This window comes from Nocardia sp. NBC_00511 (assembly GCF_045161165.1).
Classification (GTDB): domain Bacteria; phylum Actinomycetota; class Actinomycetes; order Mycobacteriales; family Mycobacteriaceae; genus Nocardia.
The window spans coordinates 6197450-6251672 of sequence record NZ_CP107849.1 but is presented as its reverse complement, the minus strand read 5'-3'; the positions used below and the strand labels follow the sequence as shown (position 1 = coordinate 6251672).

63 protein-coding genes (2 of these 63 cut by a window edge) are annotated in these 54223 nt (G+C 68.1%); 44 read left to right on the top strand and 19 right to left on the bottom strand.

The genetic code is table 11. The annotated features are described in order from the left end of the window. Positions 1 to 771: the 5' portion of a hypothetical protein gene (locus tag OG300_RS29220; RefSeq protein ID WP_405486424.1), read on the bottom strand. 165 nt of this gene lie to the left of the window's left edge; 771 of the gene's 936 nt are visible here — the first part of the coding sequence; it begins with the start codon at positions 769 to 771; the stop codon falls past the left edge of the window. A 181-nt stretch (positions 772 to 952) separates the two neighbouring features. Then, entirely contained in the window at positions 953 to 1687 is a 735-nt protein-coding gene (locus OG300_RS29215; protein ID WP_405486422.1) for an SDR family NAD(P)-dependent oxidoreductase, read from the bottom strand. A gap of 59 nt (positions 1688 to 1746) precedes the next feature. Here OG300_RS29215 and OG300_RS29210 point away from each other — a divergent pair, with 59 nt between their 5' ends. The 9 genes from OG300_RS29210 to OG300_RS29170 all read left to right on the top strand — a co-directional run bounded on the left by OG300_RS29210 (position 1747) and on the right by OG300_RS29170 (position 11185). Next, complete coding sequence (locus tag OG300_RS29210) at positions 1747 to 2574, top strand: alpha/beta fold hydrolase (RefSeq protein WP_405486420.1); 828 nt, start codon at positions 1747 to 1749, stop codon at positions 2572 to 2574. 98 nt (positions 2575 to 2672) lie between these two features. Next, the gene (gene mshA, locus OG300_RS29205) at positions 2673 to 4040 is read left to right on the top strand and encodes a D-inositol-3-phosphate glycosyltransferase (protein ID WP_405486418.1); all 1368 of its coding nucleotides are present in this window, start codon (positions 2673 to 2675) and stop codon (positions 4038 to 4040) included. Further along, positions 4037 to 4603, top strand: coding sequence for a YbjN domain-containing protein (locus tag OG300_RS29200; protein WP_405486416.1), 567 nt, complete (start codon positions 4037 to 4039; stop codon positions 4601 to 4603). Before mshA ends, OG300_RS29200 begins: the two co-directional genes overlap by 4 nt. A gap of 69 nt (positions 4604 to 4672) precedes the next feature. After that, positions 4673 to 5557: an ROK family protein gene (locus tag OG300_RS29195; protein WP_405486414.1), complete on the top strand. Its 885-nt coding sequence runs from the start codon at positions 4673 to 4675 to the stop codon at positions 5555 to 5557. A gap of 61 nt (positions 5558 to 5618) precedes the next feature. Further along, a complete protein-coding gene (locus tag OG300_RS29190) occupies positions 5619 to 5798 on the top strand; it encodes a hypothetical protein (RefSeq protein WP_405486412.1) in 180 nt (59 codons plus the stop codon). 65 nt (positions 5799 to 5863) lie between these two features. Continuing rightward, positions 5864 to 6601, top strand: a complete 738-nt coding sequence (locus OG300_RS29185; RefSeq protein ID WP_405486410.1) for a phosphoglyceromutase — start codon at positions 5864 to 5866, stop codon at positions 6599 to 6601. A 309-nt stretch (positions 6602 to 6910) separates the two neighbouring features. After that, complete coding sequence (locus tag OG300_RS29180; RefSeq protein WP_405486408.1) at positions 6911 to 8962, top strand: CocE/NonD family hydrolase; 2052 nt, start codon at positions 6911 to 6913, stop codon at positions 8960 to 8962. 286 nt (positions 8963 to 9248) lie between these two features. Beyond that, complete coding sequence (locus OG300_RS29175) at positions 9249 to 10499, top strand: sensor histidine kinase (RefSeq protein WP_405486406.1); 1251 nt, start codon at positions 9249 to 9251, stop codon at positions 10497 to 10499. Beyond that, positions 10496 to 11185 (top strand): response regulator, encoded by a 690-nt coding sequence (locus OG300_RS29170; protein WP_405486404.1) that lies wholly within the window; start codon positions 10496 to 10498, stop codon positions 11183 to 11185. Before OG300_RS29175 ends, OG300_RS29170 begins: the two co-directional genes overlap by 4 nt. A gap of 108 nt (positions 11186 to 11293) precedes the next feature. Here the strand turns inward: OG300_RS29170 and OG300_RS29165 are convergent, their stop codons facing one another. The 6 genes from OG300_RS29165 to OG300_RS29140 all read right to left on the bottom strand — a co-directional run bounded on the left by OG300_RS29165 (position 11294) and on the right by OG300_RS29140 (position 15273). Then, complete coding sequence (locus OG300_RS29165; RefSeq protein ID WP_405486402.1) at positions 11294 to 11650, bottom strand: hypothetical protein; 357 nt, start codon at positions 11648 to 11650, stop codon at positions 11294 to 11296. A gap of 258 nt (positions 11651 to 11908) precedes the next feature. Then, positions 11909 to 12406 (bottom strand): hypothetical protein, encoded by a 498-nt coding sequence (locus tag OG300_RS29160; protein WP_405486401.1) that lies wholly within the window; start codon positions 12404 to 12406, stop codon positions 11909 to 11911. Between the two features lie 22 nt (positions 12407 to 12428). Continuing rightward, positions 12429 to 12884 carry a hypothetical protein gene (locus tag OG300_RS29155; RefSeq protein WP_405486399.1) on the bottom strand — a complete coding sequence of 152 codons (456 nt, stop codon included), beginning with the start codon at positions 12882 to 12884 and terminating at the stop codon, positions 12429 to 12431. Positions 12885 to 13001: 117 nt separating this feature from the next. Further along, the gene (locus OG300_RS29150) at positions 13002 to 13571 is read right to left on the bottom strand and encodes a hypothetical protein (protein ID WP_405486397.1); all 570 of its coding nucleotides are present in this window, start codon (positions 13569 to 13571) and stop codon (positions 13002 to 13004) included. A 20-nt stretch (positions 13572 to 13591) separates the two neighbouring features. Next, on the bottom strand, positions 13592 to 14281 hold the full coding sequence (locus tag OG300_RS29145; RefSeq protein WP_405486395.1) for a hypothetical protein: 690 nt from the start codon (positions 14279 to 14281) through the stop codon (positions 13592 to 13594). A 101-nt stretch (positions 14282 to 14382) separates the two neighbouring features. Then, a complete protein-coding gene (locus OG300_RS29140) occupies positions 14383 to 15273 on the bottom strand; it encodes a hypothetical protein (protein WP_405486393.1) in 891 nt (296 codons plus the stop codon). Between the two features lie 65 nt (positions 15274 to 15338). Here OG300_RS29140 and OG300_RS29135 point away from each other — a divergent pair, with 65 nt between their 5' ends. The 9 genes from OG300_RS29135 to OG300_RS29095 all read left to right on the top strand — a co-directional run bounded on the left by OG300_RS29135 (position 15339) and on the right by OG300_RS29095 (position 24009). Beyond that, positions 15339 to 16331, top strand: a complete 993-nt coding sequence (locus tag OG300_RS29135) for a hypothetical protein (RefSeq protein WP_405486391.1) — start codon at positions 15339 to 15341, stop codon at positions 16329 to 16331. Then, the gene (locus OG300_RS29130; protein WP_405486389.1) at positions 16328 to 18091 is read left to right on the top strand and encodes a hypothetical protein; all 1764 of its coding nucleotides are present in this window, start codon (positions 16328 to 16330) and stop codon (positions 18089 to 18091) included. Before OG300_RS29135 ends, OG300_RS29130 begins: the two co-directional genes overlap by 4 nt. A gap of 13 nt (positions 18092 to 18104) precedes the next feature. Continuing rightward, positions 18105 to 19034 carry a sugar phosphate isomerase/epimerase family protein gene (locus tag OG300_RS29125; protein ID WP_405486387.1) on the top strand — a complete coding sequence of 310 codons (930 nt, stop codon included), beginning with the start codon at positions 18105 to 18107 and terminating at the stop codon, positions 19032 to 19034. Positions 19035 to 19136: 102 nt separating this feature from the next. After that, positions 19137 to 20039: a thioesterase family protein gene (locus tag OG300_RS29120; protein ID WP_405486385.1), complete on the top strand. Its 903-nt coding sequence runs from the start codon at positions 19137 to 19139 to the stop codon at positions 20037 to 20039. A gap of 108 nt (positions 20040 to 20147) precedes the next feature. Beyond that, complete coding sequence (proC, locus tag OG300_RS29115; protein WP_405486383.1) at positions 20148 to 20966, top strand: pyrroline-5-carboxylate reductase; 819 nt, start codon at positions 20148 to 20150, stop codon at positions 20964 to 20966. Positions 20967 to 21175: 209 nt separating this feature from the next. Next, the gene (locus OG300_RS29110; RefSeq protein ID WP_154790969.1) at positions 21176 to 21421 is read left to right on the top strand and encodes a helix-turn-helix domain-containing protein; all 246 of its coding nucleotides are present in this window, start codon (positions 21176 to 21178) and stop codon (positions 21419 to 21421) included. A 226-nt stretch (positions 21422 to 21647) separates the two neighbouring features. Then, positions 21648 to 21749, top strand: a complete 102-nt coding sequence (locus OG300_RS29105) for a 30S ribosomal protein bS22 (protein ID WP_003402602.1) — start codon at positions 21648 to 21650, stop codon at positions 21747 to 21749. 209 nt (positions 21750 to 21958) lie between these two features. Further along, entirely contained in the window at positions 21959 to 22993 is a 1035-nt protein-coding gene (locus tag OG300_RS29100) for an NAD-dependent epimerase/dehydratase family protein (protein ID WP_405498720.1), read from the top strand. Further along, on the top strand, positions 22990 to 24009 hold the full coding sequence (locus tag OG300_RS29095) for a lysophospholipid acyltransferase family protein (RefSeq protein ID WP_405486377.1): 1020 nt from the start codon (positions 22990 to 22992) through the stop codon (positions 24007 to 24009). The genes OG300_RS29100 and OG300_RS29095 overlap by 4 nt, the downstream gene beginning before the upstream one ends. 197 nt (positions 24010 to 24206) lie before the next feature. On the opposite strand, the gene OG300_RS29090 is transcribed toward OG300_RS29095, so the two are convergent. Then, a complete protein-coding gene (locus OG300_RS29090; RefSeq protein ID WP_405486375.1) occupies positions 24207 to 25253 on the bottom strand; it encodes an HAD family hydrolase in 1047 nt (348 codons plus the stop codon). Between the two features lie 133 nt (positions 25254 to 25386). On the opposite strand from OG300_RS29090, the gene OG300_RS29085 reads away from it, so the two are divergent. From OG300_RS29085 to OG300_RS29065, 5 genes are all read left to right on the top strand, one after another. Next, a complete protein-coding gene (locus OG300_RS29085; protein WP_405486373.1) occupies positions 25387 to 25662 on the top strand; it encodes a glutaredoxin family protein in 276 nt (91 codons plus the stop codon). A 314-nt stretch (positions 25663 to 25976) separates the two neighbouring features. Further along, positions 25977 to 26795 carry a redox-sensing transcriptional repressor Rex gene (locus OG300_RS29080; RefSeq protein ID WP_405486371.1) on the top strand — a complete coding sequence of 273 codons (819 nt, stop codon included), beginning with the start codon at positions 25977 to 25979 and terminating at the stop codon, positions 26793 to 26795. After that, positions 26792 to 28177 (top strand): glutamyl-tRNA reductase, encoded by a 1386-nt coding sequence (locus OG300_RS29075; protein ID WP_405486369.1) that lies wholly within the window; start codon positions 26792 to 26794, stop codon positions 28175 to 28177. Before OG300_RS29080 ends, OG300_RS29075 begins: the two co-directional genes overlap by 4 nt. Positions 28178 to 28185: 8 nt before the next feature. Continuing rightward, positions 28186 to 29214, top strand: a complete 1029-nt coding sequence (gene hemC, locus OG300_RS29070; protein ID WP_405498719.1) for a hydroxymethylbilane synthase — start codon at positions 28186 to 28188, stop codon at positions 29212 to 29214. Continuing rightward, positions 29211 to 30773, top strand: coding sequence for a uroporphyrinogen-III synthase (locus tag OG300_RS29065; RefSeq protein ID WP_405486367.1), 1563 nt, complete (start codon positions 29211 to 29213; stop codon positions 30771 to 30773). The genes hemC and OG300_RS29065 overlap by 4 nt, the downstream gene beginning before the upstream one ends. Positions 30774 to 30928: 155 nt before the next feature. On the opposite strand, the gene OG300_RS29060 is transcribed toward OG300_RS29065, so the two are convergent. Further along, positions 30929 to 31246 (bottom strand): hypothetical protein, encoded by a 318-nt coding sequence (locus tag OG300_RS29060; RefSeq protein WP_405486365.1) that lies wholly within the window; start codon positions 31244 to 31246, stop codon positions 30929 to 30931. Between the two features lie 256 nt (positions 31247 to 31502). Between OG300_RS29060 and hemB the strand changes: the two genes are divergently transcribed. The 5 genes from hemB (at position 31503) to OG300_RS29035 (ending at position 34376) form a co-directional block, all read left to right on the top strand. Then, positions 31503 to 32480 carry a porphobilinogen synthase gene (gene hemB, locus OG300_RS29055; protein ID WP_405486363.1) on the top strand — a complete coding sequence of 326 codons (978 nt, stop codon included), beginning with the start codon at positions 31503 to 31505 and terminating at the stop codon, positions 32478 to 32480. Next, complete coding sequence (locus OG300_RS29050) at positions 32477 to 33025, top strand: hypothetical protein (protein WP_405486361.1); 549 nt, start codon at positions 32477 to 32479, stop codon at positions 33023 to 33025. The genes hemB and OG300_RS29050 overlap by 4 nt, the downstream gene beginning before the upstream one ends. A gap of 304 nt (positions 33026 to 33329) precedes the next feature. Further along, a complete protein-coding gene (locus OG300_RS29045) occupies positions 33330 to 33845 on the top strand; it encodes a hypothetical protein (protein WP_405486359.1) in 516 nt (171 codons plus the stop codon). Beyond that, positions 33845 to 34093, top strand: coding sequence for a hypothetical protein (locus tag OG300_RS29040; RefSeq protein WP_405486357.1), 249 nt, complete (start codon positions 33845 to 33847; stop codon positions 34091 to 34093). Before OG300_RS29045 ends, OG300_RS29040 begins: the two co-directional genes overlap by 1 nt. A gap of 58 nt (positions 34094 to 34151) precedes the next feature. Beyond that, positions 34152 to 34376, top strand: a complete 225-nt coding sequence (locus OG300_RS29035) for a hypothetical protein (RefSeq protein WP_405486355.1) — start codon at positions 34152 to 34154, stop codon at positions 34374 to 34376. A gap of 43 nt (positions 34377 to 34419) precedes the next feature. Here the strand turns inward: OG300_RS29035 and OG300_RS29030 are convergent, their stop codons facing one another. Continuing rightward, complete coding sequence (locus tag OG300_RS29030) at positions 34420 to 34827, bottom strand: hypothetical protein (protein ID WP_405486353.1); 408 nt, start codon at positions 34825 to 34827, stop codon at positions 34420 to 34422. A gap of 333 nt (positions 34828 to 35160) precedes the next feature. Here OG300_RS29030 and hemL point away from each other — a divergent pair, with 333 nt between their 5' ends. The 6 genes from hemL to ccsB all read left to right on the top strand — a co-directional run bounded on the left by hemL (position 35161) and on the right by ccsB (position 41922). After that, positions 35161 to 36465, top strand: a complete 1305-nt coding sequence (hemL, locus tag OG300_RS29025) for a glutamate-1-semialdehyde 2,1-aminomutase (protein ID WP_405498718.1) — start codon at positions 35161 to 35163, stop codon at positions 36463 to 36465. Positions 36466 to 37211: 746 nt separating this feature from the next. Beyond that, the gene (locus tag OG300_RS29020) at positions 37212 to 37817 is read left to right on the top strand and encodes a histidine phosphatase family protein (RefSeq protein WP_405498717.1); all 606 of its coding nucleotides are present in this window, start codon (positions 37212 to 37214) and stop codon (positions 37815 to 37817) included. Positions 37818 to 37887: 70 nt separating this feature from the next. Continuing rightward, on the top strand, positions 37888 to 38487 hold the full coding sequence (locus OG300_RS29015; protein ID WP_405486351.1) for a TlpA family protein disulfide reductase: 600 nt from the start codon (positions 37888 to 37890) through the stop codon (positions 38485 to 38487). A gap of 5 nt (positions 38488 to 38492) precedes the next feature. Continuing rightward, positions 38493 to 39308, top strand: a complete 816-nt coding sequence (locus tag OG300_RS29010) for a cytochrome c biogenesis CcdA family protein (RefSeq protein WP_405498716.1) — start codon at positions 38493 to 38495, stop codon at positions 39306 to 39308. Continuing rightward, complete coding sequence (locus OG300_RS29005; protein WP_405486349.1) at positions 39308 to 40939, top strand: cytochrome c biogenesis protein ResB; 1632 nt, start codon at positions 39308 to 39310, stop codon at positions 40937 to 40939. The genes OG300_RS29010 and OG300_RS29005 overlap by 1 nt, the downstream gene beginning before the upstream one ends. Further along, a complete protein-coding gene (ccsB, locus tag OG300_RS29000; protein ID WP_405486347.1) occupies positions 40939 to 41922 on the top strand; it encodes a c-type cytochrome biogenesis protein CcsB in 984 nt (327 codons plus the stop codon). Before OG300_RS29005 ends, ccsB begins: the two co-directional genes overlap by 1 nt. Positions 41923 to 41944: 22 nt before the next feature. Here the strand turns inward: ccsB and OG300_RS28995 are convergent, their stop codons facing one another. Further along, positions 41945 to 42808 (bottom strand): NAD(P)-dependent oxidoreductase, encoded by an 864-nt coding sequence (locus tag OG300_RS28995; RefSeq protein WP_405486345.1) that lies wholly within the window; start codon positions 42806 to 42808, stop codon positions 41945 to 41947. Positions 42809 to 42914: 106 nt separating this feature from the next. On the opposite strand from OG300_RS28995, the gene OG300_RS28990 reads away from it, so the two are divergent. Next, positions 42915 to 43469 (top strand): CGNR zinc finger domain-containing protein, encoded by a 555-nt coding sequence (locus OG300_RS28990; RefSeq protein WP_405486343.1) that lies wholly within the window; start codon positions 42915 to 42917, stop codon positions 43467 to 43469. A 26-nt stretch (positions 43470 to 43495) separates the two neighbouring features. On the opposite strand, the gene OG300_RS28985 is transcribed toward OG300_RS28990, so the two are convergent. After that, positions 43496 to 43723, bottom strand: a complete 228-nt coding sequence (locus OG300_RS28985) for a hypothetical protein (RefSeq protein WP_405486341.1) — start codon at positions 43721 to 43723, stop codon at positions 43496 to 43498. Positions 43724 to 43829: 106 nt separating this feature from the next. Between OG300_RS28985 and OG300_RS28980 the strand changes: the two genes are divergently transcribed. Together OG300_RS28980 and OG300_RS28975 are read left to right on the top strand one after the other, a co-directional pair. Continuing rightward, positions 43830 to 45005 (top strand): hypothetical protein, encoded by a 1176-nt coding sequence (locus OG300_RS28980; RefSeq protein WP_405486339.1) that lies wholly within the window; start codon positions 43830 to 43832, stop codon positions 45003 to 45005. Further along, positions 45002 to 45322 (top strand): hypothetical protein, encoded by a 321-nt coding sequence (locus OG300_RS28975; RefSeq protein ID WP_405486337.1) that lies wholly within the window; start codon positions 45002 to 45004, stop codon positions 45320 to 45322. Before OG300_RS28980 ends, OG300_RS28975 begins: the two co-directional genes overlap by 4 nt. Positions 45323 to 45325: 3 nt before the next feature. On the opposite strand, the gene OG300_RS28970 is transcribed toward OG300_RS28975, so the two are convergent. Further along, positions 45326 to 45730 (bottom strand): hypothetical protein, encoded by a 405-nt coding sequence (locus OG300_RS28970; RefSeq protein WP_405486335.1) that lies wholly within the window; start codon positions 45728 to 45730, stop codon positions 45326 to 45328. Between OG300_RS28970 and OG300_RS28965 the strand changes: the two genes are divergently transcribed. Beyond that, positions 45719 to 46093 carry a TetR family transcriptional regulator C-terminal domain-containing protein gene (locus tag OG300_RS28965; RefSeq protein ID WP_405486333.1) on the top strand — a complete coding sequence of 125 codons (375 nt, stop codon included), beginning with the start codon at positions 45719 to 45721 and terminating at the stop codon, positions 46091 to 46093. The two genes, OG300_RS28970 and OG300_RS28965, sit on opposite strands and share 12 nt — an antisense overlap. 101 nt (positions 46094 to 46194) lie before the next feature. Here OG300_RS28965 and OG300_RS28960 read toward each other — a convergent pair whose 3' ends face one another. Together OG300_RS28960 and OG300_RS28955 are read right to left on the bottom strand one after the other, a co-directional pair. Further along, the gene (locus tag OG300_RS28960) at positions 46195 to 46383 is read right to left on the bottom strand and encodes a hypothetical protein (protein ID WP_405486331.1); all 189 of its coding nucleotides are present in this window, start codon (positions 46381 to 46383) and stop codon (positions 46195 to 46197) included. A gap of 73 nt (positions 46384 to 46456) precedes the next feature. Beyond that, the gene (locus tag OG300_RS28955; RefSeq protein ID WP_405486329.1) at positions 46457 to 46690 is read right to left on the bottom strand and encodes a BldC family transcriptional regulator; all 234 of its coding nucleotides are present in this window, start codon (positions 46688 to 46690) and stop codon (positions 46457 to 46459) included. A gap of 225 nt (positions 46691 to 46915) precedes the next feature. Between OG300_RS28955 and OG300_RS28950 the strand changes: the two genes are divergently transcribed. Both OG300_RS28950 and OG300_RS28945 read left to right on the top strand, forming a co-directional pair. Continuing rightward, positions 46916 to 47227 carry a DUF4229 domain-containing protein gene (locus OG300_RS28950; protein WP_405486327.1) on the top strand — a complete coding sequence of 104 codons (312 nt, stop codon included), beginning with the start codon at positions 46916 to 46918 and terminating at the stop codon, positions 47225 to 47227. Then, positions 47224 to 48309: a PLP-dependent cysteine synthase family protein gene (locus OG300_RS28945; RefSeq protein ID WP_405486325.1), complete on the top strand. Its 1086-nt coding sequence runs from the start codon at positions 47224 to 47226 to the stop codon at positions 48307 to 48309. The genes OG300_RS28950 and OG300_RS28945 overlap by 4 nt, the downstream gene beginning before the upstream one ends. Here OG300_RS28945 and OG300_RS28940 read toward each other — a convergent pair. Continuing rightward, positions 48250 to 49230 carry a helix-turn-helix domain-containing protein gene (locus tag OG300_RS28940; RefSeq protein WP_405486323.1) on the bottom strand — a complete coding sequence of 327 codons (981 nt, stop codon included), beginning with the start codon at positions 49228 to 49230 and terminating at the stop codon, positions 48250 to 48252. The two genes, OG300_RS28945 and OG300_RS28940, sit on opposite strands and share 60 nt — an antisense overlap. Positions 49231 to 49411: 181 nt before the next feature. Here OG300_RS28940 and OG300_RS28935 point away from each other — a divergent pair, with 181 nt between their 5' ends. The 3 genes from OG300_RS28935 (at position 49412) to OG300_RS28925 (ending at position 50672) form a co-directional block, all read left to right on the top strand. After that, on the top strand, positions 49412 to 49633 hold the full coding sequence (locus tag OG300_RS28935) for a helix-turn-helix domain-containing protein (protein WP_405486321.1): 222 nt from the start codon (positions 49412 to 49414) through the stop codon (positions 49631 to 49633). Further along, positions 49633 to 50223, top strand: coding sequence for a Clp protease N-terminal domain-containing protein (locus tag OG300_RS28930; protein ID WP_405486319.1), 591 nt, complete (start codon positions 49633 to 49635; stop codon positions 50221 to 50223). The genes OG300_RS28935 and OG300_RS28930 overlap by 1 nt, the downstream gene beginning before the upstream one ends. A gap of 68 nt (positions 50224 to 50291) precedes the next feature. Then, positions 50292 to 50672 (top strand): phage holin family protein, encoded by a 381-nt coding sequence (locus OG300_RS28925; protein ID WP_405486317.1) that lies wholly within the window; start codon positions 50292 to 50294, stop codon positions 50670 to 50672. A 32-nt stretch (positions 50673 to 50704) separates the two neighbouring features. Here the strand turns inward: OG300_RS28925 and OG300_RS28920 are convergent, their stop codons facing one another. Together OG300_RS28920 and OG300_RS28915 are read right to left on the bottom strand one after the other, a co-directional pair. Then, a complete protein-coding gene (locus tag OG300_RS28920; RefSeq protein WP_405486315.1) occupies positions 50705 to 51574 on the bottom strand; it encodes a 1,4-dihydroxy-2-naphthoate polyprenyltransferase in 870 nt (289 codons plus the stop codon). A 69-nt stretch (positions 51575 to 51643) separates the two neighbouring features. Beyond that, complete coding sequence (locus OG300_RS28915) at positions 51644 to 52099, bottom strand: SRPBCC family protein (RefSeq protein WP_405486314.1); 456 nt, start codon at positions 52097 to 52099, stop codon at positions 51644 to 51646. A 198-nt stretch (positions 52100 to 52297) separates the two neighbouring features. Between OG300_RS28915 and OG300_RS28910 the strand changes: the two genes are divergently transcribed. Beyond that, positions 52298 to 54223: the 5' portion of an AfsR/SARP family transcriptional regulator gene (locus tag OG300_RS28910; RefSeq protein WP_405486312.1), read on the top strand. 1659 nt of this gene lie beyond the right edge of the window; 1926 of the gene's 3585 nt are visible here — the first part of the coding sequence; its start codon is at positions 52298 to 52300; the stop codon falls past the right edge of the window.

The window sequence follows — 54223 nt, the reverse complement described above, 5'->3', positions numbered from 1 at the left end:
CACCGCATCCGCCGCGATGCCCAGCCGCCCGGCCAGCAGCGCGGCGAACCCGGGAGCCGAACCGCCACAGATCAACACGGCCCGGGCCACGGGCACCCCGGCAACTTCCAGGGCCTCGCTCGCGGCCGAAACCGCATGCCCCAGCAGCTCTTCCACCGGCACGGCGGCGTGACCCGCGGACTGCGGGCGGGGTGCGCCCGCGGGCGGTCCATCGTCGTCGGATGCGCCGGTGTCCGAATCTGTTTGCGGGCCTGCGGCGAACCGGCCTGCTGCGGGAGCGCCGGTACCGCCCTCGGCGGCCGATTCGGCACTGACGTGCAGCGTCGTGAAGCCGATGGCGTGGTTCGGATGGTGCTCCAGCAGGATGGCGGCGGCGGCCGGGAAGTCCGGGCGCGGCGGTGATTTCGCGGGTCGATCGTCTCCGGAGACCAGCAGGACGCGGTGGATGGCGGGGGTGTGCAGCAGCGCGTGTGCGACCTGCACGGCCTGCAGGATGCTGGCGGGGCCGTCGTACAGGTCGATGGTCAGGCAGGGGAGACCGTCCGCGCGGGGGCTGTCGCCGATGCCGGCCCGCCGCCCGATCAGCGCCGACACCGCCTCGCCCGTGAACTGGCTGCCGGGGCGGCCCCCGGTGTTGATCAGGGCGTCGACCTGGTGCGGACCGATGCGGGCGGTGGCCATGGCGCGGCGGGCGGCGGCCGCGGCCCGTTCGAGGGGATCACCGTCCCCGGTTTCCGCGGTGACGGCCGCGATCACGATCCCCATGCTCATCCCCGCATTCGCACAGCCCTACCGGCGGCGAATTCCCGGTTGTCGCATCGAGTGTCGTGGACGCCGTCGGTTCTCTCGTTCCGGACGCTATCCGCTGACGTTTCGGCGCGTCCGGTAAAACCGGGAAATTCGAGGTCGAGTGGTATTGCGGCGCAAGGAAATCGCGGGTGACCCGCGGGGCTCAGCCGCGGCGGGCGAAGCGTCCGGGTTCGGCCTGGTCACGCGGCTTCACGATGATGGTGTCGAGGTTGACGTGCGGCGGTCGCGACGCCACGAAGCCCACCAGCTCCGCGATGTCCTGTGCGACAAGCGGATCGATGCCCTTGTACACGTTGGCGGCCTTGGCGGCGTCGCCGTCGAAGCGCACCAGCGAGAACTCGGTCTCCACCGCGCCGGGCGCGATCTCGGTGAGCCGCACCGGCTGTCCGAGCAGTTCCCCGCGCAGCGTGCGGTGCAGCACGGCCTGCGCGTGCTTGGCGGAGGTGTAGCCGGAGCCGTTGTCGTAGGCGTAGAACGCGGCGATCGAGGTGATGGTGACGATCAGGCCGTCGCCGGAGGCGATCAGCTTGGGCAGCAGCGCCTTGGTGAGCCGCAGCGTGCCCAGCACGTTGGTCTCCCACATCCAGCGCCAGTCGTCGAGGTCGGCGTCGGCGACGCTGGCCGTGCCCTTCGCGCCGCCCGCGTTGTTGATCAGCACGTCGCAGCTGTCGATGGCGTCGGTGAACGCGCGCACCGAGTCGTCGTCGGTGACGTCGAGCGGCAGCGCGGTGCCGCCGATCTCCTCGGCCAGCCGCTGCAACCGGTCGACGCGGCGCGCCCCGACGTACACGTGGTAGCCCTGCTTGGCGAGTTCGCGGGCGGTGGCCTCCCCGATTCCCGAACTGGCTCCGGTCACGACAGCGCTGCGCATGCTCATGACCTCGAGCATATGCAGGGCGTGTCGCCGGTGCGTCGCGGGTGGTTAGCCTCACTGTCATGGCGATTCGGGAAGCAGTCAGCGCGGACGAGACCACCATCGTGTACCGGGTGACCGGTCCGGAGCAGGGGCGGCCGCTGATCCTGCTGCACGGCTGGGCCGGGAACCTGCGCTGCTGGGGTCGTGCGGCCGACCTGCTCGCCGCGTCGTTCCGGGTGATCTCGGTGGATCTGCGCGGGCACGGCTACTCCGACGCCCCCGAATCCGGCTACGACGACCCGAAGAACTGGGCCGCCGACATCGCCGCCGTGCTGGCCGCGGAAGGCGTCACCGGCGGCGCGATCCTGCTCGGCTGGTCCTACGGCGGCATCGTCGCCTCCGACTATCTGACCGCGCACGGCACCGCCGCCCTCGCCGGCGTCGTCTACACCGGTTCACAGGCCGGGATCGGGCGTGGCGTGCCCGGCGCGGGCACCGGACCCGGCATGAGCAAGGCCATCCCCGACGTGTTCGAGGAGAACGCGGGCAAGGCGATTCGCGGTTTCGGCGCGTTCGGCAGCGCCAACACCGGCACCGGCCGCGACAAGGGCGTGGACGCGCAACGCCTGTTCGGCGGCAGCCTCGCCACCCGGCCGCGGGTGCGCAAGGCCCTGTTCTATCGGACCGTCGACAACACCGAAACCCTGCGCACCCTCGACGTACCGGTGCTCGTCCTGCACGGCACCGCCGATCCGGTGGTGCCGATCGACAACGGCCGCTACATCGCCGACACTGTGCCCACCGCGCACACCTCCTACTGGGAGGGCGCGCAGCACGGACTGTTCATCGAGGACCCGGAACGCTTCGCGGCCGAGATCACGTCCTTCGCACAGGACCTGCCGCGATAGCAGAATTGCATTCACCGTGACGAATATCCTTGTGAAGCAGGTCACTTGGGAAGGTAACCCGTGCATGAGGTGTTGATACAGCCGTGCACACTGAAGTGGTGAGTCAACGCCCGGACCTACGGCCCAGTCGAATAGCCGTGCTATCGGTGCACACCTCACCACTGGCCCAACCGGGCACCGGCGACGCCGGCGGCATGAACGTCTACGTGCTGCAAACCGCCATCGAACTGGCCAAACGCGGCACCCAGGTCGAGATCTTCACCCGCGCCACCTCCTCCGCCGACGAACCGGTCGTCGAGGCCGCGCCGGGCGTACTGGTCCGCAATGTGGTCGCCGGACCGTTCGAGGGCCTCGACAAACACGACCTGCCCACCCAGCTGTGCCCGTTCGCCGCCGAGGTGCTGCGGACCGAGGCCCGCAATCTGCCCGGGCACTACGACCTCATTCATTCGCACTACTGGCTGTCCGGGCAGATCGGCTGGCTGGCCCGCGACCGGTGGCGAGTGCCGATGGTGCACACCGCGCACACCCTGGCCGCCGTCAAGAACGCCTACCTGGCCGAGGGCGACTGCCCCGAACCGGCGGTGCGCGAGATCGGCGAGAAGCAGATCGTCGCCGAAGCCGACCGGCTGGTCGCCAACACCGCGGAGGAGGCGCGTCAGCTCATCGAGCTGTACGGCGCGGACCCCGACCGCATCGACGTGGCGCTGCCCGGCGCGGACCTCAACCGCTACCAGCCCGGCGACAAGCTCGCCGCCCGCATCGAACTCGGCCTGCCCGTGAACGATCGGATCGTCGCGTTCGTCGGCCGCATCCAGCCGCTGAAGGCCCCCGACGTGCTGGTGCGCGCGGCCGCGCAGGTGCTGGCCGAGGAGGCCGCGCTACCCGTGCCGCCCGCGCGTCCGCTGCGCGTGGTGATCGTCGGCGGACCGTCCGGCAGCGGCCTCAAGCAGCCCAGCGCGCTCATCGAACTCGCTGCGGCACTGGGTATTTCGGATCGCGTCACCTTCCTGCCGCCGCAGCCCGCGCACCGCCTGGTGCAGGTGTACCGGGCCGCCGACGTGGTCGCGGTGCCCAGCTACAACGAATCCTTCGGCCTGGTCGCCATCGAGGCGCAGGCCAGCGGCACCCCGGTGCTGGCCGCCGATGTCGGCGGTCTCGGCACCGCGGTCCACGACGGCGTCTCCGGCCTGCTGGTGCCCGGGCACCGCACCCCGGACTGGGCCGCCGCCCTGCACTCCATGCTCGACGATCCCGCTCGGCTCGAGGTCATGGGCCGCGCCGCGGTCGAGCACGCCGCCAACTTCTCGTGGGCGCACACCGCAGAGGCGCTGTTGGACAGCTATGCGGCCGCCATCGCCCAGTCACGCGCGCCGCGACCGCGCACCGGTAGCCTGCACACCGACAGCAACCACGCCAGATCGCTGGCGCTCTGGCGGCGTCGGACGGGAGCATTGCGTAGATGAGTGAGATCGGCAGCAGCGACTGGACGCCGCGTCCACACGCCAGCAGCGGCGGCCTGAACGACGAAACCGCCCGCGCCACCGCACAACTCATCGAAGACACGCTGCGCGACCGCGACATCGAATACACCCGTGACGCTCCCGACCTGTTCGTGGTGGTGCTGCCGGGTGAACGCAAACTCAAGACCGTCATCGGCGTCACCGTCGGCAAGCACGGCACCCGCATGGAGTCCTTCGTCTGCCGCAAACCCGACGAGAACTTCGAGGGCGTTTACAAATTCCTGCTGCGCCGCAACCGCCGCCTCTACGGCGTGGCGTACACCATCGACCGCGTCGGCGACATGTACCTGGTCGGCCGGATGGCCAACGAGCGCGTCACCCCCGACGAGATCGACCGCTGGCTCGGCCAGATCCTCGAGGCCGTCGACGCCGACTTCAACACCCTGCTCGAACTCGGTTTCGCCGAATCCATTCGCCGCGAATGGAAATGGCGGGTCTCGCGCGGCGAATCGCTGAAGAACCTGCGTGCCTTCGAGCACCTGGTGGAAGCGGCCGACAAGCAATAACGCCGTCGACCCGGTCGCGCGCTGGCAGAATCGGAGCGGATTTCCACCGACGCGAGGAGACCGGTCGATATGACAGCGCTGGCATTGGATATCGGGGCCACGAAATTCGCGGCGGCGGTCGTGGATTCGAACGGCGAATTGGGTGAGCCGCAGCGGATCCAGGTGCCCGAGACCGGCGTGTGGGACGCCTGCCGGAAACTCCTGACGAACGTCGCGGGGGAGACGCGCGTGACCGCGGTGGGGATCGGGTCCGCGGGGCCGGTCGACGTGACCGCCGGGACCTGCGGGCCGTTGAACATCCCGGAGTGGGTGCACGGCTTCCCGATCGTGGAATCGGTGCGAAAAGTGTTTCCGGAGGCCGAGATTCGCTTCGCCATCGACGGCGCGTGTCTGGTGCTGGCCGAGCAGCGGCTGGGCGCGGCGCGCGGCGTCCCGGACGTGCTGGCCATGACGGTCTCCTCCGGCATCGGCGGCGGAATTCTCTCCGGCGGCCGAGTTGTGCTGGGGCGCACCGGGAATGGCGGGCACGTCGGCCACATCGTGGTGCCGGGCAACGCGGAACCGTGCGCCTGCGGCGGGTTCGGCTGCGTCGAAGCGGTGGCCAGCGGCAAGTCCTCGGTGCGGTGGGCGCGGCGGCAGGGCTGGCCGGGGGGCACGGGCGTGGAACTCGCGGCGGCCGCGCGGGCGGGGGAGCCGGTCGCGGTGGCGGCACTGGAACGCGCGGGCACGGCGATCGGGACCGCGGTGGCCTCGGCCGCCGCGCTGCTGGACATCGACCTGGTGGTGATCGGCGGCGGGTTCGCGCAGTCCGGTGAGCTGCTGTGGGAACCGCTGCGGTCGGCCGCGGCGGCGCACGCACGGCTGAGCTTCGTGCGCGGACTGCGGGTGGTGCCCTCGGAACTGACCGACCAGGCCACCCTGCAGGGCGCCGCGCTGCTGGCGCTCGGCGACTGACTTCGCGTGTCCGGCAAGCGGTTCCGTGCAGGCACCCCTGTCGGCGGCTAGCGTGGCGGGGGTGCGTGCCGCCGAATTCGTGCCGGGTGATGTCGTCTACGTCAACATGGGTGTCTTCGACGGTCTGTGCGGTGTCATCCAGGCCGTCGATCCCGACCGGTCCGAACTGCGCCTGGTGATCTCGCAGGGCGAGCGGCGGCACGGCGTGACCGTGGGAATCGACGAGGTCGAGCACGCCTGACGGGTGAGCCACGACACCGTCAGGGTCCGGGAATCAGGGCGGATCCCACGTGGCATCATGACCCCATGACGTACACCCTCGTGCTGCTGCGCCACGGCGAGAGCGAATGGAATGCCCTGAACCTGTTCACCGGCTGGGTGGACGTTCGACTGACCGACAAGGGCGTCGCCGAGGGCAAGCGTGCCGGGGAATTGCTGGCCGAGGCCGGGATTCTGCCCGATATCGTCTACACCTCACTGCTGCGGCGCGCGATCAGCACCGCCAACAACGCACTCGATGCCTGTGACCGGCACTGGATTCCGGTGGTTCGCGACTGGCGGCTCAACGAGCGTCACTACGGTGCGCTGCAGGGCAAGAACAAGGCCGAGACCAAAGAGCAGTACGGCAACGACCAGTTCATGCTGTGGCGTCGCAGCTACGACACCCCGCCGCCGCCCATCGAGAGCGGCACCGAATACAGCCAGGACGGCGACCCGCGCTACGCGGGCATCGAGGTTCCGGCCACCGAATGCCTCAAGGACGTCGTGGCGCGCATGGTCCCGTACTGGGAGGACACCATCGCCACCGAGGTGCGCGCGGGCAAGACGGTTCTCATTGCCGCGCACGGCAATTCGCTGCGCGCGCTGGTGAAGCACCTGGAGAACATCTCGGACGAGGACATCTCCGAGCTGAACATCCCCACCGGCATTCCGCTCAAGTACGAGCTGGACGACAACCTGCGCCCGATCGGCAAGGGTGAATACCTGGACCCGGAGGCCGCCGCCGCGGGTGCCGCCGCCGTCGCGAACCAGGGCGGTAAATAGTCGCTCGCCCCGCCCGGGACTATTCCGGGCCTTTCGAATCGAATAACGCGCCGTGACCGTAATACATGGTCACGGCGCGTTTTTCATTTCCGCCTCCGCGAGGTGCGTTGCCCGGTTGCTGATTTCGGTCATGATGCGCTGTGATGCGCATCTCAGTACGTGACCGTAGGCTATTTCCTTGTGCCGCAGTCCAATTTGCCGAACTATTGCTCCGATAAAAAACTGTATGTGTAACCGGGGTTTGCAACTTACTTCCGGGTAGATATGCTCCTGGACGTTCGACCGTAAGCGAGAGGTAGATCACGTTCGATGAAGCACGCGCTACGGGCCACTGTGTTCACTACGGCGGCCGCCCTGCTCGTTCCGATATCCGGTCTCGCGGCCCACGCCGCCGAATTGCCGGTCGGCCCCGACGGCGGTGCCGCCGGTGCGGCCTGGACCGCGGCCGAAGACGGGCCGCAGCAATACCCGAACGTCGCCATCGATTGGGATGTCCCGATCACCATGAGCGACGGCACCGTTCTCAAGGCGAACGTCTACCACCCGGCCGATGCCGCGGGTCGCGCGGTCACCGACCCGACGCCGACCGTCGTGAACCTGACGCCCTACACCAAACTGGTGTCGAACATCGCGGACAGCGCCTTCTCCATTCCGGGCCTGTCCGACGCGCTGCTCGATGTCTTCCGCAATATCCGCTTGGACGGCACTCCGCTCACCGGCTTCGGTGAACTGCTCAACGCGGCGGGCAACGGCGAACTCCGCAACTTCTCCGTCGACCGCCAGTTGATCAAGTCCGGCTACACGCAGGTCGTGGTGGACGTTCGCGGAACCGGCTTCTCGCAGGGCGAATGGGACATGCTGCGCGGCCGCGAGCAGCAGGACACCGTCGAGGTCATCGACTGGGCGTCCAAGCAGGGCTTCAGCAACGGCCGCATCGGCATGAACGGCCTGTCCTACTCGGCCATCAACCAGGTGCAGGCCGCCGAGAAGCAGCCGCCCGCACTGAAGGCCATCTTCCCGATCGTGCCCGGCAGCGACCTCATCGACGATGTGCTCGCGCCCGGCGGCGGCTTCGGCTTCAACTTCATTCCGCTGTGGCTCGGCGCCATCAACGGCCTCAAGTGGGTGCCGGATCTGGCCTCGATCGCCGCGGGCACCTTCGACTTCAAGTGGCTGCAGGACCGGGGCAACGACCCGTTCGGCTACCTCGACGTCCTCATGTCGGCGTACACCAGCACCACCATGGAAAGCCTCGACCCGCGGGTCAAGGACATGCTCAACGGCCTCACCCAGGACCGCAAGGACTGGCTGGGCGACCCGAGCCAGATCCGGGTGCCGACCTTCGTCACCGGCGGCTGGCACGACCTGTTCACCTACTCGGAATCCAAGATCTACAACCAGATTCCGTTGCCGCCCGGCCAGAAGCAGCTGCTGATGGGCAATACCTACCACGTCACCTCCGGCGCGGACGTCAACCGGGTGGGCGCACCGCCGCGCCTGGACGTGTTGCAGCGCGCCTGGTTCGACAAGTGGCTCAAGGGCATCGACAACGGCATCGACTCCTACGGTCCGGTGACGGTCAAGGAGCAGGGCGGCGGCTGGAACACCCAGGGCGGATTCGGTTCCACCGCACCGGTTTCCGAGGCGGCCGACTACCGGCGCATGTACCTGTCGGCACAGCCCTCGGGCACCGCGAACAGCGTCCACGACGGTTCGCTGACCGCGGCCGCCAACGGTGACACCGACCGGCTCACCGTCGCACCCGGGCTGAGCACCGTGTGCTCCAACGACGCGGCGCAGGCCACCGCGGGCATCCTGAACCTGATCGACGTGTGCGCCAAGGACTCTCGCATCGCCGAGACCAACGCGCTCACCTTCACCAGTGCCCCGGTCGCCGAGGCCACCACCATCACCGGTCCGGTCGCGGTGCACCTCAACACGATTCAGGACGCCGCCGACGGCTACTGGACCGTCACCGTCAACGACGTCGCCCCTGACGGCACCTCCACCGTCCTCACCTCCGGTGAGCTGATGGCCTCGCTGCGTCAGGTCGACGACGCCAACAGCACCCGCTCCGCCAACGGCGACTACACCGACCCGCGCGCCTTCACCTCGCTGGACAAGCGCCAGGAGACGGTGCCCGGCGAGGCCACCACCCTGGACATCGCCCTCGGCGGCACCCAGGCCGTGCTGCAGCCGGGTCACCGGTTGCGAGTGGACGTCTTCGCGGGCAACTTCCCCAAGGGTCTGCCCATTCTGCCGATGTTGATCGACACCGGCCTGAAGCCCGAGCATCTGCAGCTGGATCCGGATCGCCCGAGCTTCGTGAACATCCCGGTCCGCGGTAATACCGGTTGGTGATTCCGCTTCTCCGGGAGTGAAGCCCCGGGTGTGCACAACGGCGTGCACACCCGGGGTTTTGTTTTGCCGTCTTCGTCACACTCCGGAGATCGGGTTGCTGAAGCATCGCCGAACCCCCGGACGTCGGGGTCTCCAAATATTTGCTGGCAGGCCGCTCAGCTGCGACGACACGCTGGCCCAACGCAACATGAACACCGGGCTAACGCCGAGGGAAGTGCCTGTGACCTGCGTGAAACTTCCAACACCCGGGGTTTGGCAGCGCCTCGGCGACCGTACGATTCAAAGCGTGAGCGTTCCACAGGCCGTGCTTTTGGCAGTCCTGGCGGCCGTAGTCGGGCTGGCCGTCGGAGGACTGCTCATTCCCTATGTGAACGCTCGCCAGGAGCAGCGTCGCGCCGCCACCGATTCCGGACTCACCATGTCCCAGGTCCTGGACCTGATCGTGCTGGCCTCCGAATCCGGCATCGCCGTGGTCGACCAGTATCGCGACGTGGTGCTGGTCAACCCGCGTGCCGAGGAGCTGGGCGTGGTCCACGACCGCCTGCTCGACGAACGCGCCTGGGCCGCGGTCGAACAGGTGCTCTCCGGCGGCACCGATATCGAGTTCGAACTGACCGCCAAGATCCCCATGCCCGGCCGCGCCCGCCTCGCTGTCCGAGGAGTTGCTCGCCCGCTGTCGCAGGAGAACACCAACTTCGTGGTGCTGTTCGCCGACGACGACTCCGAACAGGCCCGCATGGAGGCCACCCGGCGTGACTTCGTCGCCAATGTGAGCCACGAACTCAAGACCCCGGTCGGCGCCATGAGCTTGTTGGCCGAGGCGTTGCTGGAATCCGCCGACGATCCGGACTCGGTGCGGCACTTCGGCGAACGCCTGCACGGCGAGGCCCGCCGCATGGGCAAGATGGTCACCGAGCTGATCGCGCTGTCCCGCCTGCAGGGCGCGGAGAAGCTGCCGGAGCTCGAAGCGGTCCCCGTCGACACCGTCGTCACCCAGGCCATCGAACGCTCCCGCAATGTGGCCGAGGCCGCGGGCATCACCGTCAGCACCGACGCGGGCAGCGACCTCGAGGTGCTCGGCGATCAGACGCTGCTGGTGACCGCGCTGTCGAACCTGGTGGAGAACGCCATCGCCTACTCGCCGCGCGGCTCGCACGTCTCGGTGAGCCGGGCGCTGCGCGGCGGCTACGTCAATATCGCGGTCACCGACCGCGGCATCGGCATCGCCAAGGAAGACCAGGAGCGGGTCTTCGAACGATTCTTCCGGGCCGACAAGGCGCGCTCGCGCGCCACCGGCGGTACCGGGCTGGGGCTGGCTATCGTCAAGCACGTGGCCGCCAACCACAACGGTGAGATCACCCTGTGGAGCAAACTGGGCACCGGATCGACGTTCACGCTGCGTATCCCGTCCCACCCCGCCGTTCTCGACGGCGCGGGCGAGAAGAAGCTTTCCGCCGGAAACGCGGCGGTGAAGAAAGAAAATGGCTCACGTCCCCTCGGGCGGGCCAGAACCAACGGTGTGGAGGCAACCCGATGACGAGTGTGCTGATCGTCGAGGACGAGGAGTCGCTGGCCGATCCGCTCGCGTTCCTGCTGCGCAAGGAGGGTTTCGAGGTCACCGTCGTGGGTGACGGCCCCTCTGCCCTGTCCGAGTTCGACCGGGCCGGCGCGGACATCGTCTTGCTCGACCTCATGCTTCCCGGTATGAGCGGCACCGACGTGTGCAAGCAGCTGCGGGCACGCGGCAGCGTCCCGGTCATCATGGTGACCGCGCGCGACAGCGAGATCGACAAGGTGGTCGGCCTGGAATTGGGCGCCGACGACTACGTCACCAAGCCGTACTCCTCGCGCGAGCTGATCGCCCGCATCCGCGCGGTGCTGCGCCGCGGCACGGGCGACGAGCCGGACAGCGGCAGCGAGACCAGCGTGCTGGAGGCCGGACCGGTCCGGATGGATGTGGACCGCCACACCGTCCAGGTCAACGGCAAGGCGGTGACGTTGCCGCTCAAGGAATTCGATCTGCTGGAGTACCTGCTGCGCAATTCCGGCCGGGTGCTGACCCGCGGCCAGCTCATCGACCGGGTCTGGGGCGCCGACTATGTCGGTGACACCAAAACCCTCGACGTGCACGTGAAGCGCCTGCGCTCCAAGATCGAATCCGATCCCGCCAAGCCCGAACACCTGGTCACCGTGCGCGGCCTGGGCTACAAGCTGGAAGCGTAAGCGGTAGAACGAAAACGAACCGCCCGCTTCGACTTTCCGAAGCGGGCGGCTTTCGTGCGTTCTCCCCGACCAAGATTCGCGATTTCCCCCCGACCGTGCCGGTCGGGACTAAGCGTTCGGGTCGGAATTCGTGCTGTAGACCCAGGCGGTGCCGACGACCGGCAGCTCGGACTTGTTGAGGTAGGTCCAGCCGACCGGGTCCTGCTGCATGCAGTCGTACCAGGCGACGTCCTGACCGTTGCCCTTGCAGGCGATGGTGTTGCGAGTGCCGTACGGGCTCACGATGATCAGCTTGCCGTTCTTGGACGCGTCCAGGGCGGCCTGGTAGTCGTCGTAGGAGACGAAACTGGCGGTGGCGTCGCTGTACTTCGTGGTGTCGATGGTGTTATCGGCGCTCGCGTGCGGCGCAATGGAGATAACGGCACCGGCGGCCAGCGCCGCGACGGTGAGGGTTTTCTTGATCATGGCCAGGATGTCTAACACGTTCCGGTGAATTCGCAATATCCGGCTGATGTCGCGCGAACTCGCGGTAATTCGAAACGTGAGGTCATCGGCGTTGCCGGGCCGCGAAATATACTTCCGCGCAGCCTGATTCACTGGTCGTCGACCGGCACCGGCTGTTCACTTCGCCGACACCTGTGTGTTCGTCACAGCACGGCCGCACCGGACCGTGCGCGGCGTTCGTGCCCGCCGTTTGTGGCGGCGGGCACGAATTCGCCGGAGCTAGGAGCCCGCGCTACCGCTGAGACCGCCCAGCAGCCCGCCCAGCGCCGAACTGGCACTGCCGGTGCCGCCGGTGCCACCGCCGGGCGTGGTGCCACCGCCGCCACCCGGGGTGGTGCCACCGCCGCCGCCCGGCTGCGACGGATCGCTGACCGTGACGATGATGGTCTTGGTGTTGCCGCCCTGCGACGCCGTCAGGACGTGCTGCCCGGCCGTGGTGGGCTTCCAGTCGATGCTGGAGTAGCCGATCGGCCACGGCACCTTGCCCGCCGGGGTGAGGGAGGTGCCGTTGTCCGACCAGTAGACGAGCAGCCCGATGCCCGCGCCGCTGAGGTTCGCGGTCAGCGTGTAGCCGGTGTTGATCGTGTACGGGGCGCTGCCGGAGACGGCGACGGAGTCGACGGTGGCGCTCGCCTGCGGTGCGGCCAGTACGGCCACGGCCGCGACGCCGGCGAGTCCGGCGACGCCCGCGCCGATCCGGCGGGAAATGCTGTTCATGCGAAAGTTCCTGTCCTGCTTGCTAGTTCGGCGTGGTGCCGCTGCTGCCGCTGCCCAGCGGTCCGCCGGGCCCGAAGCCGCTGCCGGTGCTGGAGCTGCCCGAGCCGAGCGGCGCGTCGGCCACCGTGACGACGATCGACTGGCTGTTGTTGCCCTGCGACACCGTGAGGGTGTGCTGACCGCTGCTGTTGGGTGTCCAGCCGATGCTGGCGTGCCCGGGCGGCCACGGCACCTTGGGGGCGCCGATCGCGTTGCCGTTGTCGCTGAAGTAGACGAGCAGGCCGACCGAGGCGCCACTGAGGGTGGCGGAGACCGTGTACGGCTTGTTCACGACCAGGCCGGCCTGATCCACGCTGACGGTGTCGACCGCTGCGATGGCCGACGGCGTCGCGAGCACGGCCGCGGCGGCGAGTGCCGCGAAGCCGGTGATCCCCACGCCGGCGCGGCGCGCGGTGATCCTCGGTGGTGTGTTGCGCATGAGGGTTTCGAGCCTTTCGAGCAAGCGTCCAGTTGGTTTCGGTGGGTGTGACGGGCCCAGGGAAAAAAACCGTCACACCCACCATCGCGCGACCCGGAACAGCCGGGTCACCCGGGTCTAGCTGCTACCCAGCAATCCGCCGAGCAGCTTGCCCGCACTGCCGGTTCCGCTGCCGCTGCTCCCGCTGCCACCGCTCGGGGTGGTCGTCGTCGCCGGGGTGCTGGGCTGTGTGGTGGGCGGTGTCGTGGTGGGCGGCGCCGTGGTCGGCGGCACGGTCGTGGGCGGCGCCGTCGTGGTGGTCGGCGGCGTGGTCGGCGTCGAACCGTCGCTCACCGTCACCACCAGGGTGTTGGTGCTGCTGCCCTGCGACGCCGTGAGCACGTGCTGGCCCGGGGTCGAGGGGGTCCAGTCCAGGCTGGCCTGACCGGGAGGCCACGGCACCTTGCCGACGGGGGTCAGGCTGGTGCCGTTGTCACTCCAGTAGATGAGCAGACCCACCGAGGCGCCGGACAGGTCGGCGTGCAGGGTGTAGGTGTTGCCGATCGCCGGGGTCGAGCTGGAGATGGTGATGGTGTCGACGGTGGCACTCGCCGAGGGCGAGCCGACGATCATGATCGCCGAGGCGGCCGCGACCGTGACACCGGCCACGCCGGCGCCGATCGAGCGCCCGGAAGCCTTGATGCGCATGGGAACTCCTGTGAGGGGTGTCAGCTACCGAACGGCAGGCCGTTGGCACTGCCGGTGCCACCGCCGGACGGCGTGGTGGTCGTGGTGGGGGGAGCCGTGGTGGTGGTCGGCGGCACGGTGGTCGGCGGGACCGTGGTGGGCGGATCCGTCGTCGTGGTGGGCGGCACCGTGGTGGTCGTCGGCGGCACGGTGGTCGTGGTCGGCGGCACCGTGGTCGGCGGATCGGTCGTGGTGGTGGGCGGCACGGTCGTGGTCGTCGGCGGCACCGTGGTGGTGGGCGGGACCGTGGTCGTGGTGGGCGGCACGGTGGTGGTGGGCGGGACCGTCGTCGGGGTCGAGCCGTCACCGACGTTGACGGTCAGCGTCTTGGTGCTGCTGCCCTGGGAGATCGAAAGCGTGTGCTGCCCAACGGAACCGGGTGTCCAGTCCAGGCTGGCGTGCCCGACCGGCCACGGCACCTTCCCTACAGGGGTCAGCTTGCTGCCGTTGTCGGTCCAGTAGACGAGCAGCCCGATCGACGCGCCCGAGAGGTCCGCGCTGAGGGTGTAGGTCTGACCGACCACCGGGCTGTTGTTCGAGATGGTGATCGAGTCGACCGCGGCGTGCGCGTCGGGCGCGGTGGTGGACAGCACCGCGACGGTCCCGGTGGCGACGGCCAGTCCGGCGATGCCGAGGCCCAGATGTCGCTTGCCGAGGGAAATCTTGCTCATGTGTTCTCCTGTGCTGCGACCCATGAGGGGTTGGGTCAGTCGCACAGTAAGTGAACAGGTGTCTGAAAATACAGAATTTCAGAAAGTTACCGAACAGTCAGCTAACTTTTCTTGGCCGAGCGTCCAGTTGGCTTCGCCTCGGCGGCCTTCGCCTCGGCGATCACCGTCGCCGGATGCACCGCCACGATGCCCAGGCCCTGGCGGCGCCTGCAGTGCTGCGCCAGCTCGTCGTACGCGGGCTTGCCGATCAACTCGATGAGCTCCGGCGCGTAAGCCTCCCAGACCGGCCGGGTGCCGACATGGGCATCCGGTGAACTCGTGCAGTACCACTCCAGATCCAGCCCGCCCGCACCCCAGCCGCGCCGGTCGTACTCGGTGATCGCGGTCCGCAGGATCTCCACCCCGTCCGGGCGGTCCACCCACTCCTGGGTCCGGCGAATGGGCAACTGCCAGCACACTTCCGGCTTCACCGTCAGCGGTTCCAGGCCCTTGCGCAACGCCATGGTGTGCAGCGAGCAGCCGATGCCCTCGGCGAACCCGGGCCGGTTCAGGAAGATGCACGCGCCGTCGACACGCCGGGTGCGCAACGCGGGTTCGTCATCGAGGTCGTCCTCCTCGAGATACAGCTTCTTGCGGACCCGTCCCTTGTCGTCCACGGCCTGGTCCATCAGCTGCCAGTCGGCCGGTGTGAGCATTTTCACAGCCTCGTGCAGCTTCTTGCCGTCCTCGGCGTCGGAGAGGAACGCGCCGTGTGAACAGCAGCCGTCGTTCTCGCGTCCGGCGATGATGCCCTGACATGCCGGAGTGCCGAAAACGCAGGTCCAGCGCGAGAGTAGCCAGGTCAGATCCGCCGCGATCAAATGCTCGTCATTAGCTGGATCCACGAATTCGATCCACTCGCGCGGGAAGTCGAGATCCACCTCGGGTGTCGGGTCGATCTTCGCCGCTGGTCGCAGCCCGGTCGGTCCGCTCGCCGATGCCCCTGTCGTCACAACGCGGAACGCTAACAGCTCAGTCGCCTGGCCTGAAGACGTGACGCACCCAGTACCGTGTTCTTGTGCGGCTCGGTGTACTCGATGTGGGAAGCAATACCGTCCATCTGCTCGTGGTGGACGCGCATCGCGGTGGACACCCGATGCCTATGAGCTCGACGAAGTCCGCCCTGCGGCTATCGGAGAGCATGGACGACCAGGGTCGGATCACGGCGGTGGGCGCGGCGCGGTTGACCGCGACCGTAGCCGAATTCGCCAGTATCGCAAAGACTTCCGGATGCGTGGAGCTGATGGCGTTCGCCACCTCCGCGGTCCGTGAGGCCACCAATTCCGAGCAGGTGCTCGCGCGGGTGCGCGCCGAGACCGGGGTGAACCTCAAGGTGCTCTCCGGTGTCGACGAGGCTCGACACACCTTCCTCGCGGTGCGGCGCTGGTACGGCTGGAGCGCCGGGCGGATCCTGAACCTCGACATCGGCGGCGGCTCGCTCGAGATGAGCAACGGCGCCGACGAGGATCCGGATGTGGCGCTCTCGCTGCAACTGGGCGCGGGCCGGCTCACCCGGGATTGGCTGCGTCACGATCCGCCGGGCAAGCGACGGGTGGGGGTGCTGCGGGACTGGCTCGACGCCGAGCTGGTGCTGCCGTCCAAGCAGCTGCTCGATATGGGCCGTCCGGATCTGGCCGTCGGTACATCCAAGACATTCCGGTCACTGGCTCGTTTGACGGGTGCCGCCCCCTCTGTTGCGGGGACCCGGGTTCGGCGTACCCTCACCAGTTCCGGCCTGCGACAGCTGATTGCGTTCATATCGAGAATGACAGCGGCGGACCGGGCAGAATTGGAAGGCGTGAGTTCCGATCGGTCACAGCAACTGGTGGCCGGCGCGCTGGTCGCGGAGGCGAGTATGCGAGCCCTGTCCCTGGACACGCTCGAAATCTGTCCCTGGGCTCTGAGAGAGGGATTGATCTTGCGCAAATTGGATACCGACCTGGATAGCGAACCGATAACCGGCGGACCCAACGGTGGTCTGACGGGCCCGATCGAAACGGTGTCTCGATGACCGAGGATTCATCTCAGCTGTCCGTTGCCGAGCTGCTGGCACGCAATGGCCAGCAGGGCGGGGGCTCGTCCTCCGGTGGTGGCGGTGGTCGTAGACGGCGCAGTGGACGCGGGATTTCGGTCGCCGAGCTGACCGGAGATCTTCCGGTGGTGAAGCCGGGTTCGTCCTCGCACGCCGCGTCGGACGACGACGTCGCCGATTCCGCGCCCGAACCGGTCTCGAATGATTCGGACTATTCAAACTTTTCAAACTTCTCGAATTATTCTGACTACCCGAACTTTTCGGACTATTCGTCACCTGCTCCCCAGTCGCAGCCGGACTACTCCGGATACTCCGTACCCGATCCGGAGCCCGCCTATTCACCGCTGTCCGGGCCGATCTCGTATTACGACCCGCTCGCCGGTGACCGCGCGGCCCAGCGGCCGCAGTCACTACCCGAGCCGTCCGGGCAGAACTGGTCGGGCGGCGTCGACTGGCCGCCCGCCGAGAACCAGCCCGGCGGCCGGCTCTCCGCGCTGAACGGTCAGGGCGCCACCGTCGACCGGCCGTCCGGCCGCCGTCGCAAGCCCGATCCGCTGGACGCCGACGTGTCACTGGCCGAGCTGCAGGGCCTGGCCCCCGCGCCCGCCCCGGCACCCCGCGAGGGTGGCCGCCGCCGTCGCTTCGACCCGGACGACGAGTCCACCGACGAGGTGCACCCCTTCCGTGGCGAGACCGCCCAGCCCGCGTTGGACGACAGGACCCAGTTCCATCCGGTAGCCCGCCCGCCGTTCGAGGACCCGTCGCTCGCGCGCTTCCCGAACCAGAGCCCGGCGTGGTCACCCAATCCCGGCCCCGAACCGCTACCGCGCAACGGCCGCCCCGATCCCATGCAGGCCGCCGCGTCCGCGCCGCCCGCCCCGCCGCCGCTCTCGCGCTCGGCGCGCCGCCACGCGGAAACCCAGCAGCGCCAACCGGAACCGCAGCGGCAGCCGGAACCGCAGCGCCGCCCCGAACCGCTGCGCGGCCCCGGCGGTCCCGCTCGCGGCGGCGTCGACCACGGCGACCGCGACGGCCTGCCCGCGTGGTCCGCTCGAAGACGGCCCGCACCCGAACCGGAACCCACCCGGCGTGCCGATCAGGCCGCGGTCCCGACCGCCGCCTGGTCCCCGATGGCCGACGAGGAACAACCGCTGCTTTCCGGCGAAACAGTTGCCGGGGATCTGCTGCGTGACGCGCAGGATCGCGATGATCAACGCGCGGAACGCAATTCCCGAGCTGGTGGCAAACGCCGGGCAGGTTCGACCCGTCGTGGCGCGGTGGCCGTCGAGCCCGAGCCCGACGACCATCTCACCGATTTCTACGAGCCGGTCGACGACGACGATTACGACGATGACGACTACGACGACGAGCCCGGCCCCACGCTGGCCGGTCGACTGGGCGCGCTCAAGGACAAGGTGCGCCGTCCGGCCGCCAAGCCCGCCCGCGCCCGGGCCAAGGGTCGCTCCGACGAGGACGAGCATCGCCGCCAGTGGCTGGTGATCGCCGGTCAGAGTGTCGGCGCGGCCGTCGCGGGCATGTTGCTGTTCAAGGGTTTCGAGCGCATGTGGGAAATCCTCCCGCTCGTTGGCCTGGCATTAGCGGTGGTCGTGATTCTCGGCCTGGTCGCATTGGTGCGCGTGCTGCGCCGCACCGATGACATTTTCAGCACTGTGATTGCCGTCGTCGTAGGCGTCTTCGTGACGTTCGGACCGCTAGCCTTTCTACTCAGTACAACCTGAGCAGGGAGCAGCAGTGGGGAACATCGTGCAAGCGCAGGGGGCGAGCATCGAAAACCACGCGGGGCGACGGGAAGTCCGGGTCGGACTATCCACCGCCTCGGTGTATCCGGAGAACACCGAGGCCGCGTTCCGCTATGCCGCCGAACTCGGTTTCGACGGCGTGGAATTGATGGTGTGGGCCGAACCGGCCAGTCAATCCATATCCACCGTGCAGCATTTCGCACACAAGTACGCGATGCCCGTGCTGGCCGTGCACGCACCGTGTCTGCTTATCTCGCAACGGGTCTGGGGGTCGGACCCGGTCGCGAAACTCACCCGCAGCGTGCACGCGGCCGAGGCGCTGGGTGCGGCCACCGTGGTGGTGCATCCGCCGTTCCGCTGGCAGCGCCGCTACGCCGACGGTTTCGCGAAACAGGTACTGGAACTGGAGAATTCGTCTCCGGTGGCGGTCGCGGTGGAGAACATGTTCCCGATGCGCGCCGACACCCTGTTCCGCGGCAACGCGATCGCGCGCCTGGAGCGCCGCGGCGGGCCCGGCCCGTCGATCACCACCTTCAGCCCGTCCTACGACCCGACCGACGTGGGTTTCCGGCACTACACCCTCGATACCTCGCACACCGCTACGGCGGGGGTGGATCCGCTGGTGCTGGCGCGACGGATGGGCTCGGGGCTGACGCATCTGCACCTGGCCGACGGCCGTGGCGCGGCGACCGACGAGCACCTGATTCCCGGCGAGGGCACCCAGCCGGTGGCCGAACTGTGTGAAATGTTGGTGCACAACGGTTTCGACGGTCAGGCGGTGATCGAGGTCAATACCCAGATGGCCCGCACCACGATGGACCGCGCGGCGATGCTGAACCGGGCGCTGTCCTTCGCCCGCGAGCATCTCGACCATTCCACGCCCGCCCCGACCCCGGAGCCGTCGGTCGCGCATCGCGGCTGATTTCTTCCCGGCGCGGCCGCCGGAGTGATTCATCCCACGGCTGGTCCATTCGCTGCGCCTTCCCCGTTTACGCTGTACAAAACACAGTGGAAGGACCAGCGGATGACAACGGAGTCGACCATCGCTCTCGATGCGCCGAGCGACCTGGCGAATGCGCCGTTCAGTCAGGTGTGCACGCTGACCGAACTCGATTCGGGCACTGCGGAAATCGGTCGTTATGCCGGTCATATCGCTCCCATCTGGACCATCGGCAACAAATTGCACGGCGGGACCATGGTCGCCGGAAGTGGTGCCGCGGCGACCGAATGGCTGCGCCGCACCGCTCCCGAGCGCGCCGACATGTTCCCGATCGCCGCCAGCACCGATTTTCTCGGCGCTCCCGAACCCGGCGCGGTCGAATACGAAGTTCGCACCCGCAAGATCGGCCGCCAGATCTGCCTGCTCGACGTCGACCTGATCCAGGGCGGCCGCACCCTGGTGCACACCGCCTTCACGTTCAGCCACCTCGACGACACCGAGCCGCTCTACGCCGCCGACCACGCGGCCGACATGCCGCCGGAGCCGCCCGCCGACGCCATGGGCTACGACGACCGCAACCCGATGGGCAAGATCGTGCATGTCGCGCAGGGCTCCTCGGTCGCCATCGACCCGAAGTGGGCGCGCTTCCTGTCCGGCGAGAAATCCGAACCCCGCCTGCGCCTGTGGATCCGCCCCCGTCCGGGCGACGAGGCGGACCCGGACGTGGCCGCCTTCTTCGCCCTGATGTCCGCCGATATGAGCCCGCCGGTCCCGATGAACCTCGGCCACTTCGGCTGGGCCCCGACCGTGCAGCTGACCACCTACCTGCGCCGCCGCCCGGCCCCCGGCTGGCTGCGCGTCATCGCGCATTCCCGCGAGGTCGGCGGCCGCATGTTCGACGAGGACCAGCTCGTCCTCGACTCCACCGGCGCGATCGTCGCCCAGAGCCGTCAACTGGCCTTGATCCCACTCCCTCGCCAGGTGTAGACCTCACTGCCGCGCGAGGCACAGACCTCATTGCCGCGCGAGGCACAGACCTCACTGCCTCGCGCCTGATCGTTTCGGGTTTCCCGGCCCCCGCTAGCCTCAATACCCATGACGAGGATTGCGGTAATCGGTGGGGGTCGGATCGGGGAGGCGCTGATCGCGGGCCTGCTCGAATCCGGGCGGGCGAGTAAAGATCTGGTGGTGGTCGAGCCGGTTCCGGCCCGTGCGGAGTTGCTGGCGGACCGTTTCGGCATCCGCGCTACCGGTGTCGTCGCCGATGCCGCGAAGTCCGCCGATCTCATCGTGATCGCCGTGAAGCCGCACGATGTGGACGGCGTCCTGACCGAGCTGGGCAAGGCCGAGCTGGGTGACGACCGCGATCAGGTGTTGCTGTCGCTGGCGGCCGGCATCCCGACCCTGCGTTTCGAGGCCAAGCTGCCCGCCGGTTTCCCGGTGGTCCGGGCGATGCCGAACACTCCGATGCTGGTCGGCCAGGGCATCAGCGCGATCGCGCCGGGCCGCTACGCCCGCAAGGAGCAGCTGGCCCTGGTGACCGAGGTGCTGCAGTCGGTGGGCAAGGTGGTGACGGTCGCGGAGTCGCAGCTGGACGCGGTGACCGCGGTGTCGGGTTCGGGTCCGGCGTATTTCTTCCTCGTGGTCGAGGCGATGATCGACGCCGCGGTGGGCCTGGGTCTGGCCCGCGATGTGGCCGCGCAGTTGGTGGCGCAGACCATGCTGGGTTCGGCTGCGCTGCTGGAGGAGTCGGGCCAGTCTGCCGCGGAGTTGCGCGCGGGCGTCACCTCGCCGGCGGGGACCACGGCGGCCGCGGTGCGGGAGTTGGAGCGGGCCGGGGTGCGTTCGGCCTTCTATGAGGCGTTGAACGCCGCGAAACGGCGTTCCGTCGAGCTGGGTGCGACCCCGGACTAGACTCGAGGGTGTGGCGGGTGCGCTCGCCACGTTCCCGAACCGGCCGGTAGCTAGTTTGCTGCCGAGGGCCGACTCGCCACAGCAAAGGCTGATTTCTCACACCCGTCGCAGCAATCCCACTGGTCCCGCTAAGCTTCAAGGAGCACGTGCGTGTCTGTTCCGCCGGTGGGGAAGCCGGCGGCGCGGACGTGCCGGAGGTCAGTGGCGCAATGATGTCTGGAAACAGTCAAGCGAGGTCCGGAAACAGCCCAATCACCGCAGGATCGGTCATCGGCGGAGGGACCCAGTTCCTCACGGTCGCCGAAGTCGCGAATCTGATGCGGGTATCCAAGATGACGGTGTACCGGCTGGTGCATTCGGGAGAGCTGCCCGCGGTGCGGGTGGGGCGTTCCTTCCGGGTGCACGCCAAGGCGGTGCACGACTATCTGGAGACGTCCTACTTCGACGCGGGGTAGGCATCCGATAGTCCGAACCAGGCGAGGCGGTGGGGAACCCGTGCACTCCGCGGGGTAGCCCCCACCGCCATTCGCCGAAGAGTGGCCCGGTAGCATGGACCGGCATCCTGTACGTGCCGGTGGTGCCGCCGGGTCCATCTCGGCCCGTATCGGGTTAGGGACTGTGCAGGGTCAGACAGTGTGCACCCCGTGAACGCGGGATGACCCGAGAGCGAGGAACGACCCTATGGGTTCTGTGATCAAGAAGCGTCGCAAGCGCATGTCGAAGAAGAAGCACCGCAAGCTGCTTCGTCGTACTCGCGTGCAGCGTCGCAAACTCGGCAAGTAAGCCGCTGTGTAGCTGGAGGCCCGTCACCGTCGGTGGCGGGCTTTCGTTTTATGCCGGGTGATTGAAGTCATCGTTAGATCCTGGTTAATACCCTTCGGCTGCCCCCTACCGGCCGGTTACCCTTGGAGCGCGGGAAAACGGAAAATAGGGGGCTGCGAGTGGCATCCGGTGCGGCAGGTACCCGGGACGGGCAGGCGCCCAAGGTGGTCATGGTGACCGGCGCGAGCCGGTTCTTCGGCGGCAATGTGGTGGCCCGGCTGGCGGCCGACCCCACGGTCGAACGGATCATCGCGGTGGATGCCAAACAGCCCAGCCGGGAGTTGCTGCGCCGCATGGGCCGCGCCGAATTCGTGCGCGCCGATATTCGTAATCCTTTGATACGCAAGGTGATCGACGGTAATCAGGTCGATACCGTGGTGCATCCCGCCGCGTTGTCGCGCCCGCCCTCGGGCAGTGGCGGCCGGGCCGCGATGAAGGACATGAACGTGCTGGGCGCGATGCAGCTGTTCGCGGTGTGCCGCAAGGCGTCGAGTGTGCGCCGCGTGGTGGTGCGGTCCTCGTCGGCCGTATACGGCTGCAGCGCCAAGGATCCGGTGAAATTCTCCGAGGAAATGAGTGCGCGCACGCCGCCGCGCGGCTGGTTCGCGCGCGACATGATCGAGGTGGAGGGTTTCGTTCGCGGTTTGGCGCGGCGTCGACCGGATATCTCGGCGGCCATTCTGCGTTTTCCGCCGATCGTGGGCCCGCAGTTGGCGAAACGCGGTGTGCAGTATTTCCGTTCGCCGATCACGCCGACCATCCTGGGCCGGGATCCGCGTATGCAGTTGCTGCACGAGGAGGACGGTATCGCGGCGCTCGTGCACGGCGCGATGACGGCTCCTGGTGGCACCTTCAATGTCGCGGGTGACGGCGCCATGGCGTTGTCGCAGGCCATCCGCCGGGCCGGGCGGATCGAAATTCCGGTTCCGTACGCGGTTTTCCGCACCGCCGGTCGCACCCTGATGGGTCCGGTGATGCGGGAGTTCACCGCGGAGCAGATCGACTACTTCCATTTCGGTTGCGGTCTGGACACCACCCGGATGCGCACCGAGCTCGGATTTTCCCCGCGCTGGACCACGGTGCAGGCATTCGACGATTTCATAGGGGGCGCAGCGTTGCGGCCCGTGATCGATCCCGCGTGGATCGACGCCGCGGAACACAAACTTCTCGGCCTGCTCGGGGCCGGGACGGGAGCACACCAATGAGTGATGTAGCGAAGGTAATTCGTCTTCACGACGTGGATTTCGAGGCGCGGCATGTTCGCCCGTCCCGTGTGTGGCCGGCGGGTGAGCCGACCCTGACCCCGGTGACCTCGCTGACCGATCGGCTCGCCGAAGCCGAAGCGCGCCAGCCCAAGTCGCTGGGCGACCTGATTCGGGGTTCGGTGGCGGACGGGGTCCGCTTCACCGCCGATTTCGCGCGCCGCCGCCTGACCGGCGACTACCAGGTCGACGAATTCGGCTTGGACGAGCACCTTTTGGAGTCGGTGATCCTGCCGATGCTGCGCCCGCTCTCGGACCTGTGGTTCCGGGTGGAGGTGTCGGGCATGGAGAACGTTCCCGAGGTGGGTGGCGCGCTGATCGTGGCCAACCACGCGGGCACTGTGCCGTTGGACGGGCTGATGCTGCAGCTGGCGGTGCACGATCGCCATCCCAAGCAGCGCGCGCTGCGGATCCTGGCCTCCGACCTGATCTTCGAGACGCCGATCGTGGGCGGGCTCGCGCGCAAGGCCGGGCACACCCTGGCCTGCCCGGCGGACGCCGAAAGGCTTTTGCGCGCAGGCGAAGTCGCGGGCGTGTTCCCCGAGGGCTACAAGGGCGTCGGCAAGCCCTATTCGGATCGCTACAAGCTGCAGCGTTTCGGCCGTGGCGGTTTCGTGGCGGCGGCGGTGCGCACCGGTGTGCCGATCATTCCGTGCTCGATCGTGGGTTCGGAGGAGATCTATCCGAAACTGGCGGATCTGAAGCCGCTGGCGCGCCTGCTGGGTATCCCGTATTTCCCGGTGACGCCACTGTTTCCGCATCTGGGCCCGCTGGGTGCGATTCCGCTGCCGTCGAAGTGGCACATCGAATTCGGTGAGCCGATTTCCACGTCGGGATACGAACCGGCGGACGCCGATGACCCGATGACGATGTTCGAGGTCACCGATCAGGTCCGCGAAACCATTCAGGGCACGCTCTACAAGAACCTGATCAAGCGCCGTAATCCGTTCACCGGCTAGGTAATGCTCCCCCGCCTCCCCGTAACTTCAGCGGGCGGCAGGGAGCCGTCGGAGTTGGGCATCCGTCGATCCGGTTGGGTGCCAAACCGATTTCGGTCGTACCCGGTGAGTTACCCCGACCGGTGCGAGATCAGTCGTCGCGTTTGCGGACGCAAAAACGTTCGGGCCGAATTGTATTCGGCCCGAACGTTTTTGGTTCAGCTGGCTTTCGCCTCGCGTTTGCGGGAGAGCACCGCGGCGGCCGCGCCACCGGCGGCGCCGAGGGCGAGGGCGGTCGGCACCCCGACTTTCGCGGCCTTGCGGCCGGTGCGGAAGTCGCGGATTTCCCAGCCCCGGTTCTTGGCGACCTCGCGCAGGTCGGCGTCGGGGTTGATGGCGACGGCGGTGCCGACCAGCGACAGCATCGGGACGTCGTTGTGGCTGTCGGAATAGGCGCTGCAGCGCTTGAGGTTCAGTCCCTCGCGAATGGCCAGGGTGCGCACGGCGTGGGCCTTGCCGAGGCCGTGCAGGATGTCGCCGACCAGGCGGCCGGTGAAGATGCCGTCCTCGCTCTCGGCGACGGTGCCCAGCGCGCCGGTCAGACCGAGGCGTTTCGCGATGACCTGTGCGAGTTCCACGGGGGTGGCGGTGACCAGCCACACCTGCTGCCCGGCGTCGAGGTGCATCTGGGCGAGCGCGCGGGTGCCGGGCCAGATCTTGTCGGCGATGATCTCGTCGTAGATCTCCTCGCCGAGGGCGGCGAGTTCGGCGGTGGAGCGGCCCGCGATGAACGAGAGCGCCTTCTCCTTGCCGGAGGCCATGTCCGAGCGGCTCTCCTTGCCGGTGATCCGGAATTTGACCTGTTTCCAGGCCATATCGACCAGGTCGGAGGTCTTGAAGTACTTGCGCGCGGCCAGGCCGCGGGCGAAGTGCACGATCGACGCGCCCTGCACCATGGTGTTGTCGACGTCGAAGAACGCGGCGGCGGTGAGGTCGCGCGCGACCGTCGGCAGCGGGGTGTCGTCGTCGTAGAGCGCTAGCTCGGCGTCGTGCAGCGCCAGCGCGGCGTCGGCACTGGCCTCACCGGCCAGGTTGGCGCGGACTTCCTCTTCGCTGGGCCCGAACGGGCTGCGAGTGATACGGGTGAACTGATCCTGCAGTTCCTGCAGGCCCTGCCCCCAACGCGCCGGGAATTCACCGAATCGGCCCGCGATGAAACCCGAGCCCGGCTCTTTCGAACGTTCCGGCACCAGTACCTCCGCCATGTTCTCGCCGACACATAGGCGAGCCCGCGACCAATCCTGTTGGTGCATGAGCCGGCCTAGTCCACAGTAACGCCCGGCGGTGACCGGAACGTAGACGGTGAACGACTTAACGGAGAGTTGTTAGATGGAGGGCATGAGCGATCGGTCGAAAACCACTGCTACTCACTCGGTGACACTGCTGACCCGGGCCGGCTGCGGACTGTGCGGTACGGCACTCGAGCAATTGCGTCCGATCTGCGCGGAGTTCGGGATCGAGGTGTCGACGGTCGATGTTGATGTCGCCGCCGCGACCGATCCCGGCCTGCGCGCCGAATACGGTGACCGGCTGCCGGTGGTGTTGCTGGATGGTCGTGAGCACAGCTATTTCGATGTCGACGAAGCGCGCTTGCGGGCCGATCTGGCCAAGTAGGTAACCCCTGATCAGTGGGATTTTGCGGGCGAACACCGCAAATCGCCTTCCGGCGCGTTGCGTAGCGGGTTCGGGCCGATGAGGGTTGAATGAACCCGGGCCCGGAGCCTGCCGCAAAGTGACTGAATTCACCGACTTTGTGCAGGGCTTCACAAGCGGTTACGGTGGTGGCACGCAACCCGCCTTCTCGGCAGCGGAAGCGACCCCCTGAACCTGACTCGACCTCGCCTGTACCGGCCGCGACGGTCTCCCGGCGTCGGGTCGACAAAAGAACCCGGACACTCACCCCCGGCCGGACGAGGAGCGCAAGCGACGTGACAGAGCAGCACGAGACGCCGCAGACCGGCGTCTCCAAGGCTCTGCAGAAGGACATCCCGCAGGCCACGGTGGCCCGCCTGGCTACCTATCTCCGAGTGCTCGCCGTACTTGCCGACGATGCAGTTGCCATCGTATCTAGTGAGGAACTGGCTGTCGCGGCGGGTGTCGGTTCGGCGAAGTTGCGCAAGGATCTTTCCTTCCTCGGCCCCAACGGTGTTCGCGGTGTCGGCTATGACGTGATCAAGCTGCGCGACCGCATCGAAGATGTGCTCGGCCTGTCCGAGGGGCACCGGGTGGTGCTGGTCGGAGCGGGAAACCTGGGTCGCGCCCTGGTCGGTTACGGCGGATTCCGCCGTCGCGGTTTCGCCATGGTGGGTTTGTTCGACAACGATCCGGCGGTGATCGGCACGCAGGTGTGTGGGCTGGTGGTGCGCGATGTGGCCGAATTGACCGGTGCCGTGGCCGCTTTGGAGCCGACCATCGCGGTGTTGACCGTGCCGGACAAGGCCGCGCAGGGTGTCTGCGATCTGCTGGTCGACGCCGGGGTGCAGTGCGTGCTGAGTTTCTCGGCGCTGGCGCTGAACGCGCCGGACACCGTCGAGGTGCGGCGGGTCGATCTCGCGGTGGAGATGCAGCTGCTGTCCTTCGAGCGGGCCCGCAGTGCGGAATCCGCGGCCGAAGAGGCGATGAGCGCGGCGGCCGCCGGTGATGTGAGCGTGGTGTCCACGCCGATCCGCCGAGTGGCGACGATTCAAACGGGGCGCCCGGCGGCGGGCACTGAGACAACCAGCAAGGGAGCGGTGGTCCAGCCATGAGTGTGCTTCTCGTCGGGATCTCGCATCGGAGTGCACCGGTGTCGGTGCTCGAGAAGATCGCCATCACCGAACACGACCGGCCGAAACTGACCGAGGAGATGCTGGTCTCCAGCCACGTGTCCGAGGCGATGATCGTCTCCACGTGCAACCGCATCGAGATCTACGCGGTGGTCGACGCCTTCCATCCGGCGTTGGGTGAGATCGGTGAAATGCTCACCAGGCATTCGGGATTGCCGCTGCCGGAGCTCACCAAGCACGCCTATGTCCGGTATGCGGAGGCCGCGGCCGAGCATCTGTTCGCGGTCGCGTCGGGCCTGGATTCCATGGTGGTCGGCGAGCAGCAGGTGCTGAGCCAGATCCGCGCCGCCTATGCCGCTTCGGATTCGCAGCAGGCGGCCGGGCGCACCCTGCACGAGCTGGCGCAGCACGCGCTGCGGGTCGGCAAGCGGGTGCATTCGGAGACCGGCATCGACCGCGCGGGCGCGTCGGTGGTGTCGGTGGCGCTGGATCGGGCGCGGCTGGTGCTCGGACCGCTCGCCGGCCGCACCGCGCTGGTGCTGGGTGCGGGCGCGATGGGCGGGCTCGCGGTGGCGCAGCTGGCGCGCGGCGGGGTCGAGAAGATCGCCGTGGTGAACCGGACGCTGGAAAAGGCGCAGCGCCTGGCCAATACGGCCACCACCATGCACGGGGTCGCCGCCGAGGCGATCGAGATCGACCGGATGGCCGAGGCGATGGCCGCCGCGGATGTGGTGGTCACCTGTACCGGCGCGGTCGGGACGGTGGTGACGCTCGCGGATGTGCATCGCGCGTTGTCGGCCCGGCCGGGTGACGAACTGGTGATCTGCGACCTGGGCCTGCCGCGCGATGTGGATCACGCGGTGGCGGGGCTGCCGGGTGTGACGGTCATCGACATGGAGACGCTGCAGCGCGATCCGTCGGCCGGCGCGGCCGCCGACGACACCGCCGCCGCGCGCACCATCGTGGCCGACGAGCTTTCGAAATATCTTGCCGGGCAGCGCATGGCCGAGGTCACCCCGACCGTCGCCGCGCTGCGCCAGATGGCCGCCGACGTGGTCGAGTCCGAGCTGATGCGGCTGGATTCCCGACTACCGGGACTGGCATCCACCGATCGCGAGGAGGTCGCCCGTACCGTGCGACGCGTGGTCGACAAACTGCTGCACGCACCGACCGTGCGGGTGAAACAGCTGGCCTCGACGCCGGGCGGCGACAGCTACGCCGAGGCGTTGCGGGAGCTGTTCGAACTGAAACCCGGTGCGGCGCAAGCCGTTGCCGCGCCGATGGAGATCGCCGCTCTGACGGGCGAACTGGCCGATGACTTCACGGCCGCCCACCCGGGCGACGAACAGGGGCTGAACGCATGACCGGAGCAATGGTGCACGAGAACAACACAACAGTTCGCGGTTCTTCCGACGCGCCGTGGCGGATCGGCACCCGCGGCAGTCTGCTGGCCCTCACCCAGGCCGGGCACGTGCGCGATGCCCTGGTCGCCAACGGTCAGCAGGCCGAACTGGTCATCGTGAAGACCGCCGGTGACAAGAACGCCACGGATCCGGTCTCGAAGATCGGCGTCGGCGTGTTCACCGCCGCGTTGCGCGAGGAATTGGCCGCGGGCAACGTCGATATCGCGGTGCACTCCTACAAGGATCTGCCGACCGCGCAGGACCCGCTGTTCGATATCGCCGCGATTCCGCCGCGCCAGGATCCGCGCGACGCGCTGGTCGCCCGTGACGGCCTGGTGCTCGGTGAGCTGCCCGCGGGGTCGAAGATCGGCACTTCCGCGCCGCGCCGGTCCGCGCAGTTGCGGGCGCTGGGTCTCGGCGTCGAGATCCTGCCCCTGCGCGGCAATCTCGATACCCGAATTGCCAAGGTAGCCAACGGTGAACTCGATGCGGTCGTGGTGGCGCGGGCCGGGCTGGCCCGCATCGACCGCCTCGACGCCGTCACCGAATCGCTGGAACCGGTGCAGATGCTGCCCGCCCCTGCTCAGGGGGCGCTGGCGGTCGAATGCCGCAGCGTCGACACCGAACTCGTGACCATCCTGTCCGCTCTCGACGATTACGGCACCCGTGCCGCGATCACCGCGGAGCGGGCGCTGCTGGCCGAATTGGAGGCCGGTTGCACCGCGCCGATCGGTGCGCTGGCCGAGGTCGTCGAATCGCTCGACGACGACGGCCGGGTGGTGGAGGAGTTGTCGCTGCGCGCCTGCGCGGCGGCTATCGACGGCTCGGATGTGATCCGGGCCTCGGCGGTCGGCTCAGTCGCGGATGCCGCGGAACTGGGCCGGGCGCTGGCGCGCGAGCTCTTGGAGCTGGGGGCGCGTGAACTGCTCAGCGTCACAGAGGAATCCGCTGAGCCCACTGACAGCAACGAACCCAGCCCAATGGAGAACAACCGATGAGCCGAGCCCCGAAGAAGAATCCCGGTCGGATCCTGTTCGTTGGGTCGGGTCCGGGGGATCCTGCGCTGCTGACCGTGCGGGCCCGCGAGGTACTGGCCCGGGCCGAGCTGGCGTTCACCGATCCCGATGTCGACAAGGGCGTGCTCGCCCTGATCGGCTCGGCGGTCGAGGAGGAGCCGGACGGCACCCGCCCGGTCGACGTGCGCCCTGCCCTGGGCGATGCCGCCGAGGTGGCGAAGACGCTGATCACCGAGGCGCGCAACGGTTTCGACGTGGTGCGCCTGGTGTCCGGTGACCCGATGACCACCGATTCGGTGATCCAGGAGGTCAACGCCGTCACCCGCTCGCACCTGAGTTTCGAGGTGCTGCCGGGTCTTTCGGCCGGGACCACGGTGCCCGCGTACGCCGGTATCGAACTGGGTTCCAGCCACACCGTGGTGGATGTGCGCGGCGAGGTGGACTGGGCGGCCGTGGCGGCTGCGCCGGGTCCGCTGGTGCTGCACGCCACCTCCGGGCATCTGGCCGAGACCGCGTCGGCGCTGGTCGAGCACGGTCTGGCCCCGCAGACGCCGGTGGCGGTGACGGTGCGCGGGACGACCCGTCAGCAGCGCACCATCGACGCCACCCTGGCCACCCTGAACAACGCGGCCTCCGAACTGGTCGGCCCGCTGGTCGTCACGGTCGGCAAAGAGGTGGAGAAGCGTGCCAAGACCTCCTGGTGGGAGTCGCGGGCGCTCTACGGCTGGACCGTTCTGGTGCCGCGCACCAAGGAGCAGGCGGGGGAGATGAGCGAGAAGCTCGTCAACCACGGTGCCATCCCCATGGAGGTGCCGACCATCGCGGTCGAGCCGCCGCGCAGCCCCGCGCAGATGGAGCGCGCGGTCAAGGGTCTGGTCGACGGCCGCTACCAGTGGGTGGTGTTCACCTCCACCAACGCGGTGCGCGCGGTGTGGGAGAAGTTCGGCGAATTCGGTTTGGACGCACGCGCTTTCAGCGGCGTGAAGATCGCCTGCGTGGGCGAGGCCACCGCGGAGAAGGTGCGCTCGTTCGGCATCAACCCCGAGCTGGTGCCCAGCGGTGAGCAGTCCTCCGAGGGCCTGCTGGCCGACTTCCCGCCCTACGACGATGTTTTCGATCCGGTCAACCGGGTGCTGCTGCCGCGCGCGGACATCGCCACCGAGACCCTCGCCGAAGGTCTGCGCGACCGCGGCTGGGAGATCGACGACGTCACCGCCTACCGCACCGTGCGGGCGTCCCCGCCGCCCGCGGAGACCCGCGAGATGATCAAGACCGGCGGTTTCGACGCGGTGCTGTTCACCTCGTCCTCCACCGTCCGCAACCTGGTCGGCATCGCCGGTAAGCCGCACGCGCGCACCATCGTCGCCTGCATCGGCCCCAAGACGGCCGAGACGGCAATCGAATTCGGCCTGCGCGTGGATGTGCAGCCGGAGGTGGCGCAGGTCGGTGCGCTGGTCGAGGCACTGGCCGAGCACGCCGCGCATCTGCGCGCCGAGGGACTGCTGCCCCCGCCGCGCAAGAAGAGCCGCCGCAGCCGCTGAGGCATCCGGTCGGCCGCGAGCCGAGGTACACGTAGGGCCCCGCGTCGAAAGACGTGGGGCCCTAGTGTTTTTCGGGTACCGAGGGCAGCGTGCAGGGGGTTTGCTGCCCTCGGTGATCGCCGCTTCCGGTATGGGACCGCGGCGAGTTCCGGAAATCAGCGCTGGGCCTGCATCATTCGGCGCACCATGCGGCAGGTGGCGTCGGAGGGCAGGTGCACACCGATGGATTCGGCTGTGTCACGGATCTTTTCGTTGGTTGCCACCTCCGGGCCGAAGGCGCCGGAGTCCAGCAGGGCGATGGCCAGGCGCATGGCCTTCAACCGCCGATTGTGGGCGATGTACCAGGACCGCGGCCGACCGGCCGGTAGCGGCTGCTTGGCCAGCGGCGCCCAGGCGTGATCGATCACGTCCCCCCGCTTCGGTACGGCTGCCCTGGTCACCTTGTCGGACATAGTGGTTACGGCTGCGAGCACGACCCATCCTCCCTGTCGCGATCCGGGTCCGCGGTGGCCGGTTCATCGAAAACCGGTACCGCGACACCCTCGAACACATCTTCGATTCTACTCGGCCCCACCGACAAGATCCGCTGCTCACCGAGACATCGATCGCGCCCGCGCGGGGACATTGATCGCACCCGCGCAGGGGCATCGATCGCGACCGCGCGCAGACATCCGTCGCACCCGCGCGGGCGCGCGCGCTCGCCCGTGGACGCGGGCATATCATGCGAGCATGACCGGAATCGACCGCCCACGGCGGTTACGTCGCACCCCTGCGATGCGTCGGCTGGTGGCCGAGACCAGTCTCGAGCCGCGCCACCTGATCCTGCCCATGTTCGTCGCCGACGGGCTCGGTGAACCGCGCGAGATCTCTTCCATGCCAGGCGTTTTCCAGCACACCATGGATTCGTTGCGCAAGGCCGCCGTGGAGGCGGTGGCCGCGGGCGCGGGCGGGCTGATGCTGTTCGGGGTGCCGCGGGCGGAGGACAAGGACGCGGAGGGCAGCGGGGCCAGCGATCCGGACGGCATCCTCAATCGCGGCCTGCGCGCCCTGGTCTCGGAGGTCGGCGGCTCGACGGTGGTCATGGCCGACACCTGTCTCGACGAGTTCACCGACCACGGCCACTGCGGCGTGCTGGACGAGCGCGGCGGGGTCGACAACGACGCCACCCTGCGCCGCTATGTCGATATGGCGTTGGCGCAGGCCGAAACCGGCGCGGACCTGCTCGGCACCAGCGGCATGATGGACGGTCAGGTGGGTGCGATCCGCGAAGGTCTGGACGCGGCCGGGCACCTCGATACCGGCATCCTCGCCTACGCGGCCAAGTACGCCTCCGCGTTCTACGGCCCGTTCCGGGAGGCCGTCGGCTCCTCGCTGCAGGGCGATCGCCGCACGTATCAGCAGGATCCGGCCAATCGCCGGGAAGCGTTGCGGGAGTTGGAACTCGACGTGGTCGAGGGCGCGGACATCGTGATGGTCAAGCCGGCCATGTCCTACCTGGATATCCTGCGCGAGGTCGCCGACCGCTCGCCGGTCCCGGTGGCCGCTTATCAGATCTCCGGCGAGTACGCGATGATCACCGCCGCCGCCCAGCGCGGCTGGATCGATCGCAAGGGCGCGATCCTGGAGTCGCTGCTCGGAATTCGGCGTGCCGGTGCGGACATGGTGCTCACCTACTGGGCCACCGAAGCCGCGCACTGGCTGGCGTGAACGGGCTGTACCCGGTCGTGAATCCGATGCTTCCGCCGGTCGGGCCGCGACCGGTTCCCGAGGACGTGGGCACCGCGTGCCGCCTCTGGTACGTCGCGCTCGGCGTCGGCGTGGTGCAGTTGATCGCCACCCTGATCACGCAGATCGGGAAGCGAGAAGAGCTGGCGCAGCAGATGTTCGATCAGGTCAAGGCGTCGCAGCCGACGGCCACGCTGGCGCAGGTGCAGGTCTGGGTGGTGATCGTCTTCGTGCTGGTGGCGCTGTTCTGGCTGGTGCTCACCGGTGTCGGGGTGGCGGTGGTGTACCAGCTCGGGCGCGGAAAGGGTTGGGCGCGTGCGCTGCTCACCGGATTCGGGCTGTTCCTGATCCTGGGCGCGGCCGGGACCATGTTCGGGATCGCGTCCGCGACGGGGGTGGCCTCGGTGGTCGCGGGCGGGGCCGGGATCGTGCAGGCGGTGCTCGCGGCCGGGGCCGTATTCCTTTGCTACCGTGCCGAATCCGACCCGTACTTCCGTCGCGGGCCCGGGTCGGATTACCCGCGCTAGCTGGTCGGTAAACCCGCGATCGGGGTCGATACTCCCGAGTTTGTTACGGGCGTACTAACGGGTATGGTGAGGGCAGTCACAGGTAATTCGGGAACCGGCAGCCGGGTGTCATGCGTTGTGTCATGGACCATTCGGCCCGGGAAAGCGGGTGCAACGATGCGAGTGGTGATCCAGCAGCCGCACAGCCTTCGGCGGGATGTTCTGGTGTTGAGTCTGTTGTTTCTGTTCGGACTGCTCACCCTCGCCGTGCTGTTGATTCCGGGCCTGACCCACTGAACGAATTCGCGATCTCTAGTCTCGACCTATGAGTGAGGCCACCCACGCCCCCGCGGCCGTGCTGTTCTACGAGCCGGGTGCTCGCTGGCGGACTGTCACCTACGGGCCCGCGCTGTGCGCGATGATCCTGGCGATCGAGGTGGTGCGCGGCGGTGCGGTGCACTGGTTCGGGCTCGTCTTCTGCGCGGTCCTGCTCGGCGGATTCGTCTGGTTGCAGGTGGTCGCGGGCAAGCGGCACATCAGTGTGGAGCTGACCGAAGAGGCGCTGCGCGAGGGCGCCGAGGTGACCTCGTTGCGCGACATTCGCGAGGTGCTGCCCGAGGACGACGAGGAGTCCTGGGACTATGAGGACTGGCAGTCGGCGCGGGCGCTGGGCGAGCTCAGCGGCGTGCCGCGACGGCGCAAGGGCATCGGCCTGAAGCTGAAGGATGGCAAGCTGGTGCAGGCCTGGGCGCGCGATCACGTCATGCTGCGCGCCGCACTGACCGCGGCGCTGGAGCGCCGCGACGGTACCGGGGCCGAGGACGAGAAGGAGGCGTCGTGATGCGGTGGTTCACCGTGTTCGCCGAATTCGTGCTGGCCGTGCTGCTGGTCGCGGGCGTGGTGTGGTGCTGGCACAACGGAATTCGGACCACCTGGTTGCAGGCGCAGGGTGACGCACCGGGGTTCGACGCCACCCGGTATGTCGGGCCGTGGCTGGCCGGATCCGCGCTGCTGGCCATGGTGTCGGGGCTGCTGTTGGTCGACCTGGTGGCCCGGGCGTTCCGCAATCGGGCGACACACCGCGCGTAGGGGTGCGAACTCCACGTTTGTCTTGGCCGGGGCCGGGTAGACGCGGAAGATGGATGCCATGAAGCGCATTGATCTCGTGAAATGTGCCGCCGCGGCGGTACTGGCCACGGGGCTGCTCGGCGCTGTGGCCGCGGCTCCGGCCGTCGCCGCTCCGGTCGCTCCCGTCCCCGCGCCGAGTACTCCGCTGGTCGCGACGTCCTGGCAAGACCTACTACCCCCCCAGCTGGACTGCCTGATTTCCACCGGATGGGCGGCATTTTGCCTGGGGATTCCGCTGCCATAGCGGGGGAGCGGCGGCGCGACCGCAGACCGTGCCGCCGCCTCGGCTACCGGCCGGGTTCGGTCCAGTTCTGGTAAACGTCCAGCACTCGTCCGCCACGGGTTCCCGGGGCATTGAAGTAGACGACCACGCTGCCGTCCGGGTGGTCGGCGGCCTCCGACATCACCTGTCGCAGTGAGGCATGCACGCCGCCGCGCTCGTCCTTGTAGATGGCGGTATCCGGCTGCAAGCCCGCACCCATCTTGCTCACCGGCACGAACATGCTGATCACCGCGGGCGCGGGACCGCCTGCGACAGCGGCGGTTTCGTCGTGCGACAGCGACATCCCGATCCGCCCCTGATCGATCTGGATCAGCGGCACCCCCGCCGCCGCGCTACCCGCACCGGCCGTGGCCACCGCCACGACACCGGCCGAAATCGCAATGACCCCAACGCCGAACCGAACGACCCGCATACGTCCGCCCTTTTCTCGAAGCCATCTCCTGTGTCGAAAACATTACGCATCAGCTATCAATCAGCGACCCATTAGTCCGAAATCTCCGACCCGGCGTGTTGCCCCGACCGTCCAGTCCTTTGCAATCCGGATAGCTGCACCCGCGGGCCGCACCCCGGCAGCCGGGTTCAGGGTGGTTGGTTTGGTTCGGGACGCGGTGTTCTTGTTCGGGTGCGAAGATGACGGGTTGGGCTGTGGGAGATGCCACTCGACTACACCCTGTCGTCGACGGGTGCGGAGGCGGCTGCCAGACTGGGGGCCGTGAGTTCTTCTCCGCGTGTGAGCCAGGCGTCCGTGCCGGTCTCAGCCCAGCTTTTCGAACGCGCCGCGGCGGTCATTCCGGGCGGCGTGAATTCGCCCGTGCGCGCGTTCAACTCCGTGGGCGGGACGCCGCGGTTCATCGCCTCCGCGCGCGGATGCACGCTGACCGACGCCGACGGCAACGACTACGTCGACCTGGTGTGTTCCTGGGGTCCGATGATCCTCGGGCACGCACACCCGGCGGTGGTCGAGGCAGTGCAGCGGGCGGCGGTCGGCGGGCTGTCCTTCGGCGCCCCGACCGAGGCCGAGATCCTGCTCGCGGAAGCCATTGCGGCACGGGTCGACCCGGTCGAGCGGGTGCGGCTGGTGAACTCCGGCACCGAGGCCACCATGAGCGCGGTGCGCCTGGCGCGCGGGTTCACCGGGCGCAGCAAGATCGTCAAGTTCAGCGGCTGCTACCACGGGCATGTGGACGCGCTGCTGGCCGACGCGGGTTCGGGCGTGGCCACCCTGGGCCTGCCGACCTCGCCGGGCGTCACCGGTGCGCAGGCCTCCGACACCCTGGTGCTGCCCTACAACGATCTCGCCGCCGTGACTGCGGCGTTCGCCGCGCATCCGGGTGAGATCGCCTGTGTCATCACCGAGGCCGCGGCCGGGAACATGGGCGCGGTCGCGCCGGTCCCCGGTTTCAACGCGGGCCTGCGCGCGCTCACCCGCGAGCACGGCGCACTGCTGATCATGGACGAGGTGATGACCGGTTTCCGGGTCAGCGCGTCGGGTTGGCACGGCATCGACGGCGTGGCCGGTGACCTCTACACCTTCGGCAAGGTGATGAGCGGTGGCCTGCCCGCCGCCGCGTTCGGCGGCCGCGCCGACATCATGGGCCACCTGGCTCCGCTGGGCCCGGTCTACCAGGCGGGCACCCTCTCGGGTAACCCGGTCGCGGTGGCCGCCGGTCTGGCCACCCTCGCCGCCGCCGACGAGCAGGTCTACGCGACGTTGAACAAGAACTCCGAGCGGCTGGGCGGGCTGCTCACCGACGCGCTCACCGCCGAGGGTGTAGCGCACCGGGTGCAATTCGCGGGCAATATGGTGAGCGTGTTCTTCGCCGAGAACCCGGTCACCGACTACGCCGCCGCCAAGGCGGCCGAAACCTGGCGTTTCCCAGCCTTCTTCCACGCGCTGCTGGACGCGGGCGTCTACGCGCCGCCGAGCGCCTTCGAAGCCTGGTTCGTCTCCGCCGCCCTCGACGAGAGCGCTTTCGACCGCATCGCCGCCGCCCTCCCCGCCGCCGCCCGCGCCGCGGCGGCCGCCACCCCAGAAGGATCCGCCGCGTGAGTTCCGCCCCAGACTCCGGACTACCCGCCCGTCCCCAGCACGAGGCCCCGCTGACCGCCGCCGACGCCTCCCGCCTCCTGGACTCGATCCGCCAGGCCGAGGACCAGCTCGCCCAGACCGGCGAGCTCATCGCCGTCTCTCCTTCCGCCGCAACCGAATTCGCTGTCGCGGCCCATGACGCGGGTTCCGCCGAAGGCGTCGTGCAGGCACACGCCGGTTTCGATGCGCCCGTCGCCGTCGATGCAGCGGTCTCCACCGGTGATGCCGCCGCGGCCGTCGAACCGGGCTCGGGCATCGATGACGGAATCGCGGAATCCGAAGCCGCGGTCGAATCTCCTTCCGGCACACTCGCTTCGAGTGATTCGTCGTCCATCGTGGCCGATCTGGCCGGGGTGACGCCGGTCGGAGCGGCGTGGGCGGTCGAATCCGCCGACTACGCGGCCGAATCGGGTCTCGCGGATGACACGGCGGAGCCGGTGTTCAACGCGGCGATCGTCGCGGCCGGGGAGTTCGCGACTGTCGAAGCAGGGAATGGTGCTGTCGCAGGGCCCGCCGTGGCGGAGTTCGCCGCCGAGGTGGTTGTCGAGGTCGATCCGGAGGGTTCGGACGAGGCCGCCACCGCGACCCCCGCCGCTGCGGTGAGCAAGCCGCCCAGTGACCCCGACACCGACGAATTCGTAGCTGTGACCAGCGGTTTGACGCTTCCCGGCGACGTGGTCTCCGACGTCGAGACCATCGTGCACGTGATGCGGCACGGCGAGGTTCACAATCCGAAGGGCATCCTCTACGGCCGCCTGTCGGGATTCCAGCTGTCGGTGACCGGTCGCGCGCAGGCGCAGACGGTGGCGCGCTCGCTGGCCGATCACGACATCGCGTTGATCGTGGCGTCGCCGCTGCAGCGCGCGCAGGAGACCGCGGAGCCGATCGCGAACGGGCACGGCCTGGCGATCCGCACCGACGACAATCTGATCGAGGCCGGCAATACCTTCGAGGGCCTGCGGGTTTCGGCTCGCGACGGCGCGCTGCGCAAGCCGCGGCACTGGCTGAAGCTGCGCGATCCGTTCACGCCGTCGTGGGGTGAGCCGTACCTGCAGATCGCGCATCGCATGCTGGCCGCGGTGAACAAGGCCCGCACCGAGGCCGAGGGTCGCGAGGCCGTGCTGGTGTCGCATCAGCTGCCGGTGTGGACGTTGCGCCGGTTCCTGCAGGGGCAGCGGCTGTGGCACGATCCGCGCAGCCGGCAGTGCTCGCTGGCGTCGCTGACTTCCCTGGTGTACCAGGGCGATACGTTGATCGACATCGTCTACTCCGAGCCCGCGGGTGCTTCGGATCCCGCGGTGACCGGGGCATGAGTGGGTCAAGCCCGGAGGCGGCAGCGCGCGTAACCACGCAGGGCTCCCACTCGTGCCGGATGGACGCAGCATGAGACGCGTCTTCGCGTCGCTGCTGGCGGGTGTGTGCCTGGTGGCGGGGCTGACCGCGTGCACCACGGCGGGTAAGGACGCGGTGGCGCAGGGCGGCACCTTCGATTTCGTGTCACCGGGCGGGAAGACGGAGATCTATTACGATCCGCCGTCCGCGCGCGGCACCATCGGCAAGCTGTCGGGCCCGGATCTGATGACCTCGGGCAAGACCACCTCGGTGGACGATTTCCCGGGCAAGATCGTCGTCGTCAATATCTGGGGTCAGTGGTGCGGCCCGTGCCGGGCGGAGGCGCCCGCGCTGGAGCAGTCGTATTCGGCCTTCAAGGACAGGGGTGTCGCGTTCCTGGGCATCAATGTTCGTGACAATCAGAAGGACAAGGCCCAGGATTTCGTGACCGACAATCAGGTCGGTTACCCCTCGATCTACGACCCGTCGATGCGCACCCTGCTCGCGCTCGGCGGCAAGTTCCCGACCAGTGTCATTCCGACGACCATCGTGCTGGACAAGCAGCATCGGGTGGCGGCGGTGTTCCTGCGCGCGCTGCTGGCCGAGGATCTGCAGCCGGTGCTGGACAAGCTGGTGGCGGAGCAGTCGTGAATCACGTGAGTGTGCTTGCCAGCGTTGGTGATTCGTTCCAGCAGACGGCGGCGACGGGTCCGTTGCTGCTGGCGCTCGGCGCGTGTCTGCTGGCCGGTCTGGTGTCGTTCGCGTCGCCGTGTGTGGTGCCGCTGGTGCCGGGTTACCTGTCGTATCTGGCCGGTGTGGTGGGCGCGGAAGCCCCGCCGGTGACCGTCGAGGGTGCGAAGACCGCTGTGGCGCAGCGTAATTCGGCGCGAATGCGGGTCGCCGGTGCGGCCGGGCTGTTCGTGGCGGGTTTCACCGTGGTGTTCGTGCTGGCGTCGGTGACGGTGTTCGGTGCGATCCAGGTGCTGAACGTGAATCGTGATCTGCTGCAACGGGTCGGCGGCGTGGTGACCATCGTCATGGGCTTGGCGTTCATCGGCCTGATCCCGGCGTTGCAGCGCGACACCCGGATGGAGCCGCGCCGCCTGGGCGGCCTGCTGGGTGCGCCGCTGCTGGGTGCGGTGTTCGCGCTCGGCTGGACGCCGTGCCTGGGCCCGACGCTGTCGGGTGTGATGGCGGTGTCGGCGGGCACCCAGGGCACCACGGCGGTGCGCGGGGTCGCGTTGATCGTGGCCTACTGCCTGGGTTTGGGTCTGCCCTTCGTGATCCTGGCGTTCGGGTCGGCGACCGCGTTGCGCGGTGTCGGCTGGCTGCGCCGTAATTCCCGCACCATTCAGGTGATCGGCGGGCTGCTTCTGGTGGCCGTCGGCATCGCCCTGGTGACCGGAGCGTGGGACCAGTTCGTTTCGTGGGTCCGCGACGCCTTCGTCTCGAATGTGACCCTGCCGATCTGATGACTACGACCGTCGAAACTCCCGCCCCCGCGCCCGCTCAGCCGCCGCGTCAGTCGCTGCCGGGCCGTGTGATCGGCCTGCTGCGCAACAGCTGGCGTGGCCTCACCAATATGCGCACCGCGCTGATGCTGCTGTTCCTGCTGGCCCTGGCCGCGATCCCCGGTGCGCTGCTGCCGCAGCGCAGCCTGAACAAGCAGAAGGTCGACGACTACATCGCGAACCGGCCGACGCTGGGGCCGTGGATGGATCGGCTGCAGCTGTTCGACGTGTTCTCCAGTTTCTGGTTCACGGCCGTGTACGTGCTGCTGTTCGTGTCGCTGGTGGGCTGCATTCTGCCGCGCTGCGTCGACCACTATCGGGCGTTGCGGACGCCGCCGGTCAAGGCTCCGCGCAATCTTTCCCGGCTGCCGCACCACTATTCGGGTTCCGACAGCGAAGATCCGGAGCAGGTGATCGAGCGCGCCCGCAAGCAGATGCGGGGTTGGCGCACGGTGGTGCAGCCCGGCAATCGCGAAGGGGAACTGACTCTTTCGGCGGAGAAGGGCTACACCCGTGAGCTCGGCAACCTGGTGTTCCACCTGGCGCTGGTGGGTCTGCTGGCGGCGGTCGCGGTCGGCAAGCTGTTCGGCTACGAGGGCAATGTGGTCGTGATCGCCGATGACGGACCGGGTTTCTGCACCACCACGCCCGCGGTGTTCGACTCGTTCCGGGCGGGCAATGTCAACGACGGCACCGGGCTCGCGCCGATGTGTGTGCGGGTCAAGGACTTCAAGGCCGATTACCTGCCCAATGGTCAGGCGTCGATGTTCACCTCGAACATCCAGTATCAGACCGGCAAGGATCTGGACACCGGTACCTGGCGGGACACCGCCATTCAGGTGAATCATCCGCTGCGGGTCGCCGGTGACCGGGTTTACCTGCAGGGCCACGGTTTCGCGCCGAAGTTCACGGTGACGTTCCCGAACGGGCAGACGCGCACCGAGGCGATCCAGTGGAAGCCGGACGACGCGACCACGTTCCTGTCCTCGGGTGTGCTGCGCATCGATCCGCCGGGTGGCATGTATCCGAGCGAGGACGAGCGGCGCAAGCATCAGGTGGCGATCCAGGGTCTGTTCGCGCCGACGGCGCTGCTGCACGGTTCGTTGCTGACCTCCATGTATCCGGCGATGCGGGATCCGGCGGTCGCGATCGACATCTATCGCGGTGACACCGGTCTGGATACCGGTCGCGCACAGTCGCTGTTCTCGCTGGATCCGGAGATGATCAAGCAGAACCGGTTGACGAAGGAACAGCGGGTGAACCTGAAGCCCGGTGAGTCCGCGGCCCTGTCCGACGGCACCAAGGTGACCTTCGACGGTGCCGAGGAGTTCGTGAACCTGCAGGTCTCGCACGATCCGGCGCAGAAGTGGGTGCTGGTGTCGGCGTTGACGATGATGGCGGGCCTGCTGGTGTCGCTGCTGATGAAGCGCCGCCGGATCTGGTTGCGGGTGTACCCGGATGCCGACGCCGATGGAAAACGACGTACGGTAGTAGAAATGGGCGGATTGGCCCGCACGGATCAGGCCGGGTGGGGCGGCGAGTTCGACCGATTGCGTGCGCGGTTGCTGACCGAGAACACGGGAGACAAGTAATGCCGATCGACGAGACCATCGCCTCCTACAGCGATCTCGCGTTCAAATCGGCCATCGTGATCTACGCGCTGGTGTGGATCATGCTGGTCTGGCAGTTCGCCCTGACCCGAACCGTGCCGACCACCGCGCGCGAGCTGGTGACGGTCGGCGGCGGTCCCGCCGAGCCGCCCGCCCCCGACGTGCCCGGCAAGGTGGCGCCGCGGGTCGAGGCGCGCCGACCGTTCCCGGAACGCCTGGGCAACATGGCTTTCGCGGTGCTGTTCGTCGGTTTCGGTGTGCACGCGTTGTCGATCGTGTTGCGCGGCTTCGCAACCCACCGCTTCCCGCTCGGCAATATGTTCGAGTTCATCACCATGGCCACCGGTGCCGCGATGCTGCTGGGTCTGGTGCTGCTGCGTGATCAGCGCTACCGCGGCATGTGGTCGTTCCTGCTGATTCCGGTGCTGGTCCTGCTGTTCCTGGCGGGCACCAAACTGCATGTCGACGCCGCCCCCGTGGTCCCCGCCCTGAAGTCCTACTGGCTGCCGATCCACGTCACCGTGATCTCTATCGGCTCGGGCGTCTTCCTGGTCTCGGGTGTCGCGAGTGTCCTGTTCCTGTACCGCATCTGGCAGCCCGCGGGCCACGAGTCCGACAACATCTTCGGCCAGATCGCCCGCCTCCTCCCCGACGCCCAACTCCTCGACCGCCTCGCCTACCGCACCACGATCATCGGCTTCCCCGTCTTCGGCGGCGGCGTGATCCTCGGCGCGATCTGGGCCGAAGCCGCCTGGGGCCGCTTCTGGGGCTGGGACCCGAAGGAAACCTGCTCCTTCATCGCCTGGGTCCTCTACGCCGCCTACCTGCACGCCCGCGCGACCTCCGGCTGGCGAGACACCAAGGCCGCCTGGATCAACATCGCCGGTTTCATCGCGATGCTGTTCAACCTTTTCATCATCAACATCGTGGTGAGCGGCCTGCACAGCTACGCGGGCCTGAACTAGCCCTTCGTTGTGAGCAGCGTGCTCAGCGCGGCTGCTGCTCGGCGATCACGGCCCAGTCGTCCGCCGCGCGGCCGTCGGCGATCGCCTGATCGAACACGCCGCTGAGTAGTTCGCCGAATGGCAGGGTGACGGCCTGGTCGGCGGCTGCCTCGAGGGCGAGGTGGAGGTCCTTGCGTCCGAGCGCGGTGGTGAACCCGGCGGGCTGGTACTTCCGTTGCGCGATCATCGAGCCGTAGCCGGAGTAGACCGGGCCGGGAAACAGTGTCGCGGTGAGCAATTCGATGAACTGGCTCGGGTCGGTGCCCGCCGCGTCGGCGACGCTGACCGCTTCCCCGAGGGACTGGATCGTGCAGGCGATCAGGTAGTTGCCCAGGATCTTGGCGATATTGGCCTGCTCGGGGCGCTCACCCAGACGCCAGGTGCGCGATCCGATGATGTCGAACAACGGCTGGACCCGGTCGATGAGGGCGGGCGCTCCGGCGGCGAGGATGTTCAGCGCACCGGCCTCCGCGACGTTGACCCGGCCGAACACCGGGGCCGCGAGATAGCCGATCCCGTGCGCGGCGTGCGCGTCCGCGGCCCGGCGGGCCAGACCGGCGCTCACCGTGGCGATGTTGACATGGACCGCCCCGGGCCGGGCCTCGCCGAGGACCCCGGAGTCGAGAAAGGCCTCCGCACAGGCGGTGTCATCGGACAGGACCGAGAACACCACCGCACACTGGAAGGCCTCGGCGACGGATGCGACGCGCACAGCTCCATGCTGTTCGAGCTGTTCCGCGGGCCCGGCCGAGCGGTTCCACACGACAACCTCATGGCCCGCCCGCACCAGATTGCCCGCGATCGCTCGCCCCATCGCGCCCAGACCGATGACTGCAACCTCGCCCATCGCACAACCTCCATTTTTGTGAACCGTCCAAGACGGTTCGATTATGGCGCGAGTCGATTCCGATGTCGAACCGGTTAAGATGGTTCACGTAGCGGTGTGGAAGGTGATGACTGTGGAGGCCCGTCAACTGTTCCGGTTGGACAACGAGGTGCTGGCGTTCCGCTTCACTGCCACGATCAGCGACCGGGCCGATACCGCACCCCGGGAGCGGCTCACCGATCCCGGACGGCTCGAACTCTGGTTGCACGCCTCAGAGCTCGCTGTGCCCGAGGTATCGCCCCTCGAATTCCAGCACGCACTCGATCTGAGGGAAGCGATCTACCGTGCCGGGCTGGCCGCCGCCGTCTCCCGGCAACCCGATCCGGATGACGTGGCGCTGCTGAATCGGACTGCGGCAGTGGGGCAGTCGAGTCCCGCACTCGACAATGGAATCGCGGTCTGGCACCTCAGCCCGCGAGCGCCGGTACCGGACGCACTCGGAGTGCTTGCCGCCGACGCCATCCGAGTACTCGGCGGCCCCGACCGCGGCCGCATCAAAGCCTGCGAAGGCCCCGGCTGCGCCGGTCTCTTCCTCGACACCAGCCGCGGCGCGAACCGCCGCTGGTGCTCGATGAACACCTGCGGCAACAAGGTCAAGAAATCCCGCCTTGCCGACAAATGACCAATTACCAACGGGCGAAACGTAATTCAGAACAGTCGATCATCCGAAGACGGTGGCACCGGCGCAGCTCCCGGGCGTGCGAGCTCATCGTCGTCGACGACATCCTGAATCGCGTCGACCTGGTCTTGGACCACCTCGGCACGGGCGATCAGTTCGACGCGGTCGGGCTCGGTGAGGCTTTCGGCTTCGAGCTTGAGGTAGACGCACGAGAGTGTGGATCGCAAGGACTCGAGGTTGGCATCATCTGATTCCACGAGAGCTCAGAGTACGGGCCGAACTTGGTGATGCCGGGAAGCCGATCTCAGCTGGCGGTCTTTCGCGTCGCGAGCCGAGTTGTCTCGGCGGCGGTAGGTTCGGGGGATGGGGAGTTCTGCCGGTCCGGTGGGCCGAGTACGTGGGTTGCGGCGGCCGGTGGCGATTGTTGTCGGGATCGTGGTGGCGCTCGTTGTTGCTGTGCTGGTGCCGAATTGGTGGCTCGGGCGGGAGGCGGATGCCTGGTATCGGGGGGATGCGGGGCGGGTTCGGGGGCTGGCTGAGGAGATGGTGGCGTTCGAGGCATCGGATGATCGGCAGCGGGATTCAGGGGCGGGCGGGGAGGTCGCGGGGATGTGGGGACTGCTCGCGCATCAGATGACCGCGATCGGGTTGGCGCAGGTGGTTTTGGCGCATCCGGAGTGGCGGGGGGAGTTCGCGGGGGTGGCTACGAAGGCTGCTCGGAAGAGTTTGTTGCCGGGGATGCGCAGTGAGTTCACTGCGGCTTGGCACGGGGAGGATGGGGAGGCTGCGGTCGGAGGGCCGCACGGGCATGCCTATATGTCGTATCCGGCTCTCGCGCTGGGGATGGCGCGGTTGGTGGATCCGGCGTTTCCGGCTGATCTGGCGGCGCGGCAGGATGCGATGGTCGCGGCGTATGAGCGGCAATTGTTGGCTTCGCCGACCGCACTCTTGGAAACTCTTCCGGGAGAGGCCTATCCGACGGATATCGCGGCTGTCGCGGCGGCTATCGCGGTGCACGGGCGGGCGACGGGGCAGGATCATTCGGCGGTGCTGGCGCATTGGGCGCAGCAGGTGCGGGCGGTGCAGATCGACAGGGGCACAGGGCTTCTGGTGCAGCGGATGGGGGTCGATGGGTGGGCACACGACGCCACTCGGGCGTCGGGGACGGGGTTGGGGGCCTACTTCGCGGGGTTCGCGGATCGTTCGGTGGCGCGGGAGTTGGCAGCTGGGCTGTTTCGGCAGGAGCGGAATCTGTTCGGGTTCAGTGCTATTCACGAATATGGTGGCGGATCCAGTGGGGCGGGGGATATCGACAGTGGGCCGGTGATACTCGGAATCTCGGTGTCAGCCACCGCTTTCGCGCTCGCGCCCGCGCGGGCGTTCGGTGAACATGATGTGTTCACCCGAGTGTTCCGGACCGCCGACCTGCTCGGCATGCCGTTGCGGAGCGGGAACCGGGTGCGATTCGGAACCGGTGGCGTGATCGGGAACGCGCTGCTGCTGGCCTTCCTCACCTCGGGACCGGAGTTGGCGCGATGAAATTCCCCGACAGTCCTCGATGGCATGCCGTGTGGCGTTGGGTTCGCGTACCGCTGCTGCTGATCGGGGTGTATCTCGTTCTGCACCAGGTCTTGTCGATGCTGTCCGACGATCACGGCCTCGATTCACCGGGCGGCTTCGGGCTGCCCTATCTCGTGGTCACCGGCCTGGTGCTGATACTGCGCGTGGTCCTGCTGGTCGTGGTGCCCGCCTGCTACGCCTATCGCATCGTCGTCTGGGCGGTGGAGCGGCTACTGCGACTCCGCCCGGTACGCGATCCGCAGCCCGAACAGACCGCGGACCGCGCCCGGTCCTGAACCTCAGACGGCTGCTGCGGTGACGGCGGCGATCAAAGCCTCACCGGTGTAAGCGATTCCGCCGATACCCCACCCGCCGTCGAGCGCGTTGAGGATATTGACCCAGGTGTCGCCGCGATCGTGACCGGGCTCGGTGAGCGCGTCGACGATGTCGGTGGCGGCGGTGATGAAGGCCGCACGGGCGGCGGGATCGGGCAGGCCGATGTTCGGAAGCTTCAGTTCGACCATGACGACGGGCCGGTTGACGCCGCCCGCGTAGATGTCCTGCGGTCGCAGCAGATGCACTGTGCCGCCGATGATTCCGGTGAAGAAGGCGTTTCCGGTACCGCCGCTGATGTCGGCGAGTGCGGCGGTGAGCCGGGGCAGGATTTCGCGTTCGCCCGCAACGGTGATCAGGTGCGCGAGCATCTGGCGGGGTTGCCCGCCGAGAACCCCGTGGGTCTGGTCGACGCGTTTCTCGCGACCGTCCGCCCGGTGGTCGAGGAGTCGGCGGGCGGGGCGGGGTGCGCGGTCGCGGCGGTCACCGTCGATACGGACAGCGGCGAATTGCGTACCGTCGCCGCAACAGCTTTCGATTCGTGGACCGAGACGCTCGCGGACCGTCTGACCGCGGCGGGCGTGGGTAAAGACGAAGCCATGGATCTGGCGACCACCCTGATCACCCTGTTGCAGGGTGCGCACGTGCTGTGCCGGGCCGCCGGAAACATCGAGCCCTTCGATCGGATGGCCCGGGCGGCGGCCGAGTTGGTGCGGAGTCGGTTCGAGCGCTGACCCCCGAAACGACTCGTCCCCCACGGCGCACGGGGCGCTGCGGGGGACAGGTCAAAAGGGCTATCGGCTAACTGGCTATCTGGTTGGCAAGCTTCGGTAATTCAGGTGGATTCCCCGTCGCGGTGTTCGGTGGAGATCTGCTTGAGGAAATCCGGATCGTCTTCTGGACCGATGACGCGGTTGCGCCGACGGGGTGCTGGGCCGGTGCCGGCCGGTCGCTGGGGGCCGAAAGCCTTCCAGCACAGCATCGCTACGGTCACCACCGCGATCAACGCCAACAGGTACGTCACGTCGCTCACCTCCTGTTACCGAGGGTAATCCGTGTGCGCACCCGCGGGCACTTGAAGCGGGTCTAAATCGGTATTACACGCGGGTGGCCTCGGTGGTGAGGGACCGCAGGAGTTGCATGACTTCGGATTCGCGGAACCGGCGGTGCCCGCCCGGAGTCCGCAGAGAGCCGAGCCGACCTGCGTGAGCCCACCGGGTCACGGTCTTCGGATCGACATGGAACAGGGCAGCCACCTGGCCTGGGGTCAGCAGGGTGTCCTGGCCGGTGACGGAACCCATTACGCGGCTCGCCGCGGTGAACGCAGTCATTCGCAAACCTTTCCGTTTCGACAGATCCCTCATCAGTAGCGACATCGTTGCACCGCACCCCCCAGGTGTTCGAACGGTCTCGCTTTGGTAAAGGGGAAGTAATAGACAAAACGGATATCCGTTATGTGTTTACGGTCACGATTTACCGACCAGTAGCGAACCTCCAGCGATTTTCGGGCAGAGGGCCCCGGCGGCCCGCACCACGCCGTCACCTAGGCTGTCGGCGTGAGTGACGCACCCCGGCCCGTGAGCGCGGGCCGCCGCCTGGCCCGCAGTCTGGCCCTCTACACGGTGGCCCGGCTCGGCCTGGTCGCCGTCATCGCCGCCATCATCCTGGGCGTGGCCGCGATCGTGAAGGTCGCCATCCCGCTCATCGTCGCCCTGCTGTTCGCCCTGCTCATCGCCATGCCGCTGTCGCTGGTGCTGTTCAAGAAGCTGCGCACGCAGGTCAACAAGGACATCGCGGTGGTCGACGAGAAGCGCCGCAGCGACCGCCAGCAGCTGATGACACGATTGCAGGGCAAGGAAGAACAGTGACCCGCTGCGACCGCAGCGCACCTCGCGACTGGGTCGACAACGCGGTCCGGCTGATCGACGCCGACACCCAGCGCAGCGCCGATACGCATTTGCTGCGCTATCCGCTGCCCTCGGAGTGGGGCGTTCAGTTGTATCTGAAGGATGAATCCACGCATCCGACAGGCAGTCTCAAGCATCGGCTGGCGAGATCGCTGTTCCTCTATGCCATCTGCAACGGCTGGGTCACCGAGGGCACCACCGTGGTGGAGGCGTCCTCGGGATCGACCGCCATCAGCGAGGCCTATTTCGCGAAGATGCTGGGCCTGGACTTCGTGGCCGTGGTCCCGGCCAAGACCTCCCCGGAGAAGCTCGCGCTGATCGAGGCGCAGGGCGGCCGCTGTCATCTGGTCGATCGCGCGCCGGACATATATACGGAGGCAGCGCGTTTGGCGGCCGAGACCGGCGGCCACTACATGGACCAGTTCACCAATGCCGAGCGCGCCACCGACTGGCGCGGCAACAACAACATCGCCGAATCCATCTTCGAGCAGATGCTGTTGGAGGCGCACCCGGTGCCGTCGTGGGTGGTGGTGGGCGCGGGCACCGGTGGCACCGGCGCGACCATCGGCCGGTATCTGCGCTACAAGCGGCACGAGACCCGGCTGGCTGTGGTGGATCCGGAGAATTCGGCCTTCTACGGCGGTTACGAGCTCGGTGATCTGGGCTTCCAGACCGGAATGCCTTCGCGGATCGAGGGAATCGGCCGCCCGCGGGTGGAGCCGTCGTTCATTCCGACGGTGGTGGACTGCATGATCGCGGTGCCGGATGCCGCGTCGGTGGCGGCCACCCGGCATGCGAGTGCGCTGCTGGGCCGCAAGGTGGGCGGGTCGACCGGCACCAACCTGTGGGGTGCCTTTGCCCTGATTGCCGACATGATCGCCGCGGATCGTACCGGCAGTGTGGTGAGCCTGCTATGTGACGGTGGGGACCGTTATGCCGGAACCTATTTCAATGACGAATGGGTTGCCGACCAGGGGCTGAGCTTACGCGAGCCGACTGCGGTACTGGACGAATTCATCGCCACCGGTACTTGGTCGGGCTAGTTTTCGCACGGCATGGCGATCCGGTGAGAACTGTCGATCACCCATCATGATGTTTGCTAATCGGTTGCCAAAAGTGTGCTGGGATCGCCGAATCGTTAGCCTGGACAGTCTTTTTCGAGGATTTGAAGGACCGCTCGAGGCCTCATGAGTCGTTAACGGGTCTTGACGGATCGGGCCGTTCACGCACCACCGGACGGGTGATCGCGGTGGGTTGATCGACGCTGGAACCAGCACCAGCAACCACGATTGCAGGCTCGACTGCGTGCGCCACATATTGATCCGCAACTCGGTGATGGCCAGCGTGCGCGGATCCCGCACCAGCTTGGTGCGGTCCACCCGCTCCACCGCGACCGCGTCGGACCGCCACATGATGGCGAAATCCGAGTCGGTCAGGCATTTGTGGAGGATCTCCCGCCCGCGCGCGCTCTCACCCTCGCGGGCCAGCGCCATCCGGAACCGGCTGGCGGTCTGGCGGGCCTCGGCCTCCCAATTCACCATGATGGTGCGCGAAATCGGGTTGAAGATCATCCATTCCAGGTAGTTGGTGCCCTCCTCCAGTTCCAGGAAGGTCTCCCGGTGCGCCGCGTTGACCGCGATGACGTCCCAGAGGCCGCTGATGTACGCGCCGATCTTGGGGTTCATCAACTCCAGGTATTCGAGGTCGACCGGGGTGGGGTGGTCGGCGTCGATGCGGGGCAGCGGCCCATCGGCCAGCACCAGTGCGTATTCGAACTCGGCGTGCGGCAGTTTCAGTGCGGTGCCGAGGGATTCGATCACCCGTCGGGACGGGTTGGCGCCGCCTTCGATCTTGGTGAGGTAGGGCACCGAGAGGCTGGCCAGCCAGGCCAGTTGCGGGCGCGTGAGATTCGCGGTCGTGCGGCGCTGGCGAATGTACTCGCCGAACGTGGGAACTCCATCCATTTACTTCGGTTGACCTTACCTAGATGACCGACTGGTACGCCCCAATAGTTTGAAACAACAACGAACCGGACTCACACCGGGGGTGTGCCGCCGGGGTGGATATTGCGCGCGGGACGAGCGGTTTTTCCGGATCTGTCAATTTTCGTTGACGAGCCTCGGATGTCAACGTAAATTGACGGTCATGAGTGAAGCAACGACTCTGGCGGCCGCCGCCGGCAGCCCCGACCCACAGGTCGGGCTCCGCGCGGTGCTCGCGCTGCGCCGGTTGCTCGAGCGGCTCGAGGCCATCCAGGTCACCAATGCCCGGCATCAGGGCTGGTCCTGGCAGGCCATCGCCGACGCGCTCGAGGTCAGCAGGCAGGCGGTCCACCAGAAGTACAACCGGAAGGGCGGTATCCGCTGATGTTCGAAAGATTCGCCAAGGCGGCCAAATACGCGGTCGTGGTGGCACAGGAGGAGGCCCGGGAACTGCGCTCGCCGTCCATCGACGTCGAGCACGTGTTCCTCGGCCTGTTGATATCCCCGGACGAGGGGCTGCGGGAGTTGGTTGCGGCACAGGGCATCACGGCCAACGACGTTCGGAAAGCATTGTCCCGCAAGCAGACCACCGAACCGCTCGGAGCCGAGGACGCGGAAGCCCTGCGCTCCATCGGAATCGACCTCGACGCGGTGCGCGAGAGCCTGGAGGCCACCTTCGGCCCCGACGTGCTGGACCGCTCCGCCCCGGCGGGGGAGTTCGGCTGGCGGGATCGGCTGCGCACACCGAAAGGCTTTCCCAAGGGCCACATTCCGTTCACCCGCGAGGCCAAGAAGGTGATCGAACTCTCGCTGCGCGAGGCCATCGCCCGCGGTGACGACCGGATCGAGGCCGGGCACATGCTGCTCGGCATCCTGCGCGCACCCAACCCGGTGACCAAGGGGCTGATCGGCGACGATGCCGCACTGGACGCCCTGCGCAGCTCGGTCACCGGCTACCTCGACCGCGCGGCCTGATCCACCGTCACACACCGGGGAGTCCGTTATGTCCGCCCGTCGATCCGATCTGGCCCTACGATCGGGGCATGACGCTCCTGCTCCGTTTAGTGATCAACGGTGTGGCCATCTGGCTGGCCTCGGTATGGGTGGGGGGCATCACGGTCGACGGGCCCGGCCACACCACCTCCGACAAGATTCTGGTGATCGCCGTGGTCACCGTCGTGTTCGCGCTGGTCAACTGGCTGGTCAAGCCCATCGTGAAACTGCTGTCACTACCGTTCGTGGTGCTGACGCTCGGGCTGTTCCTGCTGGTGATCAACGCGCTCATGCTGTGGCTCACCTCGAAGATCACCGAGGCCACCAGCTACCAGCTGCATGTGGACGGTTTCTGGGCCGCCGTGTGGGGAGCCATCATCATCACCCTGGTGAACTGGGTGCTCGGCGTCCTCATCCCCGACGAGGACTGACACCGGTGCGGGGGACCTGCCCCCGCCCGACCTCAGGCGACGGCCAGTGCGATCGCCGTCAGCATCGACCACACCAGCATCGCGATGCCGGTCCCGGCGAGGGCGGGAATCAGTCCCGGCCCGTTCTTGCCGGACCGCACCGGTTCGTTGGCCTTGAGTGCCAGCGGCAGCGCGATCAGTCCGGCCAGCGCCCACGGGGTGCGCGCCACCAGCGCCAGGCTGGCCAGGAACGGCACCACCAGCAGCACGACATGCAGTGTCCGCGTGCGGGTGTCGCCCAGCCGCACGGCCAGGGTGAGCTTGCCGGATTCGGTGTCGGTGGGGATGTCGCGCAGATTGTTGGTGACCAGCACCGCGCTGGAGAACGAGCCGACCGCGATCGCGCAGGCCAGTCCGACCCAGTCCGCGCGCCCGGCCTGCACGAACTCGGTGCCCAGCACCGCGACCAGGCCGAAGAACACGAAGACCGCGATCTCACCGAAACCGCTGTAGCCGTACGGGTTCCGGCCGCCGGTGTAGAACCAGGCCCCGGCCAGGCAGCCCGCGCCGACCAGGATCAGCCACCAGGCGCTGGTGACGGCGAGGATGATGCCGAGCACCGCGCCCAGGGCGAGGCAGCCGATGGCGGCATTGCGCACCGCGGCGGGGGAGGCGAGTTTGGAGCCGACCAGTCGCAATGGGCCGACGCGCTCGTCGTCGGTGCCGCGGATGCCGTCGGAGTAGTCGTTGGCGAAGTTCACGCCGATGATCAATGCCAGCGAAAGCAGCAGGCACAGCACCGCTTTCCACCACACGAACCCGTCGATCGAGGCGGCCGCCCCCGTGCCCGCCAGGACCGGGGCGACGGCGTTCGGAAGGGTGCGCGGCCGCGCGCCCTCGACCCACTGTGCTGCTGTAGCCATGCACCGCAGCCTAATGCGCGTGCCACCACCCGCGCCTGTCCGGACCGAGGGCAGCCGAACCCGGCGTGGTCAGGCTTCGGCGGCGGTCTTGAGCCGGGCCAGGCCCTTCTCGAAGTCGTTGCCCACCAGGCGATCCATCGGCACGAAGCGGCCGATCAGCGCCATCGGACCGGTGTGCTTGCCGGTCATGCGCCAGGTCACGGTGGTGGTGTCACCCGCGGGCCGCAGTTCGAAGGTGACCTGGTTGGTCGCCTTCCACGGCTTCTCGAAGGTCAGTTTGATGCCGATGGCCTCGGCGGTGACGGAGGTGATCTCCATATCGCCGCGCCCGGCCTTGCGGTTGCCGTTCCAGGAGTAACGGGCGCCGATGCCGCGGTCCGCACCGCTGTACACGCGTTCCATACCCGGGTCGGTGTCCTCCCACGGGGACCACTTGCGCCACTCGTGGAAATCGTCGATGAGGGCTTGGACCTGGGTGGGATCGGCCTTGATGACCGTCTCCCGCGCGATGTCGAATTCGGTCATGGGCATGAGCCTAGGCGAGAGTGCGCCCGGATCCGCCGAATCACGCGTGACCGCTGCGCCCGATCACGGTGAAAACCTGTTGAACGGGGTTGGATGGTTCCGGTAGGCAGGGTCCGGCGCACCGCTGCGGCGGATCGGGCGACAGCTGCCCCGGCGAGTCGGGCATCGGCCCGGGCACTCACCTACGATTGGCGAGGAATGAAATCGGGAAAAGGCAGTTCGAGCACCGGAAGCGCCCGGTCGGTATCCACGGTCGACTCGACCCTGGTCGCCCTGCTGGGTGAAGTCGCGCTGCGCCGCGACGGCGCGCTCGCCGCCGTACCCGGAGCCCGGGCGCGGTTGCTGGTCGCCGCGCTGGCCACCCACCCCGGCCGCAGCCGCAGCGCCCAGGCCCTCATCGACGAGGTGTGGGGCGAGGATCCGCCGCGCGCCCCGATGAACGCCCTGCACACCCAGGTCTCCCGACTGCGGTCCGCGCTGCCCGACGGCGTCCTCGAGATCGGCCCCGCCGGATACCGCCTGGTGCTGGCCCCGGACCAGGTCGACCTGACGCTGGCGCACGAGCTGGAAAAGCAAGCCCGGCAAGCCCATTCGCGGGGCGACGACGCCGGCTGCCTGGAGCTGCTGGACCGGGCCCGCGACCTGTGGCGTGGCGAGCCCGCTGCCGACCTGCCACCCGGCGCGGTCGCCGACGAGCTGACCACCCTCGCCGAGACCCGCGCCGCCGCCCTCGACGGCCTCGAACTCACCGCCCGCGAAACGATCGGCGACCTCGACGGCGCGATCGAATTGGCCAGGCGCGCAGCCGCCGCCGACCCGCTGGGCGAACCCGTGCACGGCACGCTGATGCGACTGCTGGCCGCGAGCGGCCGCACCAACGAGGCCCTCGATGTCTTCGCCACCCTGCGGACCCGGCTGGTCGATCAGCTCGGCGCGGACCCCGGCCCGGCCGTGGTCGCGTTGAACACCGCGATCCTGCGCGGCGAGCCGCTACCGGGCGCACCCGTGTCCCTGGGGCGAGGCGGCGCGAATATCGCTGTGGCGCACGATGTCTCGGCAGCACCGGGATACTCGACCGGCATTTTCGCCAACGGCGACACCGCGAGCCAGGACGCCGGGTCGGCGGGGCGCGGCACCGTGATCCGAGGTTCGAACACCGCCACCCCGGACCTGCCGGGCGCGGCCGTGCTGGCGAGATCCGTTGCCGATCAGTCCGCCCCGGGCCGGGCCCGGCCGCTGCAACGGGTGGCGGGGGCACAGCACGCGCTCGAAGCGCGGGAGGCGGCCGAGGCCGTGGCCATCGGGTTGCGGGCCGCACCGAATCCGCTGCTCGGTCGTGAGCAGGACCTGGCGGAGCTCGAACAGCTGCTGCGGTCCTCGCGCGTGACCACGGTGCTGGGGCCCGGCGGCACCGGAAAGACCCGCATCGCAAACGAATTGGGTGCCAGGCTGGCGCACGACACCGCGGTGACGCTGGTCGAGCTGGCCTCGCTGCGCGCCGACGTGGACAACCCCGCCGACACCCGGGTCGAGGTGGAGATCGCCATCGCGGCCACCCTCGGCGTCGCCGACAGCGGGCGTGAGACCAACGTGATGCGGCAGGTCCGCGGCCGCGATATCGGGCAGCGGTTGCGCGAAGCGCTGGCGGTGCGGCGCACGCTGCTGATCCTCGACAACTGCGAGCATCTCATCGAGGCCGTCGCCGAGGTGGTGGCCGATCTGGTCGGCACCAGCGATCTGCTGACCGTGCTCACCACCAGTCGCGCCCCGCTCGAGATCACCGCCGAGACCGTGTATCCATTGCCGCCGTTGATGATCGACGCCGCCGGATCGCCCGCCACCGACCTTTTCGAGGCACGGGCCCGCGCGGTGCGACCGTCGGTGCGGCTGGATCCGGAGGTGGTGGCCCGGCTCTGCCGCACCCTCGACGGACTGCCGCTGGCCATCGAGCTCGCCGCCGCCCGCACCCGCACCATGAGCGTGGAGGAGATCGACTCCCGCCTCGATCATCGATTCATGTTGCTGCGCAGCGGGGATCGCAGTTCGCCGCAGCGGCATCGCACCCTGCACGCGGTGATCGAGTGGAGCTGGAACCTGCTCGACGAACCGCAGCGGGTGGCGCTG

Bases quoted from the DNA above. Each gene is read 5' to 3' on its own strand.
- OG300_RS29215 (WP_405486422.1), bottom strand. From the start codon at position 1,687: ATGAGCATGCGCAGCGCTGTCGTGACCGGAGCCAGTTCGGGAATCGGG.
- OG300_RS29210 (WP_405486420.1), top strand. From the start codon at position 1,747: ATGGCGATTCGGGAAGCAGTCAGCGCGGACGAGACCACCATCGTGTAC.
- OG300_RS29200 (WP_405486416.1), top strand. From the start codon at position 4,037: ATGAGTGAGATCGGCAGCAGCGACTGGACGCCGCGTCCACACGCCAGC.
- OG300_RS29195 (WP_405486414.1), top strand. From the start codon at position 4,673: ATGACAGCGCTGGCATTGGATATCGGGGCCACGAAATTCGCGGCGGCG.
- OG300_RS29185 (WP_405486410.1), top strand. From the start codon at position 5,864: ATGACGTACACCCTCGTGCTGCTGCGCCACGGCGAGAGCGAATGGAAT.
- OG300_RS29180 (WP_405486408.1), top strand. From the start codon at position 6,911: ATGAAGCACGCGCTACGGGCCACTGTGTTCACTACGGCGGCCGCCCTG.
- OG300_RS29170 (WP_405486404.1), top strand. From the start codon at position 10,496: ATGACGAGTGTGCTGATCGTCGAGGACGAGGAGTCGCTGGCCGATCCG.
- OG300_RS29165 (WP_405486402.1), bottom strand. From the start codon at position 11,650: ATGATCAAGAAAACCCTCACCGTCGCGGCGCTGGCCGCCGGTGCCGTT.
- OG300_RS29160 (WP_405486401.1), bottom strand. From the start codon at position 12,406: ATGAACAGCATTTCCCGCCGGATCGGCGCGGGCGTCGCCGGACTCGCC.
- OG300_RS29155 (WP_405486399.1), bottom strand. From the start codon at position 12,884: ATGCGCAACACACCACCGAGGATCACCGCGCGCCGCGCCGGCGTGGGG.
- OG300_RS29150 (WP_405486397.1), bottom strand. From the start codon at position 13,571: ATGCGCATCAAGGCTTCCGGGCGCTCGATCGGCGCCGGCGTGGCCGGT.
- OG300_RS29145 (WP_405486395.1), bottom strand. From the start codon at position 14,281: ATGAGCAAGATTTCCCTCGGCAAGCGACATCTGGGCCTCGGCATCGCC.
- OG300_RS29130 (WP_405486389.1), top strand. From the start codon at position 16,328: ATGACCGAGGATTCATCTCAGCTGTCCGTTGCCGAGCTGCTGGCACGC.
- OG300_RS29120 (WP_405486385.1), top strand. From the start codon at position 19,137: ATGACAACGGAGTCGACCATCGCTCTCGATGCGCCGAGCGACCTGGCG.
- proC (WP_405486383.1), top strand. From the start codon at position 20,148: ATGACGAGGATTGCGGTAATCGGTGGGGGTCGGATCGGGGAGGCGCTG.
- OG300_RS29110 (WP_154790969.1), top strand. From the start codon at position 21,176: ATGATGTCTGGAAACAGTCAAGCGAGGTCCGGAAACAGCCCAATCACC.
- OG300_RS29105 (WP_003402602.1), top strand. From the start codon at position 21,648: ATGGGTTCTGTGATCAAGAAGCGTCGCAAGCGCATGTCGAAGAAGAAG.
- OG300_RS29100 (WP_405498720.1), top strand. From the start codon at position 21,959: ATGGTGACCGGCGCGAGCCGGTTCTTCGGCGGCAATGTGGTGGCCCGG.
- OG300_RS29095 (WP_405486377.1), top strand. From the start codon at position 22,990: ATGAGTGATGTAGCGAAGGTAATTCGTCTTCACGACGTGGATTTCGAG.
- OG300_RS29090 (WP_405486375.1), bottom strand. From the start codon at position 25,253: ATGGCGGAGGTACTGGTGCCGGAACGTTCGAAAGAGCCGGGCTCGGGT.
- OG300_RS29085 (WP_405486373.1), top strand. From the start codon at position 25,387: ATGAGCGATCGGTCGAAAACCACTGCTACTCACTCGGTGACACTGCTG.
- OG300_RS29075 (WP_405486369.1), top strand. From the start codon at position 26,792: ATGAGTGTGCTTCTCGTCGGGATCTCGCATCGGAGTGCACCGGTGTCG.
- hemC (WP_405498719.1), top strand. From the start codon at position 28,186: ATGGTGCACGAGAACAACACAACAGTTCGCGGTTCTTCCGACGCGCCG.
- OG300_RS29065 (WP_405486367.1), top strand. From the start codon at position 29,211: ATGAGCCGAGCCCCGAAGAAGAATCCCGGTCGGATCCTGTTCGTTGGG.
- hemB (WP_405486363.1), top strand. From the start codon at position 31,503: ATGACCGGAATCGACCGCCCACGGCGGTTACGTCGCACCCCTGCGATG.
- OG300_RS29045 (WP_405486359.1), top strand. From the start codon at position 33,330: ATGAGTGAGGCCACCCACGCCCCCGCGGCCGTGCTGTTCTACGAGCCG.
- OG300_RS29040 (WP_405486357.1), top strand. From the start codon at position 33,845: ATGCGGTGGTTCACCGTGTTCGCCGAATTCGTGCTGGCCGTGCTGCTG.
- OG300_RS29035 (WP_405486355.1), top strand. From the start codon at position 34,152: ATGAAGCGCATTGATCTCGTGAAATGTGCCGCCGCGGCGGTACTGGCC.
- OG300_RS29030 (WP_405486353.1), bottom strand. From the start codon at position 34,827: ATGCGGGTCGTTCGGTTCGGCGTTGGGGTCATTGCGATTTCGGCCGGT.
- OG300_RS29020 (WP_405498717.1), top strand. From the start codon at position 37,212: ATGCGGCACGGCGAGGTTCACAATCCGAAGGGCATCCTCTACGGCCGC.
- OG300_RS29015 (WP_405486351.1), top strand. From the start codon at position 37,888: ATGAGACGCGTCTTCGCGTCGCTGCTGGCGGGTGTGTGCCTGGTGGCG.
- OG300_RS29005 (WP_405486349.1), top strand. From the start codon at position 39,308: ATGACTACGACCGTCGAAACTCCCGCCCCCGCGCCCGCTCAGCCGCCG.
- ccsB (WP_405486347.1), top strand. From the start codon at position 40,939: ATGCCGATCGACGAGACCATCGCCTCCTACAGCGATCTCGCGTTCAAA.
- OG300_RS28995 (WP_405486345.1), bottom strand. From the start codon at position 42,808: ATGGGCGAGGTTGCAGTCATCGGTCTGGGCGCGATGGGGCGAGCGATC.
- OG300_RS28990 (WP_405486343.1), top strand. From the start codon at position 42,915: ATGACTGTGGAGGCCCGTCAACTGTTCCGGTTGGACAACGAGGTGCTG.
- OG300_RS28980 (WP_405486339.1), top strand. From the start codon at position 43,830: ATGGGGAGTTCTGCCGGTCCGGTGGGCCGAGTACGTGGGTTGCGGCGG.
- OG300_RS28975 (WP_405486337.1), top strand. From the start codon at position 45,002: ATGAAATTCCCCGACAGTCCTCGATGGCATGCCGTGTGGCGTTGGGTT.
- OG300_RS28970 (WP_405486335.1), bottom strand. From the start codon at position 45,730: ATGCTCGCGCACCTGATCACCGTTGCGGGCGAACGCGAAATCCTGCCC.
- OG300_RS28955 (WP_405486329.1), bottom strand. From the start codon at position 46,690: ATGACTGCGTTCACCGCGGCGAGCCGCGTAATGGGTTCCGTCACCGGC.
- OG300_RS28940 (WP_405486323.1), bottom strand. From the start codon at position 49,230: ATGGATGGAGTTCCCACGTTCGGCGAGTACATTCGCCAGCGCCGCACG.
- OG300_RS28935 (WP_405486321.1), top strand. From the start codon at position 49,412: ATGAGTGAAGCAACGACTCTGGCGGCCGCCGCCGGCAGCCCCGACCCA.
- OG300_RS28930 (WP_405486319.1), top strand. From the start codon at position 49,633: ATGTTCGAAAGATTCGCCAAGGCGGCCAAATACGCGGTCGTGGTGGCA.
- OG300_RS28925 (WP_405486317.1), top strand. From the start codon at position 50,292: ATGACGCTCCTGCTCCGTTTAGTGATCAACGGTGTGGCCATCTGGCTG.
- OG300_RS28920 (WP_405486315.1), bottom strand. From the start codon at position 51,574: ATGGCTACAGCAGCACAGTGGGTCGAGGGCGCGCGGCCGCGCACCCTT.
- OG300_RS28915 (WP_405486314.1), bottom strand. From the start codon at position 52,099: ATGACCGAATTCGACATCGCGCGGGAGACGGTCATCAAGGCCGATCCC.